Origin of the sequence: Streptomyces djakartensis, from assembly GCF_014651075.1 — a bacterium.
In the GTDB taxonomy this organism is placed as follows: Bacteria; Actinomycetota; Actinomycetes; order Streptomycetales; family Streptomycetaceae; genus Streptomyces; species Streptomyces djakartensis.
On record NZ_BMWE01000032.1, the window covers coordinates 1 to 55,761 of the forward strand.

Below are 55,761 nucleotides of genomic sequence, written 5' to 3' on the forward strand. Positions count from 1 at the left end.
GCTCGTTCGACATGATCTGCAGACCAGGCCGGGCGAGCTCGGCGCGCATGAACAGCGCCATCACGCCACCGATGACGAAGAACGCGAACGACGTCGCCAGGTAGAGCGTGCCGATCGTCTTGTGGTCCGTGGTCGTCAGCCACTTCAGGTGCCTCATGCCCCGCCTGTGTCCGCGCCCCGCCCGGACGTCACACCGCACCGGTGCGACGAGCGTCACCGAACCGGGTGTGACGATCGAGGGAGTGCCGGACACGAACGGGACATGAGCAACGACGAGATCTTCGCCGCTGCCTACCGTGAGCATTACTGGGCGGTCAGCCGCTATGTCGCACGGCGACTGGACGGGCGGGCCGACGAGGTGGAGGAAGTGGTGGCGGAGGTGTTCACGGTGGCCTGGCGGCGCCGGAACGACCTGCCGTCCTCCCCACTGCCCTGGCTGTACGGAGTGGCACGCAACTGCCTGGCCAACGCGGTGCGCGGCCACGGGCGCCGCCGTCGGCTCGTCGACCGGCTCGGCAATGACGACACCGCGCACGGACGGCACATCACCGCGGGCCCCGAGGCCGACACCCCCGGCGCCTGGGTGCACGAGGCACTCGCCCGGCTCTCCGCGGCCGACCAGGAGGTACTGCGTCTGACGGTCTGGGAGGGACTCGCCGTGGACGAGGTCGCCGTCGCCCTCGGCTGCGGCAGACGCGCCGCCGCCATGCGGCTGCACCGGGCCCGGCGCCGCCTCAGGACCGAGATCGACCGCGTGCGTCCCGTCGCTGCGGCGGACACACACCGCGTGAAAGGGGTCGGCCATGGCTGACGAACTCGAACTGCTGCGCGGCGCCAACCCGGTGCCGCCCGACGGTCCCCACTTCGGCGACGGCCCCCTCGACCACGGCGCCGAACGCCGGCTCGAGCGACTGCTGCGGGAGCGGCCGCAAGGCCGTCCGGCCCGCCGGCCGCTGCCCGTACCCGGCCGGCCCCGGCTCGTCTGGGGGCTCGCCGCCACAGCCGTCGTCGCGGCCTTGGCGCTGACCCTCGTCCTGAGCGGCCCGAACACCACACCGGCGGTGGCCGCACCCCGTCCGCTGGTGGTGCAGACCGGAACCACCGCGGTCCCCCTGGGCCGGCTGGCCGCACGCGCCGTGCAGGCCGCTGCCGACGGCTCGCCGCGGTTGCGTAAGGGCACGCATGTGCGGTCCTGGAGCATGGGGGTGTCGGACCGCGAACCCCCGGTCACCCTGCCCGAGGAGCGCATCGTCCGCTGGCGGGCCGACGGCAGCCGCACAGAACTCGTCGTGGCCACCGACCCGGGGCATCCAGGCCGCCCGGTCCTCTCCGACGAGCAAGGCGAGCCGCGCCTCGTCGGCGACGCGCACGTCATCAGCGACCGCACCTACCCGCCGAGCTGGAGCGACGCCCCGCCCCAGTCCAGGCCGCCGAACGACCCGGCACGCCTGCGCGCCTACCTGACGGAGGCTCAGTACACCCGCACCGCGCTCACCACGCCCCAGCTGCTGGACGCCGTGCAGGTGCTGCTCGACCACTGGACCCTGGGCGCCCGGGAGACCGCGACGCTTGCCCGCCTCCTCGCCGGGACCGAGGGGTTGCGGCCCGTCGGCCAGGTGACCGACCGCCTGGGGCGACGCGGTCAGGCCTACGTCTGCGACGGCCCCGGCGCCCGCCGGATGCTGATCATGGACCCGGCCACCGGCGCCGTCCTCGGCCTGGAGACCACCTTCACCACCGCTGAACCCGAGTACGGCGTCAAGAAGGGCGACGTCATGTCGTACAGCGCCTGGCTGCGCTGATCACGCCGCTACTCGTCCCAGGCCTGCACCAGGGTCTGCTCGGTGATCTTGCCGCCGCGCAGCGAGAGCATCGACTCGGACAGGACGCGCACACCGTCGGTGTACTCGCAGCTCTCGCAGTAGGCGGCCTCGTCGCCCTGGATGACGCACCGCTCCAGCTTGTGTGTCATGTCGCGGCTGTAGACGTCCTCCAGCATCCGGCCGATCTCGTCCCGGCCGTGCAGGACCTTGGGGTGGCTGGGCTGGGTCGTGCGGTCGACGATGCGGAGCTCCGCGTCGTCCGCGTAGAGCGAGAGCAGGATCTCCGGGGTCTGTCCTTCCAGGCCCCGGCGGAGCGTCTCTCTGTCGAAGGCAGGGTCTGCCGCGGTTCCCATGATGACCTCCTTCGTACGACCGCGACCCGGTCGTACGACGGGCCGCGAGAAGCCTCACTCCTTGAGCGTCCTCCGACCCGGCCGGCATGGCAAGCGCAGCCGTTCAGTCCGCCGCGGACAGGAACTGGGTCGCCGCCAGTTCCGCGTAGAGCGGTTCGGAGGACACGAGTTCGCGGTGAGTGCCGACCGCCCGGACGTGGCCGGCGTCCATCACCACGATCCGGTCGGCCGCCGTCACCGTTCGTCGATCGGACCCCGCGCCACGACGGCCCCGGCGCCCGCCGGATGCTGATCATGGACCCGGCCACCGGCGCCTCGACTCCGGCGCGACCTGGTGGGACACGGGGCGCGGGTGGCCGAACCGCGCCCCTTGCCGATCAGTCGCGCGTAGGGTCGGAAAGGACGGGACCCCGCCGGACGAAGGAGTCAGCATGGCGCAGGAAGTACGCGGTGTGATCGCACCGGGCAAGGACGAGGCGGTGCGTGTCGAGACCATCGTCGTGCCCGACCCCGGCCCCGGCGAGGCGGTCGTGCGTGTCCAGGCCTGCGGAGTGTGCCACACCGACCTGCACTACAAGCAGGGCGGCATCAACGACGACTTCCCCTTCCTGCTCGGCCACGAGGCCGCGGGCGTCGTCGAGGCGGTCGGCGACGGCGTCACCGACGTCGAGCCCGGTGACTTCGTGATCCTCAACTGGCGTGCGGTGTGCGGGAAGTGCCGGGCCTGTCTGCGCGGGCGGCCCTGGTACTGCTTCGACACCCACAACGCGAAGCAGAGGATGACCCTCACCGACGGCACCGAGCTGTCCCCGGCCCTCGGCATCGGCGCCTTCGCCGAGAAGACGCTGGTCGCCGCCGGGCAGTGCACCAAGGTCGACCCGGCCGTCGCCCCGCAGGTGGCCGGGCTGCTCGGCTGCGGCGTCATGGCCGGCATCGGCGCCGCGATCAACACCGGCGGCGTCGGCCGCGGCGACTCGGTCGCCGTCATCGGCTGCGGCGGTGTCGGTGACGCGGCCATCGCCGGGTCCCACCTGGCCGGCGCGGCGACGATCATCGCCGTCGACATCGACGACCGCAAGCTCGCGAAGGCGCGCACCATGGGCGCCACCCACACCGTCAACTCGCGTGAGACCGACCCGGTGGAGGCGATCCGCGAACTCACCGGCGGATTCGGCGCCGACGTGGTCATCGAGGCCGTCGGCCGCCCGGAGACCTACCAGCAGGCCTTCTACGCCCGCGATCTGGCCGGCACGGTCGTCCTCGTGGGCGTGCCCACGCCCGAGATGAAGCTCGAACTGCCGCTGCTGGACGTCTTCGGTCGCGGCGGATCCCTCAAGTCGAGCTGGTACGGCGACTGCCTGCCCTCCCGTGACTTCCCCATGCTGATCGATCTGCACCTGCAAGGGCGCCTGGACCTGGGCGCGTTCGTCACCGAGACCATCCAGCTCGACGAGGTGGAGAAGGCGTTCGAGCGCATGCACCAGGGCGACGTCCTGCGCTCGGTGGTGGTGCTGTGATGGCCGCCCGCGTCGAACACCTCGTCACAGCCGGCCGGTTCAGCCTCGACGGGGGCACCTGGGACGTCGAGAACAACGTATGGATCGTCGGCGACGACCACGAGGCGATCGTCATCGACGCCGCCCATGACGCCGACGCCATCGCCGAGGCCCTCGGGGGCCGCCGGCTGACGGCCATCGTGTGCACCCACGCCCACAACGACCACATCGACGCCGCCCCCGCCCTCGCCGAACGCACCGGTGCCACCATCTGGCTCCACCACGACGACCTGCCGCTGTGGAAGCAGACCCACCCGGACCGCGAGCCCGACGCCTGGCTGGTGGACGGCCAGACGATCGAGGCGGGCGGCGCCGACCTGCGGGTCCTGCACACCCCGGGGCACGCTCCCGGCGCGGTCTGCCTGTACGGCCCCGGCCTCGCCACCGTCTTCACCGGGGACACCCTCTTCCGGGGCGGCCCCGGCGCCACCGGCCGCTCCTTCTCGCACTTCCCCACGATCATCGACTCGATCCGCGACCGCCTCCTCACCCTGCCACCCGAGACGAAGGTCCTGACCGGCCACGGAGACTCCACCACCATCGGCACCGAGGCCCCGCATCTGCAGGAGTGGATCGCCCGCGGGCACTGACCGCGTGTCGCCCGTGAAAGGCGACAGAAGATGTCCGGCTTACCCGCGACTCTGGATGCGACAAGCAGCCAGAGGCACGGGAGGCCGGACATGTCAGCTCCGCTGAAGGGCAAGATCGCGCTGGTCGCCGGGGCGACCCGGGGCGCCGGACGGGGGATCGCCGTCGAACTCGGCGCGGCCGGCGCCACGGTCTATGTCACCGGCCGCACCACGCGCGCCCGCCGCTCGGAGTACGACCGGCCCGAGACCATCGAGGACACCGCCGACCTGGTCACCGGGGCCGGCGGCCGGGGCATCGCGGTCCCCACCGACCACCTCGACCCCGCCCAGGTCAGCGCCCTCGTGGACCGCGTCGCGGACGAACAGGGCCGCCTCGACATCCTCGTCAACGACATCTGGGGCGGCGAGAAGCTCTTCGAATGGGACACCCCGCTCTGGGAGCACGACCTCGCGGGCGGCCTGCGCCTGCTCAGGCTCGCGGTGGAGACGCACGCCGTCACCAGCCACCACGCGCTGCCCCTGCTGCTGCGCCACCCCGGCGGGCTGGTCGTCGAGGTCACCGACGGCACCGCCGACTACAACCGGGAGACCTACCGCAACAGCTTCTTCTACGACCTCGCCAAGGCCTCCGTCCTGCGCATGGCCTTCGCCCTCGGGCACGAACTCGGCCCGCGCGGCGCCACCGCCGTCGCTGTCACTCCCGGCTGGATGCGCTCGGAGATGATGCTGGACGCCTTCGGCGTCCGCGAGGAGAACTGGCGCGACGCCCTCGAGAAGGTCCCTCACTTCGCCATCTCGGAGACCCCGCGCTACGTCGGCCGGGCCGTGGCCGCGCTCGCCGGCGACCCGGACGTTGCGCGCTGGAACGGACAGTCCCTCTCCAGCGGCGGCCTCGCCCAGGTGTACGGCTTCACCGACCTCGACGGCAGCCGCCCGGACGCCTGGCGGTACCTCGTCGAGGTCCAGGACGCCGGCAAACCGGCCGAAACGGCCGGCTACCGCTGAGAGGGGAATGTCACCGTTTCGTCGCAGACAGCGACTCCGTACAACCGAACCCGGGTGCTCGCCCGTCTAGCTGGCAGGGATCGCAGACCATGTGACCACTTCCGCGAAGGGGCAGGACAGCCATGGGGGACGTACGCAGACGGGGCGCCGTAGCACTGGGGATCACCGCACTGGTGGCACCGCTCACACTCGCGCTCGGCGCCTCGCCGGCACAGGCCGCCGGCTGCACCACCCAGGCCGGCCCGTACCAGAAGCAGGTGGAGAAGTTCCTGGGCCGTCCGGTCGACGGGAAGCAGTCCGCCGCGGACTGCAAGGCGATCCGCGCCTTCCAGACCAAGCACGGCATCTCCCCGAACGCCGGCTACGCCGGGCCCGTCACCTGGGGCGTGATGGACCTGATGCAGAAGCAGAAGGCCGTCGGCAAGAACCCCGGCAAGGACGGCCAGTGCCCGGTGAACAAGGGCCGGATCGCCTGCGTGAACCTGACCCTCCAGCTCAGCTGGGTCCAGGACGGCGAGAAGCTCGTGTACGGGCCCGTCCCGGTCCGCACCGGCCGCAACGGGTACGAGACCCGCACCGGTCTGAAGAAGATCTACTGGCGCAACATCGACCACGTCTCGTCCATCTACCACGTGCCGATGCCGTACGCCCAGTTCTTCGACGGCGGCCAGGCCTTCCACTCCGTCGGCGTCAGCATGTGGAACCCTCCCGGCTCGCACGGCTGCGTCAACATGACCAAGACCGACGCCAAGAAGTACTGGTCGCTGCTGAAGAAGGGCGACGACGTCTACGTGTACGGCCGCAAGCCGGGCACCTGATCCCACGCACCCGGCCCGCCCCGGCCCTACAGCGGCGCGTCCCCGAAGTCCGGGATGTCCAGCCGCACCCCGCCCTGCCGCGCCGACTCGTGCGCGATGATGCCCGGCAGGGTGTAGCGGGCGGCCACCCAGGCGTTCACCGACGGCAGGGTGCGCGTGTTCACGGCGGTCACGAAGTCGTCCACCAGGAAGTGGTGGCTGCCCTCGTGGCCGTTGTGCAGGTCGTCGAACTCCCGCGGCAGCCGCGACCGGTCGTGCACGGGAGCCGACCCGGAGGTGAACGCGGCCCGCAACTCCGGCGCGATGTGCCGCAGCGACGGGTCGCCGGGAGCCATCGTGGGTTTGGGTTCCAGCAGTTCGCTGATGTCCTTCACCCCCTGCTTGTCCTGCCACAGGGCGACCGTCGCGAGCTGCTCCATGCTCGCCTCGGTGCCGAAGAAGCGAAAACGCGACTCCCGTATGTGCGAGGGGTAACCGACCCGCCGGAACTCGTTGGTACGGAACGAACCGCCGCCCGCCACCTCGAACAGCGCGGTGGCGTTGGAGAAGTCGTTGCCGAACTGGCTGACCTCCTTGTCGAAGACCCCGTCGCCCCGGTCGTCGACGACACCGATCGCCGACACGCTGACCGCGTGCGTCCGCCAGGCGCCCAGCACCCCGCCGACCGCGTGCGTCGGGTACAGCAGCGGTGGATAGCTGGCGGTCGCCTTCCAGTTGTCGCCTCCGCTGTACTGGTACGCCTCGTAGAACCCGAGGTCCATGTCGTGGACGTAGTCGCCCTCGGCGTAGAACAGCCGTCCGAAGGCACCCTCGGCGATCTGGTTGCGGGCGTGGACGGTGGCCGGGTTGTACTCGCTGGTCTCACCCATCATGTAGGTGAGCCCCGTGGCCTTCACGGTGTCGATGATCGCCGCGATCTCCTCCGTGCTGATCGCCATCGGTACCGCGGAGTACACGTGCTTGCCGGCGTTCAGGCCCTGGAGCACCAGCGGCCCGTGCGTCCAGCGCTGTGTGAAGATCGCGACCGCGTCGACCTCCTCCGACTCCAGCATGGCCTGGTACGACGGGAAGGTGCCGGCGAGCCCCTGTGCGGCGGCGAGCTGCTCGGCCCGCTCCGGCAGCAGGTCGGTGACGTAGACGTCGCCGACGCCGGGGTGGGCCTGGAACAGCGTGGCGAACTGGCCGGAGAACTGGCCGGCGCCGACGATGCCGAGGGAGAACGTCATGGAACGCGTGCCCTTCACTGGGAGAGGATGAGGTTGATCTGCTCGTTGGTCTGGTCGAGGCTGCTCACGGGCTTTCCGTTGCCGTAGATGTCCTCCATCGCCGGCTGCATGAGCGCCGTCATGTCCGCCGAGTAGCTGGCGATCGGGTAGGAGAACGTCCGGAAGTGCTTCTTGTCGGCCACGGGGTCGGTGAAAGACGAGACGTCGATGCCCTTCTTCCGGTAGGCGGCGACGGCGGCCTCGGTCCCGGCCTTCGTGGCGGGGAAGACGACGCCGTACCTGCCGACGGCCCTCTGGCACTTGTCCGAGGCCAGGTACGCCACCCACTTCTTGGCGCCCGCCTTGTTCTTGGAGGCCTTGGTGACGGAGTCGGCGAGGCCGTTCATCATGGTGGCGCGCTTGCCGGTCGGGCCGGCCGGTGTCAGGGCGGTCTTGATGTCCTTGCCCTTGAAGCCCGTGTAGGTGGAGATCATCCAGGCTCCGTCGAAGGCGGTGGCCGCCTTGCCCGCGGCGATCTGCGTGTTCTGCTGGTTGGACTGGATGTTGTAGTCGGACAGGGGCGGCATGTACCCCTTCTTCGCCAGTCCGAAGTACCACTTGATGACCGACTGGAAGGTCTTGCTGTCGTACTGGTACCTCGTGCCCCAGCGGGGCTTGTCCAGGTAGCTCCACCCGGCGGAGGCGGCGAAGGTGCTCCACTGGGTCTGGCCGTCGCCGAAGCCGCCGCCGCCCGTGGCCAGGCCGTACACCTTCACCTTGTTCCTGTCGAAGCCCGGCTCGTCGCCCCGCTTGCCGTTCCGGTCGACCGTCAGGCGGGCGATGGCCTTCTCGAAGGTGCCGCCGTCCTCGGGGTTCCAGCGGAGATTGCTGAGCTGCTCCGCGCTGAGGCCGGCCTCCTCGGTCATCTTCGAGTTGTAGAACAGCGAGACGGTGTCCCAGTCCTTCGGGGCGCCGTAGCGGTGGCCGTCCTTGCCGATCCAGTTGGCGGCGAGGCCCGGCTGGTAGTCCGAGTCCTTGATGCCGAGGTCGTCCAGCGGTTCGAGCACCTTCAGGTCGGCGAACTGGCCGAAGTTCTGGATGTGGTCGGTGAACACGTCAGGCTGGGTGCCCGCGATGAACCCGGCGGTGAGCTTGGTCCAGTAGTCGCTCCAGCCCAGCTGCGTGATCCTGACCTTCAGCCCGGGGTTCTCCTTCTCGAACCCTTTGGCGCAGGCCTGGTAGGCGGGCAGCTGGTTGGCGTCCCACAGCCAGTACGTGACCGTGTGCGCGGACGAGCCGGCGGCGCCTCCGCCCGCACATCCGCTGACCAGGGACAGCGCCAGCGCTCCGGTCGCCGCGACGAGCGTACAAATTCGCATCACTGTCCCCTTACTTGATTCCGGTGAAGCCGATGGAGCTGACGATGCGGCGCGCGAAGCAGGTGAACAGCACCAGCATCGGCAGGGCGGCGATCAGCGTCGCCGCCATGAGGCCGGACCAGTCGACGCCGGTCGCCGGGGTCTGCGCCCGGAAGATCGCCAACGCCACGGTCAGCACCCGCGAGCTGTCGCTGTAGGAGACCATCAGCGGCCAGAAGTAGTCGTTCCAGGAGGTGATGTACGTCAGCACGCCCAGCGTGATGATGGGCGTCGACGCCATCGGGAGCACCACCCGGAAGAAGATCTCGGCCTTCCCGGCGCCGTCGAGCAGCGCAGCCTCCTCGACCTCCCGCGGGATGTTCATGAAGAACTGCCGCAGGAAGAACACCGCGAACGGGGTCATGAACATGGTGGGCAGGGCGATGCCGAGGAGCGTGTCCACCAGGTGGAGTTGTTTGATGAGCACGAAGTTCGGCAGCAGTGTGAAGATGGCCGGCACCATCATCCCGGCGAGGAACAGGCCGAACACCTTGTCCCGCCCGCGCCAGCGCAGCCGCGAGAAGGCGTACGCGGCCATCGCGGAGAAGAAGAGCTGGCATCCGGTGATCAGGGTGGAGACCAGCACCGAGTTGAGCAGGTAGCGCCAGAAGTCGAGTCCGCCGCCCGCGCCGCCCTGTGCGACGGCCTCCTCGGCGGACTGCATGCCCAGGGCACGTTCGAAGCCGCTGGTGGTGAGGTCCACGGGCAGCGGGTCGGTCGGGTCGGCGTTCAGTCCGGCGTTGGTGGAGAGCGCGGTGCGCAGGATCCAGTAGAACGGCAGCAGGGTGATGAGGACGATCAGTCCCATCACGGTCCAGGCGGCGGCCCGCCCGAAGGGGAACCCGCGCCGCACCGGTCCGGCGGTCGTCGTGGTCGTCACGGCAGCCATGGCGGTGTCTCCCTTTCCGTCAGCCGAGGTCGGTCCGGCCGGCCCGGGTGAGCCGGTACTGGAGGACGGTGATGGCGCTCAGCACGACCAGCAGGGCGACCGACATGGCCGAGGCGTAGCCGAACTGGAAGCGCCCGAAGGCGGAGTTGTAGATGTAGTACTGGAGCACGTTGGTGGCGTTCGCGGGACCGCCCGCGGTGGTCACGGCCACGGTGTCGAACACCTGGAACGAGCCGATCACCGTCATGATCAGCACGACCGCCAGCACCGGCCGCAGCAGGGGCATGGTGATCCGCCAGAACATCCGCCACTCGCTCGCGCCGTCCATCCTGGCCGCCTCGTACATGTCGTCGGGGATGGCCTGGAGACCGGCGAACAGCAGCAGCGCGGTGTAGCCGACGTGCCGCCACACGTTGATGAGCGCGATCGTCGGAATCGCCCAGGTCTCATCGGCGAGGAACGGGATGCGGTCGGCGCCGAGGGCGCTGATGATCTCGTTGCCGATGCCGAGCTGGGTGTCGAGGATCCAGAGCCAGACGAGACCGGCCACGACGTTCGACATCAGGTACGGCGTGAGCACGATCCCGCGCAGCATCGCCGACCGCGTCAGCCGCTGCAGGAGCACCGCCGTCGCGAGCGCCGCGACCGTCTGCACTCCGATGTTGATGACGACGTACTCGACCGTGACCCACAGCGAGTCCCAGAAGATGGGGTCGTTGACCATGCGGACGTAGTTGTCCAGACCCACCCATTCCGCCGGCGTCAGCAGGTTGAACCGGGTGAAGCTCAGATAGACACCCCGCAGTGTCGGCCAGAGCAGGAAGACCACGAAGCCGAGCAGTGCCGGCGCGATGAAGACCGCGGCAAGCCGTCCGTCCCCCCGGTCGTCGCCCGTCTCGGTACGTCCTGTCCTGGGTTTGCTGCGGTCCTCCGCGGCGCCGCCCGCGGGCAGGCGCGATGGAGGGCTGCTGGAGGCGATGGTCACGGGAGACTCCCTCGCTGCGGCGGCTCGTCCTCTGGCCGGACTTACTTTTGGTGCGAAACAATTGCTGCGTCAAGAGGGGTGCAAACATCTTTTCGCAGCAACCGACACGGCCCTAGAGTGGTCATGTTGGTTTCAGTGCGAAAAAAAGGGCGAGGGGAGGCCGAGCCGAATGACCGCAGGCATCGCCAGTTGGCTGCCGCTGAGCACGGGGGAGCGCTCGGTGGCGATCGAGGTGCTCGTCCACGGCCCGCTGTCGCGCACCGAGCTCGCCCGCAGGCTGGGCCTGTCGGCCGGGAGCCTCACCCGGCTGACCAAGCCGCTGATCGAGTCGGGCCTGCTGGTCGAGGTGGCCGAGGCGGGAGTGTCCGCGGAGGCGCGCCAGGGCCGCCCCTCGACCCCGCTGGACGTCGTCGCCGACTCCCGGTACTTCCTCGGCTTCAAGGTCACCGAGGACATGGTCTACGCCGTCGTCACCACGCTCAGGAGCCACATCGTCGCCCGCCACGACCGTCCGCTCACCACCCACGACCCTGCCGAAGTCGCCGACGTTCTGGGCGAGATGACCGCGGCATTGGCCCGCGACCACCCCCGGCTCGCCGGGATCGGCATCGGGATCGGCGGGTTCGTCCAGGACCGGGCCGTGGTCGGCGAGTCCCCTTTCCTGCTGTGGCGGGACGTCCCGCTGGCCGAGCTCGTCGAGCGACGCACCGGGCTTCCCGTGGTCGTCGAGAACGACGTCGCCGCGCTGGTCGAGTCCGAGACCTGGTTCGGGGCCGGACGCGGCCTGGACCGCTTCGTGGTCCTCACCATCGGCGCCGGCGTGGGCTACGGGCTCGTGCTGGGCGGCAAGCGGGTGCCCTTCGCCGAGGAGGACCGCGGCTTCGGGCGCCACTGGATCGTCGACCCGAACGGCCCGCTCACCCCGGAGGGGCGGCGCGGCAGCGCCGTCTCGCTGCTGACCATCCCCAGCATCCGCTACCAGATCCACGCCGCCACCGGTCGCGACCACACCTACGAGGAGATCCTCGCGCTGGCCGCCGCCGGGGATCCCATGCCCGCCCGGGTGGTCGACGAGGCGGCGCGCGCTCTGGGTGCGCTCCTCGCCCAGATCTCCAACTTCGTGATGCCGCAGAAGATCCTGCTCGCGGGGGAGGGGGTCGGGCTTATGGACGTGGCGGGCAAGACGGTCGAGGAGACCGTCCGAGACAACCGGCACCCCCTGGCCGCCCCGCTCGACCTGGAGACGAAGGTGTCCGACTTTCACGACTGGGCGCGTGGCGCGGCCGTTCTGGCCATCCAGGTCCTTGTGCTGGGATCGGCCGAAGGGTGAACAGCCTCACGTTTACCGGGAGATGGACGTGATCAGTGACACTGTCCGGAATGCCCCTTTGGCTCGTGATTACTCACATCGCCTTCACCTTCGGGGTCGTATGCTTCACAGCATGTCCACCACTGTTGAATCCTCTTCCGAGCGATCGGCTGACGAGGTCAACGAGGAGATCCGTGCCCTGTGGCGCCGGTCGGGCGGGACACTGAGCGTCGAGCAGCGTGAGGAGTACCAGCGGCTCGTCCTGGAGTGGGCCGCCGCGGTCCCGCAGCCGGCGCCTGCCGTCTGAGCGTCGCGCAGGTCCGCTGACGCATCGGACCCTCGTCCCGGGGCACCCCAGATCGAATGGGTGCCCTCCTCGCACTTTCCTCGGCCGTCGTCTACGGCGTCGTCGACTTCACCGGCGGTCTGCTGTCCCGGCGGGCGCACCACACTGCCGTCACCTTCCTCGGCCAGTTGGGCGGGCTGCTGCTCGCCTGCGCCGCCGCGCTCCTGCTGCCCGCCGGCGCCGTTCGCTGCACCGACCTGCTGTGGGGGGCGCTGTCCGGCGTCGGCAGCGGGGTCGCCATGCGGTTCCTCAACCTTGGCCTCAGCCGCGGCGCGATGAGTGTCGTGGTGCCCGTGAGCGCCGTCACCGGCGTCGCTCTGTCGGTGCTGTGCGGCGTGCTCGTCCTCGGCGACCGTCCGGGGGCCGTCGCCTGGCTGGGCATCGCCGTCACGGTGCCCGCGCTGTGGTTCGTCTCCGGGGGGAGGAAGGGTGCGGGCAGGGAGGTGGCGGACGGGCCGCTCGCCGGCGTGGGCGTCGCCGTGCAGTACCTCGCCCTCGGCCCAGGCGGGCGCCGGGAGCGGGCTCTGGCCGGTCGCCGCGGGGCGAGTCGCCGCCGTCCTCGTCCTCCTGCCGGACGCCGCACGCCACGCACGCCGGCTGCGGCTGCCGCCGGGACGGTGCGCCCAGTCCCTCCTCGTCGGGGCCGGCGCGGCGCTCGGCCTCGTGCTGTATCTGCTCGCCGCACAGTTGCTCGCCGTGGCCGTCGTCCTCGCCTCCCTCTGTCCGGCCCTGCCCGTCATCCTGGGCCTCGCCCTCCTGCACGAGCGCGTCAGCGCGCGTCAGATGACGGGACTGCTGGGGGCGGGGGTGGCGACGGTGCTGCTCACACTCGGCTGAGGTGAACACGGCGAGGCCCCGGCCGCCATCACCCCCAAGTGGCCGAGTAGTACTGCCGATACGCCTTTCGTTCCTGCTCCGAGCGGATCCACCGGGTCGCCACCAGGGCCAGCAGGCTGCCGGCGATGACCAGCAGGCCGGGTCCGACGTTGCGCGGGTCGGTGAGCCGGGTCAGGAGGCTCGACACCTCCCCGCCCGTCACCGGTGCCGACGACCCGGGTGACGCGGTGCCCTGCGAGGCGGACGGCGCGGGTGCCGCGCCACCGGCCTGCTTGGACACGATCAGCTTGACGTTCAGCTCGGTGAGCGCCTTCGTCACCGGCTGGAAGAACGTCGTACCGCCCGCGGTGCAGTCCCCGCTGCCGCCCGACGTCACGCCGAGCGCGATGCCGTCGGCGAACATCGGACCGCCGCTGTCGCCGGGTTCGGCGCACACGCTCGTCTCGATGAGGCCGGTGACCGTGCCCTCCGGGTAGTTGACCGTGGCGTTCAGCGCGGTCACCTCACCCTCGCGCAGACCGGTGGTGCTGCCACTGCGGAACACCTTCTGCCCGACCTCCGGATCGGCCACGCCCGTGATCCGCACGCCCTCGCGGTCATTGATCGACACCACCTCCGCGCCCTTGCCCGCGCGGCCGCTGTCGTACTTCACCAGGGAGTAGTCGTCACCCGGGAAGCTGCCCCTGAGGGACGTACCGACCTGCTGCCGGCCCCGGTCGTCGGCGAACCAGACCGAACCGTCGGGCCCGCAGTGCCCGGCCGTGAGGATGTAATCGGTCTTCCCGTCGGTCACGTTGAAACCGGCCGAGCAGCGCCCGGCGGTCGACAGGATCGGCTCCGCGCCGTTGAGGCGCGTCGTGAACGTGCCCTCGGTGCGCTCCATGCGCACGAAGCCGCCGATGCCCTTGGCGACTTCGGTCATCCTGGACCAGTCGGCGGCGGACACGGTGCTGTCCCCGCGTACGACGACCTGGTTGTTCTTGTAGTCCAGGGACCACGACGTGCCGGCCACTCTGGGTGCCGAACGCAAGCTGGCCGTGGCGGACTTGAGATCGCTCATGCTGTGGCGCACCATCTTCGGCCGGGCACCGGCGCGCCTCACCTCGGCCGCGGCCTCGTCGTCCGTGACCGCGACCACCGGCCGGCCCGCCGAGTCGACCCAGTTGCCGGCCGTGCGGGAGGTGCCGAGCCGGGACGTCAGCTCGCTGCCCATGCTCGTGGCGGGCCGGGCGGAGAACGGGACGCCGATCGATGGGTCCGGGGGCTCGCTCGCCACGGCGGTGGTGACCATCGCTCCTCCGAGAAGGAGTCCGCCGACGGCTGCCAGCCGTGTCACTCGCCGGACGACCCGTCGTCGTGCGTGCCTCATGCATGGCTCCCGAACCAGAACATCACAGTGCGAACACCGCAGGGCACTCCTTGAGTTGAGCGCCCGTCTTCCCATACGGGGCGGAGCCGTGCCGTGTTCAGCCGGCGCGCCATCTCTTCACCACCGGCCTGCCACCGGGACGGCGGCGCCTGCTCAGCTCGTCCGAGTCGATCTCGCGGGCCGCCGTGAGCATGTGCCCGGAAGAACGTCGTACCGCCCGCGGTGCAGTCCCCGCTGCCGCCTGGCGTCACGCCGACGGGGGGGTGTGTCCAACCGGCCTGTGCGAACACGTCGGTGTCTGCGCCGGCGAGGTTCTCGCCGTCCGGCCCGGACCGTTCGCGGGCGATCTCCGGAGACGGGCCGCTCCTCCCGGCTTCCGCGTCCTCACGATTCGCGCTCACCGCACGGCCCCCTATCGTGTGTTCATGACCAGGATCCCGCACGAGACGTCCGGTGAGCCGAATCCTCTGCAGGCCCTCACGCTCGACCGGCTCCGCCGCCGTACGAGCATGAAGTGGCGCACCTACCCGGAGGACGTGCTGCCGGTGTGGGTGGCGGAGATGGACGTACCGCTCGCGGAGCCCGTCGTGCGCGCCGTCACCGACGCGCTCCACCTCGGGGACACCGGCTACCCCGCCGGTACGGCCTATGCGGAGGCGCTGTCCGCCTTCGCCGGGAAGCGGTGGAACTGGGACGGGCTCGCCGTGGAGCGCACGGCGATCGTGCCCGACGTCATGCTGGGCGTCGTCGAGATGCTCAAGCTGGTCACGGGGTACGGGGACGCGGTGGTGGTGAACCCGCCGGTGTACCCGCCGTTCTACGACTTCGTCACGCACATGGACCGGCGAGTGGTGGAGGCCCCGCTGGGGGAGGACGGGCGCATCGATCCTGAGGTCCTGGAAGAGACCTTCCGGCGGGCCGTCGCGGGCGGGAAGCGGGTCGCGTATCTCCTGTGCAGCCCGCACAACCCGACCGGCACCGTCCACACGGCCGAGGAGCTGTCCGCCGTCGCCGGGCTCGCCGAGCGGTACGGCGTGCGGGTCGTCGCCGACGAGATCCACGCGCCGCTCGCGATCGGCGCGGACTTCGTGCCGTACCTGAGCGTGCCGGGCGCCGAGCGGGGTCTGTCGCTGATGTCGGCCTCCAAGGCGTGGAACCTGGCCGGGCTCAAGGCCGCCCTGGCGATCGCCGGGCCCGGCGCCGCCGCGGACCTGGCCCGGATGCCCGAGGAGGTCGGGCACGGCCCGAGCCACGTCGGCGTCATCGCCCACACCGCCGCCCTGCGCGACGGCGGCACATGGCTGGACGCCCTGCTGTCCGGCCTGGACCACAACCGGCATCTGCTCGCGGACCTGCTGGCCGAGCACCTGCCCGCGGTCCGCTACCGCCCGGGCGACGCCACCTACCTCGCCTGGCTCGACTGCCGCGCGCTCGGCCTCGGCGACGACCCGGCGGACGCCTTCCTGCACCGCGGGCGCGTCGCCCTCAACTCGGGGATCCCCTTCGGCACCGGCGGTGAGGGCCACGCCCGCCTCAACCTGGCGGCCTCGCCCGAGGTGCTCACCGAGGCGGTGCGGCGGATGGCCGCGGCGCTCGGCTGAACCCGCGGGCGCGCGAGGCGCGGTCCGCTCGTAGACTGCCCGGCATGGACGACAGGGCCCTGGACGAACTCGGTGCGGGCAAGTACCTGCTGCTCACCAGCTACCGCAGGAACGGGACGCCGGTGGCCACCCCGGTCTGGGTGGTGCGCGACGGGGACGCGCTCGGCGTCTGGACGGTCGCCGACTCCTGGAAGGTGAAGCGCGTCCGCAACCGTGCCGACGTCCTCGTCGGCCCCTGCGACCTGCGCGGCAACCCCACCGGCGAACAGCTGCCCGCGACGGCGGAGATCTGCGGCCCGGACACCACCGCCCGCTACCGGCGGCTGATCGCCCGCAAGTACCGCATCGCGGGCCGGCTCACGCTGCTGGGCAGCCGGCTGCGCCGGGGCCCGGACGGCACCGTGGGCCTGCGGATCCTGCTCGCTCCCTGAGATTCGGCAAGCGCTTTCCCCGCTGGGCGAGTGGACGGCCGGTCGCCGGGAAAGGGCCCCTGCCATGAGCCGTACTCCCGTCCTGCGCGCAGCCATCGTCGGCACCGGCCACCGGGCGCAGCTTTTCACCCGGGGCCTCGCCGCACGTCCTGGTCACCTCGTGGCCGCGCTGTGCGACCCCAGCCCGACCCGAATGGCCTTCCACAACCGGCTGCTGGCCGACGCCGGCCGGCCCCCCGCCACCGCGTGGGAGCCCGACCGCTTCACCGGCCTGCTCACCGAGGAGGACATCGACGAGGTCGTCGTCACCACCGTCGACGCCGAGCACGACCGCTACATCGTCCCGGCCCTGAAGGCGGGCTGCCGGGTCGTCACCGAGAAACCGATGACCGTCGACGCCGAACGCTGCGCCCGCATCCTCGACACCGTCCGCGAGACCGGCAACTCCCTGACCGTCGCCTTCAACTACCGTTTCAACCCCGTGCACGAGAAGGTCCGCGCCCTGCTCGCCGAGGGCGCGGTCGGCGAGGTGCTGTCGGTCCACTTCGAGTGGCTGCTCGACGTACGGCACGGCGCCGACTACTTCCGCCGCTGGCACCGCGAGAAGCGCCACAGCGGCGGCCTGATGGTGCACAAGTCCTCGCACCACTTCGACCTGGTGAACTGGTGGCTCGCCGACGAGCCCCGGGAGGTCTTCGGCTACGGCCGGCTCGGCTTCTACGGCCGCGCGGCGGGGGAGCGGCACGGGCTGCGCCGGGACTACGACCGCGCCCACGGCGCGGAACCGGCCGCCGGCGACCCCTTCGCCCTGGACCTCGCGGCCGACGACACCCTGCGCGCCCTCTATCTGGACGCCGAACACGACAACGGCTACCTGCGTGACCGGAACGTCTTCGACGGGCCGATCACCATCGAGGACGACATGTCGGTCCTGGTGCGCTACTCGCGGGGCGCCACGATGACCTACCACCTGACCGCCTACTCCCCGTGGGAGGGCTACCGGGTGATGTTCAACGGCAGCGCGGGCCGGCTGGAACTGGAGGTCGAGGAGAGCCGCTGGCGGCCGGCCCCGACCCGGGTGGCCTCGGCCGCCGGCGCCCCGCACGGGGACACGGCCGCCGAGCACTCGGGCGGCGCCCGCCTCACCCTGCGCCCGCTGTGGCGGCCCCCGGTGGACGTGCCGCTCGCGTCCACGCACGAGGCCCACGGCGGCGGCGACCCGCGCATGCTGGACGCGCTGTTCGGCCCCGCCGGCCCGGCTCGCTCGGTGGACGCCGCGGCCGCGACCCGTCCGACGGCCACCGAACGCGACGGAGCGCTGGCCCTGGTCGTCGGTCTGGCGGCCAACCGGAGCTTCGAGACGGGGCGGCCGGTACGCACCGGCGAACTGATGGCAGGCGAGCAGGCCGCCTGAGTGGACGTCAGCTCCAGGCCCGGTACGGCTCGTCCAGCAGCTGGAAGACCGGCTCGCCCCGCACCGGGTCCTTGGCGGTGGACAGCCGCACCCGGTCCCCGCTGTGGATGCCGATCGGCGGTCCCATCACCCGGCCGCGCACGACGAACCCCTCGGACATCTCGATCAGGGACACGTTGCGCGCCGCGGGCGTGTTGCGGTGCACCACCGTCGAGTGACGCACCGTGCCCGTGCCCTCGCTGCGCTCCGTGCGCAGCTCGCTGCCACGGCAGACCGGACACAGCAGCCGGTGGTACATGGCGGTGCCGCACCAGGTGCAGCGCTGGAAGAGGATGGCGTCCGTGTCCGCGCCCCTCTGGTCGAGCAGACCCGTGGCGGAGCCGGCTGCCTGCTGAGTGACGCTTCCTGAGTGGTGATACACGCTGGTCAACTCCCTGCCCTCGGCCGGAATCCGTGGGCGCGGTCCCCCGCGCACACGCGTGCCCGGTTCGCCGTGCCACCGTGCACGCAGCACAGAGTATGGCACTCAGTGCCACTCGTAAAGGCACTCCGTACCCTCGATGTGCGGCCGGTCAGAGCCGTCCCAGCGTCGACTCGATCTCCTGCACGACCCGCCACAGGGGCGCTCCGCGCCGCGAGACCACGACCACCACGTCCTCGGGCTCTTCCCGCGCCGGAGGCACCGGCGTGCCGCCGAACGCGGACTGCACGTACGCCAGCGCGTGGTCCATCGTGGCGCTCGCCTCGCCCTGTCCGTCCGAACGCAGCCACGAGCGCAGCGCGTTGTTGTGCGCCGCGACCACCGCCGCGGCGATCACATCGGCCTGCAGGGTCCCGTCCCGGCGGGCCGCGAAACGCCGGCGCAGGTAGTCGGCGAGTGCCCGCTCGTAGCGCCACACCACCGACAGCTCGTACGCGCGCAGCCCGGGCACCTTCTTGGTCAGGCGGTAACGCTGCACGGAGAACGTCGGGTTCTCGGCGTACATCCGCAGCACGAGCCGGGCCGCGTCGCAGACCCGCCGCACCGGCTCCTCACCGCCGGTTCCCGCCGCCAGGAAGGCCGTCATGTCGGCCAGACACCGTTCGTGGTCGGGGAAGACCACGTCCTCCTTGGAGGGGAAGTAGCGGAAGAACGAGCGCCGCCCGACCCCGGCCAGCGCCACGATGTCGTCGACGGTGGTCTGCTCGTACCCGCGCTCGAGGAACAGCTGGAAGGCCGCGGCCACCAGGGCGTCCCGCATCGGCGGCTTTCCGTTCCCCGCGCCGGCTTTCTCGGAGCTCATGGCTGGAACGTAGCACCGGAGAGCGACTCGTGGCACTGAGTGCACTCCTCGGGAGGTACCGAGTTCCCCCTGAACCTCCGGCGCGGCAGCCACGTATCTAGCGGCAGGACGATCCCCGACAACGGGCGCCCGAGCCCGGACGGAAGGAGAGCAGCGTGTCGACACCGTCCGAGCCCCGGCAGCCGCAGGAGGGCCCGGTTCTCGAACCCATCCGCGTCCTGCGCCCCCGACGCACCGACGCACTCGCGGAACTGATGCGGGAGTTCCGCGAACAGACCGGCTCGGCACCGGACCGCCCCGCGTCCGGCGGCCACCAGCCCGTCGCACCGGCCGTGCCGCCGGCCGGCTCCGAGGACCTGACCGAGGAAATCCCGCCGCTCACGCGCGAGCCCCGTGACCGCCGTGCCGTCCCCGGGTCCGGACTGCGCTGGGCGGCCGTCGCGCTGGCGGTGGTCGCGGCCGGGGTGCTGGGCTTCGGCGGCGCCCTCCTCCTCCCCGGCAAGAACACCGGCGACAAGGCGGCCCCCGCTGCCCGCGCCACGACGTCCGCCCCGGAGCCCACTCCCAGCGCCACGGCCTCCGCCCCGGACCCCACTCCCAGCCCCACGGCCTCCGCACCGGCCCCGACGGCGACCCCCACCCCGCCCGCCGCCGACCCCGACGGCCCCGGCACCCTCCGCGAGGGAGCCAGCGGCCCCGAGGTGACCGAGCTCCAGGAACGCCTCCTGCGCATCCCGGACGTCTACCGGGACGGCTCCACCAGCGGCAGCTACGACCCCACGCTGACCGCGGCGGTCGCCCGTTTCCAGCTCTGGTACGGCATCCGGGGCGACGAGACCGGCGTCTACGGCAACGACACGCGCTCCGCGCTGGAGTCCCGCACGGCCGTCGGCACCGAATGACACGGCATCCAGCCGGACGGCGCCCCCGTCCCCGGCGTGCTGAGACGCTGCCCAGGCGCGTCGGCCGCGAAGGGTGCGGAGCCGGATGCGAGCATGGTGGGCATGGACACGTTCATCGACCGGCTGAACCCCGACATGTGCGTGGTCACGGCCGCCGCGGGCGGCGAACGGGCCGGCTGCCTGGTCGGGTTCGCCTCCCAGTGCTCGCTGCGGCCCGTGCGCTTCGTGGTGTGGCTGTCCGAGGTCAACCACACCTTCCGGGTGGCCCGCGACGCCGAGGTGCTCGCCGTGCACCTGCTCACCCGTGAACAACGGTCCCTCGCCGAGCTGTTCGGCGGACGGACCGGCGACGACACGGACAAGTTCCAGGGGCTGCCGACGCGTGAGGCCTACGGAGGGGCCCTCGTCCTGGAGGACGCGCCGGCCTGGTTCGTCGGCCGGATCGTGACGCGCGTCGGCGGCGGCGACCACATCGGCTTCGTGCTCGACCCGGTCGAGTGGGGCGGACGGGAGGAGGCGCACGCCGGGCCGCTGCTGCGTCTCTCCGACGCCCTCACCATCGAGCCCGGTCACCCGGTCGACTGACGTCGCCCCCGGTGGGGCCGTACGCCGTGCCTCGTCCGGACAGGAGCGGGCGCGGCCGGGCCACCGGGCGTCACTCCGCTCCGATGGCCGCGCGATCCGCCCCGGACACCACGAACCGAGAGGCCGCCCGTGAACGGCCCGATCCGCCGGACAAGCCCTACCGCTCCCGGACGCCGGGCACCCGGACGTCCACCACGCACACGTCGTCCCGCCGGACCTCCGGCAGCATCTGGGCGAGCAACGAGCCCAGCGACGCCGGCCCGTCGGTGGGCCTGGCCGCCACCGCCTCGGCGAGACGCTCCAGACCCCGGTCGATGCTCTCCGGAGGGTGCTCGACCAGGCCGTCGGTGAACAGGATGAGCCGGTCGCCCGGGCCGAGCCGGCACTCCGCCTGCTCGTAGACCGGCGTGCTGGCCGCCCCGAGCAGCACGCCGCGGGGGCGGCGCAGGTACCGCGCCTCGCCGTCCCGCAGCAGCAGGAGCGGAGGGTGCCCCGCCTGGGCCCACACCAGGCGGCGCTGCCGGGGGATGTAGCGGGCCAGCACCATGGTGGCGGTCGACTGCGTGTCGTGTGAGTGCAGGAGCAGCGTGTTCAGCCGGGCGAGCGCACCGGTCAGCGACGATCCCGTGATGACCATGCCCTTCGCGGTGAACCGGAGCTGTGCCATCGTGGCGACGGCGTCGACCCCGTGCCCCGCGACGTCGCCGACCACCAGCAGCGCGTCCCCGTCGGGCAGTTCGATGGCACTGAACCAGTCGCCTCCGACGTGGACACCCGACTGGGCGGGCAGATAGGCGACCTCCACACGCAGCCCGGCCAGGTGCACCGGCCGGTTGGCCATCGGGAGCAACGCGTGCTGCAGCCGGGAGGCCAGGGTCCGCTCGGCGCGCAGGACGTCGTGCTGGGTGAGGATCGCCCGCTCGCTCTCGACCAGGGCCAGCTCGGCCCGCCGCCGGGCGGTCATGTCCTGGATGAAGCCGTGCACCTCCACGGGTGTGCCGTGCCGGTCGGACACCGCCTCGGCCACCAGCCGCAGATGCCGGATCCCACCGGTCGTCCTGATCCGGAACGGAACGTCGAACGACCGCCCCTGCCCGACGAGTCCGGTGACGGCGCGGGTCAGCGCCGGAGTGTCCTCGGGGAGCGCGAGGTGCGGCACCTCGTCGAGCGGCACCGCACCCTGCGCGGCATCCCGGCCGACGATTTTGAACACCTGGGTCGACCAGGAAGCGTCCCGGGTGACCAGGTTCCAGTTCGCCCAGCCCAGGTTGCCCAGCCGCTGGATGTCCGCCAGCCGCTGCTCCTGCCGGTCGGAGGATCCGTGCCGGACCCAGGAGACGACGAGGGCGTCGTCCAGCGGCGCCACCCGAGCCGCGTACGTGAACAGCTCGGCGACACCGTCCACGACCTCCTCGTGCGCGAACGGCTCGCCCTCGTACGGTTCCCCGGTGGCCAGCACGTCGAGAAAGCCCCGCCACAGCGGCTCGCCCGCGAGGGCCGGCCGGAACTCCAGCAGACGCCGCCCGGCGGGTTCCTCCCCGGTCCGGCCCAGCAGCTCGCCCACCTGGGCGGTCGCCGCCTCCACCTGGAAGTCCTCGGTCTCGCCCGACCCGGCGGCCCGCAACGGAGTGAGCAGCATCGCCGCGATCGGCAGCGCGTCGAACAACGCCTGCACCGCGTCCGTGGCGGCGTCGGTGGCCCGCTCGGCCGGCGCGTCGAAGGCGCGCAGCCGGCCGGCGCACAGCCCGGTGACGCCCCGCAGATGCGCGCGGTCCCGTGGCGTGAACGCCCCGGCACGGCCTCGCAGGACGCCGATGCAGACCTCGGCCGAGTCCGCGACGGGCACGGGCAGCCAGGCACGCGACCGCCACCGCTCGGGCGGATCCCCGATCAGCAGGTAACGCTGCTCGTCCGCGGCGACGTCCTCCAGCCAGCGCGGCTCGCCCGACCGCAACGCGTCGAGCGCCGCGATCCCGCTCAGTGGCGGCACCTGACTCCACTGCGCGGCCAGCTTGTCGTCGATGCCGGCGTGCCCGGTCAGTTCGAGGCCGCCGTCGGGTCTGCGGGCGTAGATCATGACGGCGTCCGCCGCCATGTCCTGGGCGAGATGCTCCAGCAGACACCGGGCGAGGTCGGGCGGCGTCATCACCCGGACGAGAGCCTGCCCGAGGCGGGCCAGTGCGGCGGCGACGTCCTCCGGCGTGCTCGCGTCGGCCAGGGCGGCGGACCAGGAACCCGGTGGGCAGTCGTCGGCGGTCCCGGCCGCCTCGCCCGGGTGGTGCGCCGTGGGGGTCAGCGTGCCGAGCGTGATCCAGCACTCCTCCAGCAGGGTGTGCCGCGCCGTCTTGGCCCGCTCTCGCAGATGCTCGCCCGCCGCGTCCGCCGAACACCCGGTCAGTGCCATCACCGCGCCCTTGGCCCGCTCCACGACAGCCGACGTGGCCGCCTGGTCGCGCAGCCGGTCCATCTCGGCGCGCTGCCGGGCGACGATCTTGGCCAGTTCGACCAGGTCCGGTGCGGCACCGGGCTGCGCCGGTGTCACGGGCTCGCTCGTCACGCGTCGAGCATTGCACACCTGGGCCGATTCGAAGAGCGCCCGGTGCGCACGGACAACTCCCGCATCACATGAGGCTCGCCTGTCACTTCCGCCCCGCGGAACCGCTCAGTGGGCGTCGCGCGAATACAGCCACAGCCGCAGCAGCCGACTGAGCCGCGGCATCACCAGATACGTCAGCACCGGCAGCAGGACCAGCGGAAACACGGCGGCCCGCAGCGGCAGCGGCCAGCCGGTGGTGTGCGGCGTCACGAGCCACTGGACGAGCAGGGTGAAGGGATAGGCGCCGAGGAACGTCGTGAGGACCATCTTCCAGCGGGGCGGGGCCTGCACGGTGGTACCGGGCAGGCTGAACCAGGTCTCCATCCCGGTCGTCGACTGGCGTTCGCTGCTGACCTCGGTGGCGATGTCCTCGATCCGCCGGTGCCAGTGCGCACGCTCCTCGGACTCCAGCCACGCGGCCAGCCGGTGCTGGTCGGACCAGCGCAGCACCGCGTGGTAGCGGTGCCCGTCCTCGGGGGTCAGCCAGGAGACGCCCTCGTTGCCGGGGAACTGCCGGGCGCAGCGGCTGATGCCGCGGGTCCACTCCTCGAACTGCTGCTCCCGGCCGGGGCGCACCTGCCAGGTCAGGACCGTGGTCACCGGCTCGCGTCGTCGGACTTCGGTGGTGCTCATTCACTCACGGGTGCCACGCGCGGCGCGGCTCATGCCCCTGCCGGGCCCGCTACGGGCGGTTCGCCTCGACGAGGGCCTGGGTGACGGCCCGGACGCTGCGCGCGATGTGCTGCAACTGCATCACCTCGGCCGCGTACAGCTTGATCGTGTGCTCGATGACCCCCTCGTGGAGGCCGAGCCCGGGCAGGTCCGCGCGGGCGGTCTGCAGCGCGGTGCGGGCCACCCGGATCTCCTGCTGGACCTGGATCTGCGCGTGCCGGGCGAGAAGGACGGGGTGGCGGATGAACACGGGGTAGCCGGCGTAGCGCGCGGGAACCAGCTCGCGCAGCCACTTGGCCGCGGAGCGTTCCCAGTCGTAGCTTCCGGGGGTCTTGACCTGGCAGGGCCAGTCCGGGCTGATGCGCGTGGACGTCAGGGGCATGATCATCGCTTCCGGGTGTGCGGCGTCGTGAGGGTGGACGACGGGTCTGGGCGGGCCCCGGCCTAGGGGATGACCGGGGTCGCCACGGACACCCGGGACGCCGGAGCGGGTAGGACCCGGCCTCCAGGGTGCGGAACGGATCCGGAAGGGCCGGGTCGCGATCCGTGAGCAGTATTTATATATGCCATCCGGTTTTCAAGCCGCATGAAAACATTCATGCGCGCTTTGTTGTGAACGGCCCCGCTCCGTCGCCGCCGCGTGGGCCGCTCAGTCCCTCAGGAAGAAATGGTGCTGGTCGGCGACGTGCTCGTACTCCTCCAGCCGGGCCTGGGTGCGCTCCGGATCCGCGTCCGTCATGGCCTGGAGCAGTGCCGAGCACACCACGCCCGGGGCGGCGTAGGAGTCGAAGACCAGGCGCGACCCGGTCCCGGTGGCGAAGACGGCGTCGGCCTCGTCCGCGAGGGGCCCGAGCGCCAGGTCGGTGATCAGCGCGACCTTGAGCCCGGCACCGCGCGCGACCCGGACCGCTGTCAGGGTCTCCTGGGCGTGCCGGGGCATCGAGAACGCCAGCACCCAGGTGCCGCCCGCCTCACGCGACTGGAGCAGCGCGTCGTAGGCGACGCTGCCGCCCCGCGTCACGAGCCGCACGTCCGGGTGGATCCGGCGGGCGGCGTAGGCGAAGTACTCGGCCAGCGAGACGGAGATGCGCAGCCCCAGGACCGTGAGCGGCACCGACGACGACAGTTTGCGGCCGATGTCGATCACCCGGTTCGGGTCGGCGAAGTCCCGCCGCAGGTTCTCCAGGTTCTCGATCTCGGCGTCGACCGCCGCCTGCAGTTCGTTGCCCTGGTTCTCCTCGGCGGGGCCGCTCGCGAGGGTGCCGAGGGCGATCGACTGGAGCTTCTCCCGCAGCGCCGGGTAGCCGCTGAAGCCGACCGCCGAGGCGAACCGCGTCACCGAGGGCTGGCTCACGCCGACCCGTTCGGCCAGATCCGTGATCGACAGGAACGCCGCCTCGGTGATGTTCTCGATCAGGTACTGGGCGATGCGCCGCTGTCCAGGGGACAGGCGGGGCCGGTCGAAGAGCGCCCGCAGCTGGGCGGACGGAGAGACCTCCGCTTCCGGGGCGGCCTTCCCCGAGGTGATCGCGGATGCCTGTGCGCGTGCCTGCTGCGGCGATGGCACCGGTGCGCCTCCTTCGTCTCCCGCGGACGTTCAACATAGCTCACGCACGGGGGTGACCAGGGCTTACAGCACATGAGATCCACGGCGGGGGGATACCCGTGCGCCGGGCGGGAACCCGCCGCGGCAGAAGATCCCGAACACTCGACTACGAGGAGCCACCGCCATGACCGTCCCCGAGGAGAACCGGCCCAAGACCCAGACCACGGACGAAGTGCTGGAGCAGCAGGACGAGAGCCGGTCCCGGCCGCCGGGCGCGACCGGCCGCACCATGCGCGAGGCACTGGAGGAGGCGGAGGTGCGGCCCGACGACTACGACGAGCGGTAGCTCACCCGCAGGCCATCCCGACCGAACCGACGACGCTTCCGGCAGGTGAGAAGGTATGGGCGCACTGAGTGCGCTGGAAGAGACCCTGGAAAACCGATGGGAGGCCCTCTGGGCGCGGGTCCTCGACAAGGAGCCTGTCGAGGTCATCGACGCCCTGCGACGCGAGTGCGACGACAAGGCGGTGGTGTGCCGGGCGGGACGGGTCATGGTGCCCAACGCCTACGACGTGGAACTGGCCGACGGGGTGCACGAACACCTGGCTCGCCACGGCACCGACGTGGGACAGGCCATCACCGACAGCCTGTCCCGCCACGCGGAGCGCAGGGGCTACGAGTTCGCGGGCCCGCTTGCGGTGCATGTCGCGAAGTGCCCCGACATTCCCAACGGCCGCTACCGTGTCGCGAGTCGCGTCATGGAGCACGTGAGCGTGGACGGGTTCTTCGACGCGGCCCACTGAAGCCGGGCGCTCGACGGTGATGAAACGGGGCGGCTGCGCCGATCGATCCGCCCGGCCGCCCCGTCGTCTCGGTGCCGCCGTCACCGCCGCACGAGTCGCACCGACAGACCGTCAGCGGTGTACACGGGTATCGCCCGCAGCGTCTCGGAGTCCAGCTCGATCCGGTCGAACCGGCCACGCAGTGCCGGAGCCGACAGGACGGGGACGGTCGTACCCGCGGCCGGCGGCCGCTCGGCGTCGAGCCGCAGGGCCAGCACGCTGCCCCGGTCCAGCAGGATCCGCCGGCTCACCGTGAGCGCCGGCCCGTGGTTCCTGCGCAGTGGCAGCCGCAGCGTCGAGGCGCCCTCCTGGACGTAGGAGCCGCGCACCCGCAGGACCTTGTCCACGCGCAGGGTGCCGCCCGCGACCCGGACGTCGCCCTGCCCCAGGGCACCCGGCGACGCGGCGGCCAGTGTGCCCTCCGCGAGGAGCGTCCCGCCGTGGTAGCGGTTGTGGCCGGTGAGCGTGAGCGTGCCGGTGCCGCGCTTGGTGAGACCGCCGTCGCCCTCGATGTCGTTGCGCCAGCTGTCGGCCGCGTGGAAGCCGCCGGCCGCCGCGTCCAGCGTCACCGTGACGTCGGTGTCGAACGCGCCGTAGCCGTCCGCCGCCGCGAACAGGTTCAGCCGGCCCCACTGCTCGGACCCGTCCAGCAGGACGTGTCCGGCAGGCAGCGCGGTCGTCCGCAGCACCTCGCGCCGCTGGTCCGCGGTCAGGTACGGAAGCCGCGTCTCCAGCAGCACCTCCGCGCCCTTCGGCACGGTGAGCGGCTGGTCACGGCCGCGCCGGGGCAGGATGTACGTCAGCCGGGGCCGGGCCGCGCGGGCGTTGGCGTCCCGGTCGGCGTAGGGGTCGGTGCCGGTGCCCGCGGAGTGCGCGTACGCGTACAGGGTGTCGGCCGTGGTGCCGGTCCGCTCGGTGAAGTAGGCCAGGGCCTGGGCGCGGGCCGCCGCCTTGAGCTCGGCGTTCGCCGGGTCCGTCAGGGTCGCGGCGGCCAGCGCGGTGGCCATGATCCGGCCGCCGACCACGTCGACGGGGGAGTGCATGCCGGCCACGATCCGGGTGTGGGCGAGTTCCAGGGCGCGTGCCATCAGCTCCTGGAAACGCTCGGGAACCGCGTACGCGTAGGCCAGCGACGCCAGGTGCAGGGCGTTGGTGTGACCACTGGGGAAACCGCCGTCGTCGGCCGGCTTCTCGCCCCGCTGGCGCAGCAGCTGCGGGGCGACGACGACCTTCGACTCGTACACCGGGAAGCCGAACTCGTCCGTCCTTCCGGTGTCGACGACCTCGCTCTCCTCGTTCATCCGCCACGGGCGCGGGTACTGGAAGGCGAACTTGGCCGGGTTGCTGGAGGCCCAGTTGCCGCGCACGGTGTCCACCAGCCGGGCCACCTGGCCGAGTTCGGAATCGTACGAACCCGCGCCGAGCGCGGAGCCGGCCGGGGCGTCGGCGGGCACGGCATCGCTGATCTTGCCCGGCGGTGTGCCGTCCGGGGCGCTGGTGACGGACGTGACCGCCTTGGCCCCCGTCTTGTAGAGCGCGGCGAGCGGGCCGAGGCCGTCGATCATCGAGTAGCTCTGGTGCTGGCGGTCGATGACGAAGGCTTCCTTGGCCTCCGCCTCGGTGCGCTCGGCCGTGATCCGCTCGCAGTAGCGGATGTTGGCGCGCAGGACCTCCGGCATGAGCGGTACGCCCGTGTTCCAGGCGCCGGTCTTCCACACCTGGGCGAAGCCTCCCAGAACCCGCACGACGGCGTTGGTCTCGGGGGTCTGGTTCGTCATGACGTTGGTCTTGTAGTCGTCGACGAACGCGGCGGGAGCGGTGGCGGCCTTGGCGTCCGCGGCGCCCAGCCACCCGGCGAAGGCCGGAGCGGCGACCAGCGCCGCCGAGCCGCCCAGGGAGGCTCTGAGGAAACCCCTCCGGTTCAAGGTGGGGGAGTGGTGCCCGGCGGATGACGGCATGGGTGTGCCTCTCTTCAGTTCTGCGGCCGTGCGGCCGGGTAAGGTCGTGAGATCTTGCCTGATTCGAAGGCCGGGCGATGTCCGGTCGGCGAGGGTTGTGCGGCCGGGACGTGTGGCGCGGGTGAACGCGCGGCCCCGGCTCACAGGAGCGACCGCGCCAGCGCCACCGCGCCCTCGACCGGTGGCACCCGCAGGGGCCTGGCGCGGGCCGTGGGCACCGTTTCGGCCAGAGCGACGGTGAAGGCGTCGTACAGCGCGGGCTGGGACAGCACCGTGCCGCCCGCCACGACCACGTCGTCGACCGCGACACCGCGGGCGGCGAGCCGGGTGACCAGCGCGGCAAGCGCTCCACCCGCCTCGTCGATCACGGTCCGGGCCAGCGCGGAGCCGTCGGCGGCCGCCGCGAAGACGACGGGAGCGTGCCGGCCCCACTCGGCGGAGACCTCCGTGGCCTTCTCCAGGGCCGCGCCGAGCCCGGGTACCTCCGGCACGTCGAGCGCGGCGACGAGCCCGAGCGCGAGCGCGTCGGGCCGTTCCCCGCGGTCGTGGGCCGCCCACACGGCTCGTGCCGCCTCCCTAACGAGACCGGCGGCGCCGCCCTCGTCGCCGAGGACCGCGCCCCAGCCGCCCACCTGAACGGTGGTGCCGTCGGGCAGCCGCCCCACCGCCACCGAGCCGGTGCCGGCCACCAGGCCGACACCCTTGTCCAGTCCGGCCGCGGGGACGAGGAGCTGCGCGTCGCCCACCACCAGCGACGGCGCGTCGAAGTGCAGTCGGAGCGCGGCACCCAGCTGCGCGCACTGGCGGGGAGTCTCGCAGGCATGCCCGCCGACGGCCACCGCTGCGGGGCGTGAGCCCGCCGGAAGCGCGTCGGCGACCAGTGCGGCCAGCCACCCGGCGGCGGCCACCGGATCGTGCGGCCGCCAGCCGGCGCTCGCACGGACGTGGTCGGCCACGGGGGCGTCGCCCGCGAGCGCGCGCAGATGCGTCTTGGTGCCGCCGACGTCGATACCGACCACGAGGGGCGCGAAGTCCTGCACGGAACCTCTTTCGTCGTTGCGCTGTGCTGCGACGGCGGGCGAACCGTGCCTGAGGGACGGGCAGTTGAATGACTAGGGAAGCCCCGGGACGGGCTTCTGGCGGAGCACGGCAGGCGAGTACCGTGAACTTCGTTAGGAAGTTAACTAACGAAGTACAGTGCGTCAAGAGGAATCCCTTCGCCGCGTCCCGTGGAGACGACACGAGACGACACCAGACGATCCGAGACGATCGACCCGGGAGCGCGGCCCTTTACCCGTGTGGGGGAACTGTTGGAACCTGACGTGGCAAGAGCCCCCCGCCTGACCGAGAGCGCGGGCGCGGTGTTCGCCGTGCTGGCCGAGTGCGGCCGGGCGACCAGGCCGCAGCTCGCGAGCCTCGCGGGCCTGTCCAAGCCGACGGTGTCCTCCGCCGTCGCCGAACTGGAGGGTGTCCGGCTGGCCGCCCACTCCGGCACCGCCTCCAGCGGTACGGGACGCAACGCGGCCGTCTACCGTCTGGGGCCGGCCGCGGGGGCCGTGCTGGCCGTCGACCTCGGCCCCGCCCTCACCCGGGTCCGCGGCTGCGCCCTGGACGGCACCCTGCTCGCCGAGGCCACCGGCTCCCGGGCGGGCGCCGCCGAGGTCGTGCGCGAGGCGCTCGACGCGCTGCCCGCCGGCGCCCCGCTGCGGACCATCGTCGTCGCCGTCGGTGATGTCACCCCTCCGCGCAAGGAGGGCTCCGGGGTACGTCCGGCGACCGCGAAGGCCGGTCCCGTCTTCGACGCCGTGGCCGTCGCGCTGCCGCCGGGCGTCCCCGTCCACCTCGAGAACAACGTCAACTGCGCCGCCCTCGCCGAGCTGCACGAAGGCGCCGCCCGCGGCCGGAACACCTTCGGCTACCTGCGCATCGGCGTCGGTATCGGCCTCGGCATCGTCGTCGGCGGCCAGGTGCTGTCCGGCGCGAACGGCGCCGCCGGCGAGCTGGCCCGGCTGCCCTACCCGTGGGACGACGGACGCGAACCCCGCCACGAGGCCCTGGAGGAGTACATCGGCGCACGCTCCCTGCTGCGCCGCGCGGCCGAGGCCTGGCCGGACACCGACGGGCCGTGCCCCGGCACCGCCGAGCAGCTCTTCGCCCTGGCCGCACAGGGGCGTGCCGCCGCCCGGGCCGTCGTCGACCGCCATGCCGTGGACGTCGGCCGGCTGGCCGCCGCCGTGACCGCGGTACTCGACCCGGGGCTCGTCGTGCTGGGGGGCAGCACCGGCGCGTACCCGCAGCTCCTGCCCGGGGTCCGGGCCGAGCTCGCCCGGCTGAGCTGGCCCACCGAAGTCGTCAGCAGCACGCTCGGCGATCTGGGCACCGTCGTGGGCGCCGCCCGGCTCGCGGTCTCCCGAGGAGTCCAAACCGTGACCCAGGTCGTGGGGACGAAGGATTGACGGCTCCGACTCGATCTGCCAATGTCCGGACAAGCGCTTTCTGAGTCGGCCGGGACGCCGACTCCGGGTGAGCCTCCCGCCCGTACGCGAAGTACGGCAGACGCACGAGGGCGTGCTCGTGCGACGCCGGCCGTCATGGCCGGGGACCCCACCCGTCAAGGCGACGCGGCCGGGCGAGGCCGTGCCCCCGGAAAGCGAAACGTCCTTCACATGCACCCGTGCCGCCCTCGGCTGGCGCCGTGCTTCTTCCGCTACGAAGAAAAGGGATCGAAGATGATCAGTGTGGGTGTGCGGCGCTCCCGCCGACTCGGCCGCGGCGGCATACGTCGCGTGGTTCCCCTCGCTGCCGTGGCCACGGCAGGTGCCCTTCTCCTTTCCGCCTGCGGGTCGGGCTCCGACTCCGGCGGGACCTCCAAGTCGCTGACGTTCTGGATCTCCACGGTCCCGGGACAGGACGCGGGCTGGAAGAAGCTGGTGGCGCAGTACAAGAAGGAAAAGGGCGTCGCCGTCAAGCTCGTCAACATCCCCTACGAGGGCTACACGACGAAGCTGCACAACGCCGCCCAGGCGAACTCCCTGCCCGACGTGGCGGCCGTGCCGGCGCTGGACCCCATCTGGTCGAGCAAGCTGATCGACCTCAAGTCCATCGCCGGCAACAAGAGCTACAACATCAACGCCAACTTCCTCGCCAAGGACTCGTCCGGGAAGGTGCTGGCCATCCCCTCGGACGTCACCGCGTCCGGCATGTTCATCAACAAGTCGCTGTTCAAGAAGGCCGGTGTCTCCTTCCCGACCTCGCCGCAGAAGACCTGGACCTGGACAGAGTTCATCAAGGCGGCGAACAAGGTCCGCGAGAAGACCGGCGCCAAGTACTCGCTGACCTTCGACCAGTCGCCCTCCCGGCTGCGCGCCATGGTGTATGAGATGGGCGGGAAGTACGTCCACGCGGACTCCTCCGGCAAGTTCTCGGCGGACGCGGCGACCAAGAAGGCCGTCAACACCTTCGTCGGATGGAACGACAACAAGACCATGCCGAAGTCGGTGTGGACCAGCGGCGCCGACCCGGCCGCCATGTTCCAGAGCGGTGACGTGGTCGCCTACTGGTCCGGCGTGTGGCAGGTCGCCGCCTTCGCGGACAGCATCAAGAAGTTCGACTGGGCGAGCGTCCCGACCCCCGCCCAGCCGGTGCAGGCCAGCGACGTCAACGCCGGCGGCTTGATGGTCGGCTTCAACAACAACGAGGCAGCGGCCACCGCCGCGCAGAAGTTCCTGTCCTGGGTCTACGAGCCGGAAAACTACCGCACGCTGTGCGAGGCCTCCGGATTCCTGCCCGTGGAGAACGGTCTGAACCCGAAGTACCCCTTCACCTCCGAGGCGGCGCAGGCGGCGTTCAAGCTCTACAACGAGTCGATCCCGCTCTACGCCCCGATCTCCGGCTACTTCAACAACGCTCAGACGCAGTGGGTGCTGAAGGGCAAGAGCATCACCGAGGACCCGACCAAGACGGAACTCGGCAAGGCGATCAACGGCCAGCAGTCGCCCGGCAAGGCCCTGGAGAACATCGTGGCCGGCTACAACCAGCAGGTCGGCGGCGGTTCGTAGGCCGCGGGGCCGGGCGGCGGGGCGAGACTCCGCCGCCCGGCCCGCACGCGTCCTTCGTCGCCGGGCTCATGGCGTGAGCCCCTCTGCAACCCCTTCCACCAGCACGGAGTCAGGAAGATGACCATAAGCGCCCCGGACGTGTCCGCGAGCCCGCCCAGGAGACGCAGCAAGTACACCCTTGCACCGCTCGTCCTCATCGCGGCCAACGTCGTGCTCTTCGCGTTGTTCTTCGTTTGGCCTGCGGTGATCGGGCTTCTCTACTCCTTCACGAACTACACGGGCGTGGGGGTGTTCCAGTGGGTCGGACTGGACAACTACTCCCACCTGTTCGGGGACTCCACGTTCTACGACGCGCTGAGCCGGACGCTGCTGTACACCGTCCTCTTCGTCCCGCTGAACTTCGCGCTCTCGCTGCTCGCCGCCAACCTGGTGGTGAACAAGCACGCCAAGGGCTCGTCGATCGCCCGTGTCATCTTCTTCATCCCGTGGCTGCTGTCGCCCATCGTCGTGGGTGTCCTTTGGCGGTGGCTGTTCGGTGAGAACTTCGGACTGGTCAACTACGTCATCGAGGAGCTCGGCGGAGGCGCCGTTCCGTGGCAGTCGAACGCGGACCTGTCGCTGCTGGTGGTGGTGATGGCCGCAGCCTGGGCGTGGACGGGATTCACGATGCTGCTGTTCATCGCGGCGATCAAGAACGTCCCGGTGTCGTACTACGAGGCGGCCGAACTCGACGGCGCCGGTCCGTGGCGCAAGTTCATCAGCATCACGCTGCCGAGCATCGCGCCCACCTCGTTCATCGTCATCCTGCTCAACACGATCAACGCGATGAAGGAGTACCCGGTGTTCGTCGCCCTCAACAACGGCGGGCCCGGAACCTCGAACAACCTGCTCGTGCAGTACATCTATGAGACCGGCTTCAAACGGGGCCAGATCGGCTACGCGAGCGCCGCGTCGTTCGTCCTCATGCTCATCCTGATGGCCGTCGCGATCATCCAGCTGATCGTCAACCGGCGGGTGGAGAACCGATGACAACCACAGACATGCCACGCCCGCTCGACGCCGCAGCTGAGCAGCCCGTTCCCAGGCAGCGTCCCCGCAAGGCCGCGGGCGGCGGGTTCCGGCGGGCGGTGCCCGCGACGACACTGCTGTGGGTCCTGGCGTGCCTGTACGGGCTGCCGGTGCTGTGGTTCATCCTCAGCTCCCTCAAGCCGGCCAGTGACCTGTTCTCCTATCCGCTGACGCTGGTCCCGCACAACCCCACCCTGTCGGGATTCGAGGCGGCGTGGGACAGCGCCAACTTCTCCCAGTACTTCATCAACACGGCCATCGTGTGCGTGATCACGACGATCCTCACGGTGGGTGTCAGCTGCTGCACCGGGTACGCGCTGGCCAAGTACGACAACCGGTGGCTCAAGGCCTTCTTCCTCTGCATCCTGGCCACCACGATGCTGCCGGGCGAGGTCATGCTCGCACCGGAGTTCCTGGTGGTCCGCAACCTCGGCCTCTACAACTCGTTCGCCGGCATCATCCTCCCGGCCGTGCTCACGGCGACCGGATGCTTCATGTTCCGCCAGTTCTTCCTGACGGTTCCCGACGAACTCGTGGAAGCCGCGCGCATCGACGGCGCCCGCGAACTGTCGATCTTCGCGCGGATCATGGTGCCGCTCTCCCGGCCCATCATGCTGACCCTCGCCATCCTGTCCTTCCAGTGGCGGTGGAACGACTACATCTGGCCGCTGCTGATGCTCAACGACCCCAACAAGTTCACCGTGCAGATCGGCATCCAGAGCATCGTCGGCGCGCAGAACATCAACTGGTCGGTACTGCTCGGCGCGTCGGTCATCTCCATGATCCCCCTGATCGCCGTCTTCCTGGTCTTCCAGCGCTACGTCATGGGCGCCGACATCAACGCCGGACTGAAGGACTGACCGTGCCCACCCGCTCCACGGCCACCTCAGGCATGAAGGGCTGATCCACCCGTGCACCTCCCTCGCCAGCTCGGCCCGCTGCACGACCTGCCGGACACCCCGGAGGCGTACGACGCCGTCCTCGCCGACGTCACCGAGCAGGCCCTGGCCCGCATGACGCCGGAGGGCAACCTCGAACACCCCGACTGCGCCGACGACATCGGCGACACCTCCCTCGGCGTCACCTCCCTGCTCGCCCTCGCCTGGCAGCGGAGCAAGGACCCGCGCCTGCCGGAGGCGGTCCGCCGCAGCCTCGCCTTCCACCTGCGCGAGCGGGTGTACCGGGAGGACAACCCCGGCTACCCGAACCTCCGGGTGCGCGATTCGCGTCTGCCCTACGCCCGGTACGTCCTCGCCCCCGGCGCACACCCCATCGGCGACTGGCCGAGCACGGTGTGGGCGCTGCTCCAGGCCGTCAACGTGCTGGACACCGCCGACGGGCTGGTCGACGACGACCGGCGCGCCGAACTCACCAAGGTCGCGCACGGCTACTGGCGCTGGCTGACCGAGGCGACCTTCTTCAACCCGCAGGAGGCCGGAAACCAGGCCATCGGCTGTGTCGTCGGCGGTCTGATGCTGGCCCGCCACCTGCCGCCCGGCGAGGGGGAGCGGGTCCGCTCCCGCGCGATCGGCCTGTACGTCGACGAGATCCGCGCCCACCGGGTCCGGGACCGCGGCGCGCTCCTGCCACCCGAGCACGGCGGCGCCTACGACAACAACTACGGCCCGATCTCCCTGTCCTTCCTCGCCCAGGCCCACCGGGTCAGCGGAGAGGAGATCTTCGCCGAGGACGGCGACGCGCTCGCCCGTTACATCGACGCCCGTCTCACGGGCGGCGGCTTCGACAACGGGGGGCCGCGCTACAGCGAGCAGCACTCCGCCTTCGAGTCGGTGCTGGGCATGCGCTACTTCGGCGCCCGCATCGGTTCCGACCTGGGCCGCTACCGGGGCGACAGCCGCTGGGCCCGGCACGCGGTCAAGGCGGACGGCGGCGTCGACGGGCACTTCGCGTGGATGCTGGTCTGGCAGATCCAGGACACCACGCGCTGGCACCGCACCCCGTCCACGACCCCGGCCCGGCACCAGTTGCGCGCGGGCTCGGTGTCGGTGGCCTTCGACGACCGGATGACCCCTTCGCTGGTGGAGGCGGCCGGAAGGTACTACCTCCCGGCCGCAGTCAACCGTCAGCACGGCTTCGGCCCGGTGATCGACGGCTTCCTGCTGTGCCGCCCGATGGGCGAGGTCCGCGTGCGGGACGTCACCACCGGCGGGCTGAAGGCCAAGCTGGTCACCAAGCCGGTCGTGGGCCGTGACCACGTGCTGCGCCACGTCCAGTCCCTGTACGTCACCGACGGCACGAGCCTGTGGACGACGGTCGCCGTGGAGCGTCTCCCGGGCACGCCGTACCTGCTCGCCGGCCTGCCGTACGCCATGGACGACGGCGACCGGGTCCGCAGGACCGCCGAACCCCGGGTGACCGCGGCCGGCGACCTGCGCCTGACCCACCCGGCTGCGAACGACCCGCACCACTTCGACTCCCGCACGGACACCACCCAGGAACAGGCCGCCTTCGCCCTGGCCGCCGATCCCCGCGGCTACGGCAACCCGGACCAGGGCTGGAGCCACCTGGTGGCCTCGTCCGCACTGGAAGCCGGGCCGGCCCCCGGCGCCCCCGGGGACCTGCATGTCTTCGCCGTGCGCTACGGCCCGGACGACGGCGTCTTCGCCCCCGCGTTCGAGCGTGACGGCACGGCACTGACGGTCCGCACGGAAGCGTTCACGGCCGTGATCGGCGACGCGGCGGGCGACGCGCACGGGGAACCGGAGCTGACGCTGTCGGAGTGAGGCCGCCGGGCCTCACCTCCCGCCGGCGGCGGGGTGGCCCTCAGCCGGGAGATCGCAGCCGCGCCGGCGGGCGGCACCGCGCCGCTCGTCGCGGCCGCGCTGCTGGAGGCGGTCGGTGGGTACCCCTGGCCGGTGGCCCTGTACATGATCGTGCTGCCGCTGGTCAGCGCTTCGGCGGTAGCGCTGCTGCACGGCTTCGGAAGAGGGCGCACGACCTGACCGTGCGGACGGTTCAGGCCTCCACCCGCCGCAGTGCCGATTCCGGCACCACCAGGTCCGCTCGCTCCCGGGTCGCCGCCACCAGCCCGGCGTTGGGCTCGTCCGAGCGGCGCACCCAGGCCACCGCCTCCTCATGACTCTTGCCGAACTGCTCGTGCCGGGCGACCAGCCGCCGGACCCGCTCCGGCTCGGGCAGTTCGCAGAACCACACCTCGTCGAGCTCCGGGCGGACGCGGGCCCAGGCGCCGGTGTCCAGGAGCAGGTAGTTGCCCTCCGTCACGATGAGCCGGGCCGTAGCCGGGACCGGGATCGCCCCCGCGATCGGCTGCTCCAGGACGCGTTCGAAGCCGGGCGCGTACACGACGTCCTCGGCCGGTTCCTCGCGCAGGCGCCGCAGCAGGGCCGCGTACCCGGCGGCGTCGAACGTGTCGGGCGCGCCCTTGCGGTCCCGGCGGCCCAGCCGCTCCAGTTCGATGTCGGCGAGGTGGAAGCCGTCCATGGGGACGTGCGCGACCCACGGCACACCGGCCCCGTTCAGCTCCCGCACCAGATGCTCGGCGAGCGTCGACTTGCCCGCGCCGGGGCTGCCGGCGATGCCGAGGACCGCGCGCCGGCCGCCCCGCGGGAGGGCACGGGCACGGAGGACGAGGTCGTCGAAGGTGAGCGGCACACAGCAGAGTGTGTCACCCTGCGCCCAGGCCGTCCGACAGAGGGAGGGAGAAGGGAGCAGCACCGTGTCCGACGACGAAACACGGATCCGCGCACTGATCACCCACTGGGCCGAAGCCGTCCACCACGGCGACCTCGACGGCGTCCTCGCGGACCACGCCCAGGACATCGTCATGTACGACGTACCGCCGCCCCACGAGGGCATCCACGGACTGGCCGCCTACGGCGCGGCCTGGCCCCCGTTCTTCGACTGGCAGGCCCAGGGCGCGAGCTTCGAGATCGACACCCTGGACGTCACCGCCGGCACCGACACCGCCTACGCGCACGCTCTGCTGCGCTGCGGCACCCCCGCGGAACTGGCCCAATGCCCCGGTCTGAGGCTGCGGCTGACGTTCGGTCTGCGCAAGGAGCACGGGCGCTGGCTGGTGGCACACGAACATCACTCCTTCCCCCACGACTGACGTCGGTGTGGCGTGCGCCACTCAGTGGATGCCGCCCGGCTGGGGAACCGGTCCTGTATGACGCAGCTCGGTCTTCCCGACGACATCCACGCCTGCCTCTTCGACCTCGACGGGGTCGTCACCAAGACGGCCGTCGTCCACGCGGCCGCCTGGAAGGAGATGTTCGACGCCTACCTGCGCGAGCGCGACGGCGAGGACTACCGGCCGTTCGACGCCGCGGCCGACTACGACGAGTACGTCGACGGCCGGCCACGAGCCGACGGCGTCCGCACCTTCCTCGCCTCCCGCGGCATCGACCTGCCCGACGGCGAACCCGACGACCCGCCCGGCGCGCAGACCGTCCACGGGCTCGGCAACCGCAAGAACGAGCTGGTCCTTCAGAAGATCCGCACCGACGGCGTCGAGGCCTACGAGGGCACCCTGCGCTATCTGGAGGCGGTCCGCGCCCACGGGCTGAGCACCGCCATCGTCTCCTCCAGCGCCAACTGCCGTGACGTGCTGCGGTCGATCGGCGCCGAGCACTTCTTCGACGTACGCATCGACGGCGTCGTCGCCGCCGAGCGGAAGCTGCCCGGCAAGCCGAACCCCGACACGTTCCTGGCCGCCGCCGAGGACCTCGGCGTCCAGCCGTCCGAGGCGGCCGTCTTCGAGGACGCCCTGGCCGGCATGGACGCGGGCCGCGCGGGCCGCTTCGGCTACGTCGTCGGCGTCGACCGCGTCGGACAGACCGACGCGCTGTACGCGCACGGCGCCGACATCGTGGTGAAGGACCTGGCGGAACTGGGGGGCACGGAGTGATCACACAGCGGGCGTACGACGTCGAGCCCTGGACGGTGCGAGAGACGCGACTCGACCTCGACGTCCTGGCCCAGAGCGAGTCCGTGTTCGCCCTGTCCAACGGCCACATCGGCTGGCGCGGCAACCTGGACGAGGGCGAACCGCACGGCCTGCCGGGTTCCTACCTCAACGGCGTCCACGAACTGCACCCCCTGCCGTACGCCGAGGCCGGTTACGGCTACCCCGAGTCCGGCCAGACGTCCATCAACGTCACCAACGGCAAGGTGCTGCGCCTGCTGGTCGACGACGAGCCGTTCGACCTGCGCTACGGGCGGCTCGTCAGCCATGAGCGGACCCTCGACCTGCGGCGTGGCGTGCTGGAACGGGTCTGCGAGTGGACCTCCCCGGCAGGTTCGACCGTCCGGGTGCGCTCCACACGGCTGGTCTCCCTCACCCAGCGGGCGATCGCCGCCGTGGCGTACGAGGTGGAGCCCGTCGACAGCCGTACCCGTGTGGTCGTCCAGTCGGAACTGGTGGCCAACGAGAGCCTGCCCGACCCGGACGGCGACCCCCGGGCCGCCAAGGCGCTCAAGTCGCCGCTGGAACCGGAGGAGGACCTCGCCTCGGGCAGCCGGCTGCGCCTGGTCCACCGCACCCGCCGCAGCGGCCTGAGGGTCGCGGTGGCCGCCGACCATCACGTCACCGGCCCCGAACGGACCACCACGAGCAGCGAGAGCAACGTGGACGTGGCCCGGCTGACCATCACCTCCGAGCTGGAGCCGGGGGAGCGGCTGCGGGTGGAGAAGCTGGTCGCGCACGGCTGGTCCGGCGTCCGCTCCCGCCCCGCGATGAGCGACCAGGTGGAGGCGGCGCTGGCGGCGGCCGGTCACAGCGGCTGGGAGGGGCTCCTGGAGGACCAGCGGGCCTACCTCGACGACTTCTGGGCACGGGCCGACGTCGAGATCGACGGCGACGAGGAGATCCAGCAGGCGGTCCGGTTCGCCCTCTTCCACGTCCTCCAGGCCGGCGCCCGCGCCGAGCAGCGCGCCATACCCGCCAAGGGGCTCACCGGCTCCGGTTACGACGGCCACGCCTTCTGGGACACCGAGGCGTTCGTCCTGCCCCTGCTGACCTACACCGCGCCGCAGGCCGCCGCCGAGGCCCTGCGCTGGCGCCTGGACACCCTGCCCGCCGCCCGGGAGCGCGCGACCCAGCTCGGCCTGCGCGGCGCCGCGTTCCCCTGGCGCACCATCGAGGGTTCCGAGGGCTCCGCGTACTGGCCGGCCGGCACGGCCGCCTTCCACGTCGGCGCCGACATCGCCGACGCCGTGGTCCGGTACGTGATGGCCACCGGCGACGAGGAGTTCGAACGGGAAGTCGGCGTGGAGCTGCTGGTGGAGACCGCCCGTCTGTGGCGCTCCCTCGGCCACCACGACGACCGGGGCGTCTTCCACATCGACGGCGTCACCGGGCCCGACGAGTACAGCGCGATAGCCGACGACAACACGTACACCAACCTCATGGCCCGGGCGAACCTGCTGGCCGCCGCCGACGCCTGCAAACGCCACCCCGACGAGGCGGCGCGGCTCGGCGCCGACGAGGAGGAGATGGCCGCCTGGCGCGACGCCGCCGAGGCCGTGCACGTCCCCTACAACGACGAACTCGGCGTGCACGAACAGCACGCCGGCTTCACCCGGTACCAGCGCTGGGACTTCGCCCGCACCCGCCCGGACCAGTACCCGCTGATGCTGCACTTCCCCTACTTCGACCTGTACCGCAAGCAGGTGATCAAGCAGGCCGACTTGGTGCTGGCGATGTACACCTGCGGCAGCTACTTCGAGGGGGACTTCGACGACAACGCCGAGGAGCAGATCGCCCGCAACTTCGCCTACTACGAGCCGCTGACCGTCCGGGACTCCTCCCTGTCCGCCTGCGTCCAGGCCGTCATGGCCGCCCGGACCGGTCATCTCGACCTGGCCTGCGCCTACACCGCCGAGGCCGCCCTGATGGACCTGGGGGACCTGGAGCACAACACCCGCGACGGGCTGCACATCGCCTCGCTGGCCGGCACCTGGATGGCGCTGGTCGCCGGGTTCGGCGGCATGCGCTGCACGGACGGCGGCCTGCGGTTCGCCCCACGCCTGCCCGAGCGGTACAGCCGTCTGGCGTTCACGGTGGGCTTCCTCGGCCGGTGCCTGCGCGTGGAACTGACCGCCGGCGAGGCCACGTACACCCTGCGGTCCGGCCCGCCCCTGACGATCCGTCATCACGGCACCGAGCTCACGGTGAGCGAGGACGCCGCCGTCACCCGTCCCGTCCCGCCGCTGACACAGCGCCCGGCCCCCGAGCAGCCCCCGCACCGCGCCCCGAACACCCACTGAACGGATCACGTCAGGCACTTGGCCGTATTCCACCCTGCATCACCCCACCCCGCGGGTTAGCTTGTCCGTGTTTCTGATCATCGGCCTCAGCCCTGCGGGCGGTGGGCCGAAGGGGCCTGTGGCGTGCAGGGGAAGGGTGGATGATGGCCGACGGCGCGAACGCCATCCTCGTCCGGCGGCGAAGACGCGAACAGGTGACCGGGCCGGGCGTGATGGGCGGCCACCGCGGCGACCGGCCGCTCGCCGCGGTGGCCGCCGTCTTCACCGTCGCGCAGCTCGCGCTGGTCCGGCCCGTGCTGGGCCTCGGCTGGGACGAGATCGTCTATGTCAGCCAGGTCACCTCCCACCACCCGGCGGCCTTCTTCAGTGCGCCGCGTTCCCGGGGTGTCTCCCTGCTCGTGGCGCCCGTCGCGTCCTGGTCGCCCTCCGTACCGCTGCTGCGCGTCTACCTCGCGCTGTTGTCCGGGCTCGCCCTCTACCTGGCCCTGCGGGCCTGGCGCGGCCTGTTCCCGACCCGCGTCCTGGCCGTCGGCGGCGCGCTCTTCGCCTCCCTGTGGGTCACCCTGTTCTACGGTCCGCAGGCCATGCCCAACTACTGGGTGGCGATCGGTGCCCTGATCAGCGTGGGCTGCTTCCTGCGGGCCCGGACGAAACGTTCCGCCGGAAGGGCCCTGTGGGGCCTCGCGGCAGGTGCCGCGCTCATGGCGTGGATGCGCCCCACCGACGCCGTCTACGTGACCGTGCCCCTGCTCGTCCTCGCCCTGGCGCGCCGCCACCGGCGTCTGCTCCTCGCGCTCGCTGTGGGCCTCGCGGCGGGCGCCGTCCCGTGGGTGATCGAGGCCTACGCCGGTCATGGCGGTCTGGGGCAGCGGCTGTCGGAGGCCTCCCGCATCCAGGGCGGGCTCGGCTGGCAGATCGCCGTCGACGACCAGTTGCGCAGCCTGGGCGGGCGGGCCCTGTGCCGGCCGTGCACCGGCTCGATGCCCAACCCGCTGGTCATGCTGTGGTGGTTCGTCCTGCCCGTACTCGCCGGACTCGGGCTTCTCATCGCCGCCCGGGCCCGGCGCCTGAGCCGGACCCTGGTCCCGCTGGCCTGTGCGACCACCGCCGCCCTGCCGTACCTGTTCATGATCGGCTACGCCGCGCCCCGCTTCCTCCAGCCGGCCTACGCCCTGCTCGCGATCCCCGTCGGCGACGCCCTGTGGCATCTGGCCAGGGACCCGGGCGGGAAGTGGCGGCCGGTCGCCGCCTCACTGGTCGCGCTCGGTCTGGCCGGGCACCTGGCGGTGCAGATCGCCGTCCTGCACGGCGCCGTGTCCCGCAACACCGACAACCGCCGTGACTGGGACCGCACCGCCGACGCGCTGCACCGCCTCGGCGTCCGCCCGCCCTGCCTGATCATCGGCAACGAGGCCATCCCGATCGGCTACTACGCCGGCTGCTCGTCGGGCGCGACATCGGGCAACAACGAGAACACCACCCCGGCGGAGGTCCAGCGCACGGCGGACCGTCTCCCGGTCGCCCACCTGACCTCGGCCGGCGGTACTCCGCCCGGCTACGCCCGGACCTGGCCCGTCCACCGGATCTCGGACCTCGACGTCCGCGTCGCACCCGGCCCCTGACGTCTCGAGCCGCACGGGGCGTGTTTCCGGTGCGCCCGGTTCAGGGGGAGCGCAGCCGCGAGACGGAGGGGAGTCCTCAACGCCCTCGGCCACGCCGTCGTCGCCCTGGTGGACGCGGGGCCCGGCCCGGCGGGAGCGGGCGCCGCACTCTGTCAGAAGCCGGTCACACCACGTGTGCGAGTGAGGACGGCCTCACGCGCTCCCGGCCGAAGGCCGCCACCGGTCGAGGTTAGAGGCCGCGTAACGGGAAACGCGGATCTGGCACATGTGACTGACGAGTCGACGCAGCGCGACAGGGAGGCAGAAGTGATGGGCACGGAACCGATGCGCTCCGAACCGATGGCGGACGACGCGTACCAGCCCACCGGGAGCAACGAGGAGCAGGAGGACGCCGCGCCGCTGGACCTCCAGGACGCCGTCGACGAACGGACCTACGACGACACCCTCGACGAGGGCTACTCCCCGCCGGAGAAGCCGCTCGGGGTGACCAAGCGCGGTACCACCGCCGCCGAGCAGCGCGAGGGCGAGACCCTCGACGAACGCCTGGCCCAGGAGGTCTCCGACGTGTCGGCCGAACCCCTCGGGGACGGTGTCGGCGACACCCCCGACAGCGACGGCGAACCCGTCGACCCGGAAGCGGGGACCAGCCGCGCCGGGCGTCTGGTCGCCCCCGACGAGGGGGCCCACTCCGACACGACGAAGGAGACCGTCGCGGCGGACGTGGGCATCGACGGCGGCGCGGCCGGTGCGGAGGAGGCGGCGGTCCATGTGGTGGAGGACGACGCACTGCCCGAGGAGGACGGCAGGGCGTGAGCCCCCGGCACCCCGCCCGCCCGGGCCTGTGGGCCCGGGCGGGCGCGCACGCCTATGGCAACAGCTTCTCCAGCGCCGCCGGGCCCTCCGCCGCCAGCTTGCGCCGGGCCCATTCGAGGTTGTGCGGGGTGAGGTCCTTCCCCGAGGCGAGGACGAGGTCCTCCGGGGACACGTCGGTTCCGGTGCGGGCGTGGAGCAGGCGGTCCGGGGTGGTGCGGTCCTCGGGCGGCGGGGACGCGTGGGGCTGTGACGTCGACATGTTCTCTGCTCCTAGGGTCCGGATCACTGGTGCGGCCCCGGTGCTGAAAAAAGGGTCCGATAACACCATTCAACGCGCGGGCCCGGCGTGCATCCGGAAGAGCCCGGGCCGTGAGCGCCGGTTCCGGCGCTGTCGGCGTCGCCCGCGGCGGCCGCCCTCAAGACGCGCCGTGCGGGCGGGGCGCGAGCACGAGCATCGTGACGTCGTCCCGGACGTCCGGGCAGTGCCGCACCAGATCCGTCCACACCCGCTCGGCCAGCGCGGCCGGGTCCGCGTCGGAGAGTCCCGGCAGCCGCTCGGTCAGCGGGTAGAACGCGCCGTCGGAGTCCCTGGCCTCGGTGACACCGTCCGACGCCAGGAAGAGCCGGTCACCGGCCCGCAGCCGCACCGGGACGACCCTCGGCAAAGCGGCCTCGACGAGGCCCAGCCCGAGCGGCGTGCCCGGCTCGACATCCAGCTCGACGGCCCGCCCGTCACGCAGCAGCAGCGGCCCGGACTGCCCGCACGCCACGATCCGCACCACGTCCCCGTCGGCTGAGAAGTCCAGCAGCACCGCCGTCGCGAACAACTCGGCATGCGGCTCCGCCGCGGAGTCCACGGCCAGCCTGCGGTCGAGCCGGGCCGCCACCGCCTCCGGATCCGGCTGGTCCAGCACCGCTTCGCGGAACGCCCCCAGCAGTGACGCGACCGTGGCGACGGCCGACAGTCCGTGTCCCTGGACATCGCCCATGACCGCCCGGATGCCGTAGGGGCCCGCCCGCACGTCGAAGAAGTCGCCTCCGACCAGCGTTCCGCTCTGCGCCGCCCGGTACAGCCCGGCGCACCGCACCGGCCCCACCCGCTCCGGCAGCGGCGGCACCACGGCCCGCTGCGCGGCCTCGGCCACGGCCCGTTCGAAGACCAGCTGGGCGTCACGCCGGCTGCGGACGAACGACAGCAGCACACTCAGCAGCGCGACGAAGCACACGGTCAGCACATCGGTGCTGCCCGGGTCGTTCAGACGGAAGAACGGAACCGTCAGCACGACCACCGACAGGGCGCCGAGCGCCGCCGTCGCGACCGGCCCGTGGGCCAGCACCGCCAGCGGCGGGATCGCGCCCAGCAGGAAGCCGATGTCGAGCGGCTCCGAACTGATCAGCTCCGCCGCGCACACGCCCACCAGCAGCGCCGTCGGCAGCACCCGCGCCCACAGCGGCGGCGGTGCGCCGCGCAGCCAGCCGCGCCGGTCCGGGCCCCTGCCCCGGCGCGGCGACAGGCCGCGCGCACTGCTCACACCACCACGCTGCTACGCCCCACCGGGCGCCGCACGCCGGGTCGGCCGCCCGGCCGCCCCTCAACGGCCACTCGAGCTCGGCGGATAAATCGATGGACGGCCCGCCGGGAGCCCCGTAGCGTGTGGTGCGCCACGCCCGAGATCAGTGGAAGGAGGGCGGAGCCGTGCAGTTCACACCGTTCCCGCGCTCCCTCCCCGTTGTCCCGGCGTGCGCTGACTGACCGACCGGGAGCGCTCTGTGCAGCAAGCATCCCGGAGGAATCCCGTGACCGATGTGGTCATCCGCGCGCTCGACGCGAGCGACGCCGCTCTTTTCGACAGCATGCCCGACCCGCTGGGCGCCCGTGAGGGCCACCGACTGACGCGGCACCGCCCCGAATGGAAACGGGTGGCGCTGCGCGACGGCCGTGTCGTCGCCCGCGGCGCCTGGTGGGGCGGCCCCGACGACACCGAGCCCGTCAACGTCAACTGGTTCGACGTGGCGGAGGGCGAGGAGGAAGCGGGCGCCGCGCTCCTGGCCTCCGCCCCCTGGCAGGTGGAGCTGGAGCTGAACCTGCCCTCGGGCTGGCGCGACGACACGGCCCTGCGCGGTGCCGCCGACACGCGGATCACCGCAGCCCGGAAGGCCGGCTACGACCTCCTGGTGGAACGCCTCATGTACCGCTGGACCCCCGGCCACGGCCTGCCCGAGCGGCCCGGGCGTCTGGTGTTCCGCTCCGAACCGGACGACGCCGTGTTCTTCGACGCGCTGCGCCGGATCCACTCCGCCACCCTGGACGCGCACGCGCTGAAGGCCATCGAGCAGGGCGGACTCGACCAGGCGGCTCAGGAGGAGCTCGACTTCTTCCACTGGTGCCCCTCGCCCCGGCAGTGGTGGCAGGTCGCCCACACGCCGCAGGGTGAACCGGTCGGCATCCACATCCCGGCCCACAACCCGTCGGGCCCGTGCATCGGCTTCATCGGGGTGCTGCCCGAGCAGCGGGGCCGCGGCTACGCGTACGACCTGCTCGCCGAGTGCACGCACTTCCTGGTCGAACACGGCGCCGAGTTCGTCGCCGCCGCCACGGACCGGGGCAACGTCCCCATGGCCACGAACTTCGCCAAGGCCGGTTTCCCGGTGGTCAAAGAGCGGCTCAACTTCACGTCTCCTGCCACCCACGGCTGAGCAGGCCCTGGGCCGCAGTGAGGATCTCCGTGACCCGCAGCCCGAAGGCGGCGTCGCACGCGTGCGGGCGGCCGCCCCGGGCCGCGGCGAGCAGGGCGTCCGCGGCCCGCGTCAGTGCCGGGACCGCCCCCTCGGCGCTCTCCGGCAGGACCGCGACCCCGGCCTCCCCCCGGAGTTCCACGGCGGCCCCGGCCGCGGCCGGCGGCGCCGTCAGGCTCAGGGCGAGGGTGCTCGACGCGCCGCCGGCGTGGTCGAGGACGACATGGACCGTGTCCCCGGGGCCGTACGCGGCCGCGGTCACGCGCCGCACGTCGCCGAGCACCGGCAGCAGAACGGACAGGGCGTGCGGCCCGACGTCCCACAGCGCGCCCTTCTCCCGCCGCCACGGCGTCGCGAACGGGCTCTCGCTGGTGAACACCGAGCCGAGCCACTGCGCGCGGCCGGTGAACCACCCCGGCACGCCGGCCTGTTCGGTGATCCATGCTTCCGGCTCGGGCTGGAAGCGGGCGGTGAAGAACACGACCGAGGCGACGCCCGCCTCCGCCACGGCCTCGACGACGGCCCGGCCCTGCTCCACCGTCGGTGCGAGCGGCTTGTCGAGCAGCAGATGACACCCGGCCCGGGCGGCACGCGCCGCGAGCCCGGCCTGGACGTCCGGAGGCAGTGCCACGGCGACGGCGTCCACGTCGCCGAACAGTTCGTCGACGTCGTCGTAGGCCCTGACCCGGTGCCGCTCGGCCAGCTCCTTCGCGGCCTCGGGGCGACGGCCCCACACCCCCGCGAAGTCCAGCTTCCGGTGCCCGCTCAACGCGGGTGCGTGGGCCATCCGCGCCCAGGGTCCGGTGCCGAGCAGTCCTATGCGCATGCCGCCGCCTCTCCACGTGCCGAAACCTCAGGGCGACCGGTTCCGGACCCGCCGCTCGGCGTAGAGCGTGTCACAGGGGACCGGCCGCCGTGCGGCCCGGACAGCGGGAAATTCCGCGGAACCGTCGTCCTCACCGGCCCCTGACACGTCGAACTGCGCCGGCTGCTGGAGCGACGAGTGCGGCCGTGCGCCCGCTGGGCCTCGACGATCCGCGGACCGTCCCCGGCTGTGGTGGTCCGGGTACCCGATGGGCCGCACCCTGCCAGGTGCTCCCCGCGGTGCCGTCGCCATGGGGGTGGGAGGAGGGACGAGCTCGAGTGGCCTGGTGCGCTCTACCAGCGCGCTCAGGTCGAAGCGCGATGAGCACGCCGTCCGCATCGCCGTCGAACGGCTGGAGAACGGGGAGCACGGTCGGGGCGTACACCTCCAACGTCACCCGACCGGCTCGGTTCACCTGGCGACGGCCCTTCGCAAGCCCGGTCAGGAACGGCCGCGGTGGCGCAGCAGACCACGCAGCCGCGCGAACAGCGACGGACCGTCCGTGCGCGGGTAACGCCGGCCGTCCTGTGCCTGCAGATCATCCGCGACGTCGTACCGCTTCACATACGCACTGAAGAACGTCTGCATCGTGGCCACCACCGGAATGGCGATCAGCGTGCCGGCCACACCGAGCAGCGCGGTGCCCGCGATCACGGAGCCGAAGGCCACCGCCGGATGGATGTCCACGGTCTTGGACGTGAGTTTCGGCTGGATCAGGTAGTTCTCGAACTGCTGGTAGACCACGACGAAGACCAGCACCACCACGGCGTACCAGGGGTCGACGGCGAACGCGGCCAGGATGGGCACGGCGGCGGCCAGATAGGTGCCGATGACCGGGATGAACTGCGACACCACGCCCACCCACACGGCGAGCGCCAGGGCGTACGGCACGCCCAGCAGCGCCAGCATGACGAAGTGGGCGACCGCGGAGATCAGGGCCATCAGCCCACGCGAGTAGAGGTACCCGCTCGTCTTGTCGACCGCGATCTCCCAGGCCCGTAGCACCTCCGTCTGCTTGGCCGGTGGCAGCAGCGAGCACAGCGCGCGGCGCAGCCGGGGGCCGTCCGCGGCGAAGTAGAAGGCGAACAGCAAGATCGTCAACAGCCGGAACAGACCGCCCAGCACGGAAGCCGAGAAGTCGAACACGCCGCCCGCGCCCTTCTGTACGTACGTCCGCAGCCAGTCCGGGCGCAACAGCCGGCCCTGGATGTCGCGCCGCGACAGATCCGTGTGGAACGTCCGGTTGATCCAGCCGATGAGGGAGTCGGAGTACTGCGGGAAGTGCTCGACGATGCCGCTGATCTGACCCGCCAGGAACGAGCCGAACAGAGCGAAGAATCCCGCCACCCCGAGGGCCACGGCGAAACACACCAGAAGGGCAGCCAGGCCCCGGCGCATCCCCCGGGCCACCATCCGGCCGATCGGCGGCTCGATTCCCAGGGCCAGGAAAGACGCGATCAGAATGCCGACCAGCAGACCGGTGAGCCTGTGGAACGCCCAGCTGCCAAGCTGGAAGGCGGCCACCAAGGCAAGCGCCAGCACCATGGCACGCGGCAGCCACCGGGGCATCCGGGCGGCATCCCCCGCTTCTGCGGTATCGGCCGCGGAAGGCGTGGGCCTATCAGGCGGCCGCGGCTCCTGGCCGGGATCCGGCTGCGTCATCGACGGTCACAGGGGATACGAAAGGGCGCGACATCCCGCCGGGCGCCCTTGGTTGCACCGAGCGGCGGGGCCCCCGCCCGAGCCGACTGCCTGACCACCAGCTCGGACACCTGCTCGCGGTAGAACACGGCGGCCACCAGCGTGCCGTCATACCCCGGCTCGCGAGTGCGCGTGAGCGACGGATCCGGAACAGGCGCGCGGGTGTCCGACCGGCCACAGGCCGACGATCCACACAGAACAGACAGTTCCTGTGAAGTTCCGATACCTTCCGCTCTGTTGACCATCACCTTTACTGTCTAGCCTCTGCCGCGCCCCCGCGCATGTCCGCGGCGCAGTGCTGACCCCGCAGTGACAGGCGAGTAGCAGCCCCCTGCCGGACATGTTCGAATTGACGGATTGGTCGAAGCACGCGCAAGAGCAGGTGCAGAGTGCCATCGCCAAGGACCAGGAGGATCTGGCGGCCGCGATCGAACAGGTTCAGCGGGAGACGGAACAGCGGGCGGAGCAACTCCGCCGTGAGGGAGCCGAGCAGAAGGCCGCTGCCGCTGCGTCGATGGAAGAGGCGCAGAACAAGTGGCAGGAGCATGTAGCGAAGGTCAAGAGCCATCTCCAGCAGCGCAAGGGCGAGCTCGATGTGAAGCGTGCCGAACTCAAAGCGGATGATGCGGAGGGCTACGCCTCGTATGCGATCGACTTCGCCGGCCCCGCGATCCTGGAGGCGGAATACGCTGCGCTGGAGGCGGTGCGGGCCCATATGGAGGCCGAGGCTCTGGCCGGCAGGTAGGAGCAAACCGAGGAACGGCCGATCTCAAACGGTGCAGCGGGCTGCCCAGCGCAGCAGCAGTACCGCCATGACCCGGGGCGCTCGCCACCGGGCACGTGATCGCGCGACTGTGTGCGTCAGTGCCACGCGCATCCTGGCCCCCGGCTTGCCGGACAGGACCAGGACTCCACCGCCACGGCGGCTTCGCCCCATCGGCGCAGACCACGCGGAGGTCCGCTGGAGGTAACCCCGGCTGAGGCCCCGGCCATGGCTCGCATGATCCACGACAGGGACCGCTCCTCGATGCGGCGGCCGGGCAGCACGATGAAGCCAGCGTGTCTCGGCGGGAGGAGACGACGCCGATCGTCGGTTTCAAGGGCTTCTTCGCCCAGTCGATCAGCTGCCCGTGTATGCGGAGTCCGCCGCCGCCTGGTCCGCCTCACCGACGCAGGACGCGGTCTCACGACGCTGCGGCCGTCAGCCGTCCATGACCTTCTTCACGATGTCCCGGTGGAAGCCGCGCACATGTGCCTCCACGAGATCACCGGCAGCCTCCGTGTCGCCGGCCGCGATGGCCTCGTAGATCGCGTGGTGCTCCGCCCGCAACCGGGAGGCGACCTCTTCCCAGTCGTCGAGCTTGTTGAACACCGTGAGCAGGGTGTGCCGCACCGCGTTGCGGACCGCGACGGTCATGTCGGCCATCAGCCGGTTGCCTCCGGCCTCGGCGATGGCGACGTGGAAGTCGGTGTCGCAGTCGTTGAACTGCTCTCGGGGCAGGCTCGCGTCGTCCATCCGGAGCAGGGGATCGCGGATGCGCTCGAGACCGTCCTCGGTGACGAGTTCCGCGGCCAGGCGGGCACTGGCCCGCTCCAGCGTGGCGCGGGCCTCGACGACGTCACCCATCGGGAAGTTCGCCAACGCGATATGCAGCCGCAGCAACTGGGTGAGGGCGGCGTCCGGCATGGCCGCGATCACCGTGCCCGAGGACGGCCCGGTCCCCACGCGTGAGCGCAGCACCCCCTGGGCCTCCAGGACGCGCAGCGCCTCCCGCACCGCGGCCCTGCTGACACCGAGCATGTCGACGAGCTCACGCTCGGGCGGCAACCGGTCCCCGACCTTCAGCCTGCCCGCGACGATCTGCTCTTCGATCCGGGCCAGGACGAGTTCGAAGGTGCGCGAGCGGGGCACTGGCTCCCAGGCCGCAGTCATGTCAGCCATAGAAAGCCCTTTCCCCAAGCTCGTGAGTCCTTAAGTGTTGATCATAGCTTGAGTAACCCGGACTTTGGTCTGACCAAGTCGCAATTCGGCCGCTCGAACTCTGGACAAGCGGGGGTCCGCTGCCTAGCGTGAGGAACCAAGCAATGGTCTGACCAAGACCCCAAATGTGAGGGTTCATGTACCAGCCAGATCTCTCCCCTGTCGCCGACAGCCTCGCGCTCTCGTCAGTCGTCGCCGTCCTGCCGCTGCTCACGCTTTTCGTCCTGCTCGGCGGCCTGAGGATGAAGGCTCACTGGGCCGGACTCGCCTCACTGGCCGTCGCGGTGGCGGTGGCCGTGACCGCTTACGGCATGCCCGCCGACCTCGCCCTGCTCTCGGCGAGCGAGGGAGCGGCCTTCGGGCTGTTCCCGATCATGTGGATCGTCATCACCGCCATCTGGGTCTACCAGCTCACGGTCGTCAGCGGTCGCTTCGAGGACCTGCGGAGGGCCTTCGGCCTGATCAGCGCCGATCCACGGGTCCAGGCCATCATCATCGCCTTCTGCTTCGGCGGACTGCTCGAGGCGCTGGCCGGGTTCGGAGCGCCGGTGGCCATCACCGGCGTGATGCTGATGGGACTCGGCTTCGCCCCGGTCAGGGCAGCCGTCACCGTGCTGGTCGCCAACACCGCTCCGGTGGCCTTCGGTGCCATCGCCACGCCCATCATCACGGCCGGCAACCTGACGAAGATCCCGTACACGGAGATCGGCGCGTACGTCGGCCACCAGACACCGCTGGTCGCCCTCTTCGTGCCGCTCCTTCTCGTCGCCCTGGTCGACGGCCGCCGCGGAGTGCGCCAGACCTGGCCGGTCGCGCTGGTGTGCGGAGCGGTGTTCGGCCTGGCCCAGTTCATCAGCGCCACCTACCTCTCGGTGGAACTGACCGACATCATCGCCTCGCTGGCAGCCTTGGCCGCCATCGTCCTCTTCCTCCGTGTCTGGCGTCCGCGGGGCGGTGAGGAGGCCAGGGCCGATCTCCACAAGGCGGCGGAGCAGGAGCAGGGCGACGGTTCGGCGGGGCAGCCGTCGAAGCCCGGGCACGGCGACCGGCCCGTGGCGCCGTCCGCGACGCCCACCGGGCAGGACCGCGGTGCCGTGACCGGAACGCTCCCGACGGCGGGCACCGAACAGCGGATCGAGGGCCCCAGGATCCTGATGGCCTTCCTGCCCTACCTGATCATCATCGGGGTCTTCTCGCTCGCCAGGCTGCTGACCCCCCTCAAGGAGTTCCTGGCCGCCTCCGACGTGAAGTTCGGCTGGCCCGGGCTCGACGGCGAGGTCCTCACGGCCGCCGGCCAGGCCTCGGCCGCCACGGTCTACACCTTCCCCTGGCTGTCCTCGCCCGGCACCCTGTTGCTGCTGTCGGGCGTCGTGATCGCCGCCGTCTACCGGGTGAGCCCGGCAGCCGCCACCCGGGAATTCACCGCCACGCTGGCCAAGTTGCGCTGGGCGCTGCTGACCGTCGCCGCGGTCCTCGCACTCGCCTATGTGATGAACCTGTCCGGACAGACCATCACCATCGGCACCTGGATCGCCGGAGCGGGTACGGCGTTCGCGTTCCTCTCGCCCCTCCTCGGCTGGCTGGGCACCGCGGTCACCGGATCGGACACCTCCGCCAACGCCCTTTTCGCCACGCTCCAGCAGACCGCCGCCAACAAGGCAGGACTCGATCCGACGCTGCTGGTGGCGGCCAACACCTCCGGCGGTGTCGTCGGCAAAATGATCAGCCCGCAGAACCTGACCATCGCCGCCACCGCGGTGGGCCTCATCGGCCGCGAGTCCCAGCTCTTCCGGGCGGCGATCAAGTGGAGCCTGATGCTCCTGCTCGCCCTGTGCCTGCTGGTGTACCTCCAGTCCAACGTCCTGGCCTGGATGCTGCCATGAGCCCCGCACCCGTCCGGAATCCGTCGCCCGCCTTGCCCTCCCCTCACGGAACCATGCGGATCGCACTGTTCATCACCTGCCTCAACGACACGCTCTTCCCAGCCACCGGCCGGGCGGTGGTGACCCTGCTGGAGCGGCTGGGCCACCGCGTGGACTTCCCGCCGGAACAGACCTGCTGCGGCCAGATGCACTTCAACACCGGTTACCGGCGCGACTGCGTGCCGCTCGTCCGGCGCTTCGCCGAGGCCTTCGCCGGGTACGACGCCGTCCTCACGCCGTCCGGCTCGTGCGCCGCCATGGTGCGCGAGCACCACGGGCGGGTCGCCGAGGTGTCCGGCGACGAGCGGCTGTCCGCCGCGGTCCGTGACGCACCGCCTGTGTACGAACTCTCCGAGTTCCTGGTCGACGTGCTCGGTGTCACCGATGTCGGTGCGTACTTCCCGCACCGGGTCACCTACCACCCCACGTGCCATTCCCTGCGCATGCTCGGCGTCGGCGACCGGCCCCTCGCCCTGCTGCGGGCCGTCCGCGGCATCGACCTGGTCGAACTGGGCGGGGCCGACCAGTGCTGCGGGTTCGGCGGCACCTTCGCCCTGAAGAACGCCGACACATCGGTGGCCATGTGCACGGACAAGGTACGGCACGTCCTGGACACCGGAGCCGAAGTGCTGTGCGCCGGTGACAACTCCTGCCTCATGCACATCGGCGGCGCGCTGTCCCGACTGCGCACCGGAGTGCGCGTCATGCACCTCGCCGAGATCCTCGCCTCCACGGAGAAGGGCCCCGTTCACGGCGCGGAGGAACCCTCGCCCGCCTCCTGGCGCGACACCGAAAGGACGAAGACTCCGTGAACGACGCGACGTTCCTGGGCATGCCGGCGTTCCCCGCGGCGGCGGCAGGCGCCCTGCGCGACTCCCAGCTGCGCGGCAATCTGGCCCGGGCCACCGGCACCATCCGCTCCCGGCGCGCGGCAGCCGTCAGCGAGCAGGACGACTGGGAGCACCTGCGGGAGGCGGGCCGCGCGGTCAAGGAACGCACCCTGCGCCATCTGGACCGCTACCTCCTGCAGTTGGAGGAGAAGGTGACCGCGGCGGGCGGCACGGTGCACTGGGCGCGCGACGCCGAGGAGGCACGCCGCATCGTCGTCGGTCTCGTGCAGGACACCGGCGAACGGGAAGTCGTCAAAGTCAAGTCGATGGTCACCCAGGAGATCGGGCTCAACGACGCACTGGCGGACGCCGGCATCGACGCGTACGAGACCGATCTGGCCGAGTTGATCGTGCAACTCGGCCAGGATCACCCCTCACACATCCTGGTCCCCGCCATCCACCGCAACCGGGCGGAGATCCGGGAGATCTTCCTGCGGTCGATGGGCGCGTACGGCACCGCGGCGCCGGCCGACCTCAACGACGATCCGCGGCGTCTGGCCGAGGCCGCGAGACGCCATCTGCGGGAGAAGTTCCTGCGGGCCAAGGTCGCCGTCTCGGGTGTCAACTTCCTGGTCGCCGAGACCGGGACGGCGGTCGTGGTGGAGTCCGAGGGCAACGGCCGGATGTGCCTGACGCTGCCCGAGACGCTCATCTCGGTCGCCGGGATCGAGAAAGTCATACCCACCTGGCAGGACCTCGAGGTCTTCCTGCAGCTGCTTCCCCGCTCCTCCACCGGGGAGCGGATGAACCCCTACACCTCCACCTGGACCGGCACGAGGGCCGACGACGGACCCCGAGCCTTCCACCTGGTGCTCGTCGACGCGGGCCGCACCGAAGCGCTCTCCGACCCGGTCGGCCGGCAGGTACTCAACTGCATCCGCTGCTCCGCCTGCCTGAACGTGTGCCCCGTGTACGAGCGGGTGGGGGGCCACGCCTACGGATCGGTCTACCCCGGCCCGATCGGTGCCGTCCTCAGCCCTCAACTGCGAGGCACGGCCTCGGAAGTGGACCGTGCACTGCCGTACGCGTCGTCGCTGTGCGGGGCGTGCTACGAGGTCTGCCCCGTCAAGATCGACATCCCGGAAGTACTGGTGCACCTGCGGGCACGGGTCGTGGAGGACGGGCGCGGGCGACTCGTGCCGAAGCCGGAGCGCCTGGCGATGGCGGCCGCACGCTGGGTGATCTCCCGTCCGGCCCGGCTGACGGCCGCGCAGCGTGCGGGAGCCGTGGCCGCACGGCTGGTGGCCCGGCGCGGCCGGGTGGGCCGGCTGCCCGGCCCGCTGTCCCGGTGGACCGACACCCGCGACGCCCCCGTACCTCCCGCGGAGACCTTCAGCGCCTGGTGGAAGAGGACGCGGCGATGACCATACGCCGGAAGGAGCCGGAGATGAACGCGCGCACCGAAGTACTGGACCGGATCCGGCGCGCCCTGGCCGACGTGCCGGCGAGCGAGCGTCCACAGGACGTCCCCGTGCCCCGCCGGTACTCCCACGGCGGCGCACCCCCGACCGGGTCGGCGGCGGCCGTGGAACTGCTCGCCGAGAGACTGGCCGAGTACGGGGCGTCGGTGCACCTGGTGTCCACGCAGGACGCCGCTTCCCGCCTGGGGCGGTTGGTGGCCGGCCTCGGCCCCGGTCCCGTCGTGGTACCCCGCGGCTTCCCGCCCGAGTGGCGGTCCACGCTGGACCCCGACCGGGTACTGACCGACGTACCCGCGCTTCCGGTCGCCGAACTGGACCGGGCCGGTGCGGTGGTGACGACCGTGGCCGCCGCCATCGCCACGACCGGAACCCTCGTCCTGGACGGCGGGCCCGGCCAGGGCCGGCGTGCCCTGACGCTGGTGCCCGATGTCCACGTGTGTGTCGTACGGGCCCGACAGGTCATGGCGTCCGTGCCCGAGGCGCTTGCCGCGCTGCGTCCGGCACGTCCTCTGACCTTCGTCTCGGGGCCGTCGGCCACCAGCGACATCGAACTCGACCGGGTGGAAGGTGTGCACGGCCCGCGCACGCTCGCGGCCGTCGTCGTCACCTGAGAGTCCCGAAGTCATCGTCTTGCTGAGCGAAGAGAGTTGAGCAGTGAAGTCCGTTCCCCATCCAGTACCGCGCCGGTACGGAGAACCGACGGCGCCTCACTCGATGCCGTCGCCCGAGAACTTCACGGCGTCGGCGAGCTGCACGCTGCCCGCCGAGACGCGTGCGGTGGCCAGAGCCAGGGCGTTCGCCCGGGACCGGCTGGCGGCGTGGCACCTCGGTGACGAAACGGCCGAGGCGGCAGGCGTCGTCGTGTCGGAGTTCGTCACCAACAGTGTCCGGCACAGCGGGGCGCACAACGTCACCCTGCGACTCGCCCGCTGCATGTCACACCTCTGGATCGAGGTCGTCGACACCGGTGTGTGGCGCAACCCCACGGGTTCCGACGAGAACGGCCTGGCCGAGGGCGGGCGGGGCATCTGGCTGGTCGACGCACTGTCCCAGCGGTCCGGAGTGCACCGCACCCGGCACGGCACACACGCCTGGGCACT

55 protein-coding genes and 2 pseudogenes (1 of these 57 only partly in view) are annotated in these 55,761 nt (G+C 71.6%); 35 read left to right on the forward strand and 22 right to left on the reverse strand.

The window, feature by feature from the left end:
* Positions 1-304: pseudogene (locus IE212_RS35235) on the reverse strand (hypothetical protein); the annotation flags it as partial.
* Here IE212_RS35235 and IE212_RS32415 point away from each other — a divergent pair.
* On the forward strand, positions 263-811 hold the full coding sequence (locus IE212_RS32415) for an RNA polymerase sigma factor (RefSeq protein ID WP_190201561.1): 549 nt from the start codon (positions 263-265) through the stop codon (positions 809-811). The pseudogene IE212_RS35235 and the gene IE212_RS32415 overlap by 42 nt on opposite strands.
* On the forward strand, positions 804-1,802 hold the full coding sequence (locus IE212_RS32420) for a CU044_5270 family protein (RefSeq protein WP_190201562.1): 999 nt from the start codon (positions 804-806) through the stop codon (positions 1,800-1,802). The genes IE212_RS32415 and IE212_RS32420 overlap by 8 nt, the downstream gene beginning before the upstream one ends.
* A gap of 8 nt (positions 1,803-1,810) precedes the next feature.
* On the opposite strand, the gene IE212_RS32425 is transcribed toward IE212_RS32420, so the two are convergent.
* Together IE212_RS32425 and IE212_RS35490 are read right to left on the reverse strand one after the other, a co-directional pair.
* Complete coding sequence (locus IE212_RS32425) at positions 1,811-2,176, reverse strand: nuclear transport factor 2 family protein (RefSeq protein ID WP_190201563.1); 366 nt, start codon at positions 2,174-2,176, stop codon at positions 1,811-1,813.
* Between the two features lie 103 nt (positions 2,177-2,279).
* Complete coding sequence (locus tag IE212_RS35490) at positions 2,280-2,414, reverse strand: hypothetical protein (protein WP_268250809.1); 135 nt, start codon at positions 2,412-2,414, stop codon at positions 2,280-2,282.
* Positions 2,415-2,607: 193 nt separating this feature from the next.
* Here IE212_RS35490 and IE212_RS32430 point away from each other — a divergent pair, with 193 nt between their 5' ends.
* From IE212_RS32430 to IE212_RS32445, 4 genes are all read left to right on the forward strand, one after another.
* Entirely contained in the window at positions 2,608-3,693 is a 1,086-nt protein-coding gene (locus IE212_RS32430; RefSeq protein ID WP_190201564.1) for an S-(hydroxymethyl)mycothiol dehydrogenase, read from the forward strand.
* Positions 3,693-4,322 carry an MBL fold metallo-hydrolase gene (locus IE212_RS32435; RefSeq protein WP_190201565.1) on the forward strand — a complete coding sequence of 210 codons (630 nt, stop codon included), beginning with the start codon at positions 3,693-3,695 and terminating at the stop codon, positions 4,320-4,322. Before IE212_RS32430 ends, IE212_RS32435 begins: the two co-directional genes overlap by 1 nt.
* 90 nt (positions 4,323-4,412) lie before the next feature.
* Entirely contained in the window at positions 4,413-5,327 is a 915-nt protein-coding gene (locus IE212_RS32440) for an SDR family oxidoreductase (protein WP_190201566.1), read from the forward strand.
* A 122-nt stretch (positions 5,328-5,449) separates the two neighbouring features.
* Positions 5,450-6,145, forward strand: a complete 696-nt coding sequence (locus tag IE212_RS32445) for a L,D-transpeptidase family protein (protein WP_190201567.1) — start codon at positions 5,450-5,452, stop codon at positions 6,143-6,145.
* A gap of 26 nt (positions 6,146-6,171) precedes the next feature.
* Here the strand turns inward: IE212_RS32445 and IE212_RS32450 are convergent, their stop codons facing one another.
* From IE212_RS32450 to IE212_RS32465, 4 genes are read right to left on the reverse strand one after another with little or no spacing between them, the layout of a single operon-like run.
* Positions 6,172-7,371 (reverse strand): Gfo/Idh/MocA family protein, encoded by a 1,200-nt coding sequence (locus IE212_RS32450; RefSeq protein WP_190201609.1) that lies wholly within the window; start codon positions 7,369-7,371, stop codon positions 6,172-6,174.
* A gap of 14 nt (positions 7,372-7,385) precedes the next feature.
* Positions 7,386-8,729, reverse strand: a complete 1,344-nt coding sequence (locus IE212_RS32455) for an ABC transporter substrate-binding protein (protein WP_190201568.1) — start codon at positions 8,727-8,729, stop codon at positions 7,386-7,388.
* Positions 8,730-8,739: 10 nt separating this feature from the next.
* On the reverse strand, positions 8,740-9,657 hold the full coding sequence (locus tag IE212_RS32460) for a carbohydrate ABC transporter permease (protein ID WP_190201569.1): 918 nt from the start codon (positions 9,655-9,657) through the stop codon (positions 8,740-8,742).
* 19 nt (positions 9,658-9,676) lie between these two features.
* On the reverse strand, positions 9,677-10,642 hold the full coding sequence (locus IE212_RS32465; protein WP_190201570.1) for a carbohydrate ABC transporter permease: 966 nt from the start codon (positions 10,640-10,642) through the stop codon (positions 9,677-9,679).
* 169 nt (positions 10,643-10,811) lie between these two features.
* Between IE212_RS32465 and IE212_RS32470 the strand changes: the two genes are divergently transcribed.
* The 4 genes and pseudogenes from IE212_RS32470 to IE212_RS35245 all read left to right on the forward strand — a co-directional run bounded on the left by IE212_RS32470 (position 10,812) and on the right by IE212_RS35245 (position 13,134).
* Positions 10,812-11,972: an ROK family transcriptional regulator gene (locus IE212_RS32470; RefSeq protein WP_190201571.1), complete on the forward strand. Its 1,161-nt coding sequence runs from the start codon at positions 10,812-10,814 to the stop codon at positions 11,970-11,972.
* Between the two features lie 100 nt (positions 11,973-12,072).
* Entirely contained in the window at positions 12,073-12,258 is a 186-nt protein-coding gene (locus IE212_RS32475; protein ID WP_190201572.1) for a hypothetical protein, read from the forward strand.
* A 56-nt stretch (positions 12,259-12,314) separates the two neighbouring features.
* Positions 12,315-12,653, forward strand: a pseudogene (locus IE212_RS35240) (DMT family transporter); the annotation flags it as partial.
* A gap of 73 nt (positions 12,654-12,726) precedes the next feature.
* Positions 12,727-13,134 (forward strand): multidrug DMT transporter permease, encoded by a 408-nt coding sequence (locus IE212_RS35245; protein WP_229864678.1) that lies wholly within the window; start codon positions 12,727-12,729, stop codon positions 13,132-13,134.
* A gap of 28 nt (positions 13,135-13,162) precedes the next feature.
* Here the strand turns inward: IE212_RS35245 and IE212_RS32485 are convergent, their stop codons facing one another.
* Positions 13,163-14,503, reverse strand: a complete 1,341-nt coding sequence (locus IE212_RS32485; protein WP_190201573.1) for a S1 family peptidase — start codon at positions 14,501-14,503, stop codon at positions 13,163-13,165.
* Positions 14,504-14,928: 425 nt separating this feature from the next.
* On the opposite strand from IE212_RS32485, the gene IE212_RS32490 reads away from it, so the two are divergent.
* The 3 genes from IE212_RS32490 to IE212_RS32500 all read left to right on the forward strand — a co-directional run bounded on the left by IE212_RS32490 (position 14,929) and on the right by IE212_RS32500 (position 17,949).
* Positions 14,929-16,104, forward strand: a complete 1,176-nt coding sequence (locus IE212_RS32490; protein ID WP_190201574.1) for a MalY/PatB family protein — start codon at positions 14,929-14,931, stop codon at positions 16,102-16,104.
* A gap of 44 nt (positions 16,105-16,148) precedes the next feature.
* On the forward strand, positions 16,149-16,535 hold the full coding sequence (locus IE212_RS32495) for a PPOX class F420-dependent oxidoreductase (protein ID WP_190201575.1): 387 nt from the start codon (positions 16,149-16,151) through the stop codon (positions 16,533-16,535).
* Positions 16,536-16,599: 64 nt separating this feature from the next.
* Entirely contained in the window at positions 16,600-17,949 is a 1,350-nt protein-coding gene (locus IE212_RS32500) for a Gfo/Idh/MocA family protein (RefSeq protein ID WP_190201576.1), read from the forward strand.
* A gap of 7 nt (positions 17,950-17,956) precedes the next feature.
* On the opposite strand, the gene IE212_RS32505 is transcribed toward IE212_RS32500, so the two are convergent.
* Together IE212_RS32505 and IE212_RS32510 are read right to left on the reverse strand one after the other, a co-directional pair.
* Entirely contained in the window at positions 17,957-18,370 is a 414-nt protein-coding gene (locus IE212_RS32505) for a Zn-ribbon domain-containing OB-fold protein (protein ID WP_190201577.1), read from the reverse strand.
* A 151-nt stretch (positions 18,371-18,521) separates the two neighbouring features.
* Positions 18,522-19,190: a TetR family transcriptional regulator gene (locus IE212_RS32510; protein WP_190201610.1), complete on the reverse strand. Its 669-nt coding sequence runs from the start codon at positions 19,188-19,190 to the stop codon at positions 18,522-18,524.
* A 197-nt stretch (positions 19,191-19,387) separates the two neighbouring features.
* Here IE212_RS32510 and IE212_RS32515 point away from each other — a divergent pair, with 197 nt between their 5' ends.
* Positions 19,388-20,134, forward strand: a complete 747-nt coding sequence (locus IE212_RS32515) for a peptidoglycan-binding domain-containing protein (protein ID WP_190201578.1) — start codon at positions 19,388-19,390, stop codon at positions 20,132-20,134.
* Between the two features lie 93 nt (positions 20,135-20,227).
* The gene (locus IE212_RS32520; RefSeq protein ID WP_190201579.1) at positions 20,228-20,719 is read left to right on the forward strand and encodes a flavin reductase family protein; all 492 of its coding nucleotides are present in this window, start codon (positions 20,228-20,230) and stop codon (positions 20,717-20,719) included.
* 157 nt (positions 20,720-20,876) lie between these two features.
* Here the strand turns inward: IE212_RS32520 and IE212_RS32525 are convergent, their stop codons facing one another.
* From IE212_RS32525 to IE212_RS32540, 4 genes are all read right to left on the reverse strand, one after another.
* Positions 20,877-23,276, reverse strand: a complete 2,400-nt coding sequence (locus IE212_RS32525) for a SpoIIE family protein phosphatase (RefSeq protein ID WP_190201580.1) — start codon at positions 23,274-23,276, stop codon at positions 20,877-20,879.
* Between the two features lie 105 nt (positions 23,277-23,381).
* Positions 23,382-23,948, reverse strand: coding sequence for an antibiotic biosynthesis monooxygenase (locus IE212_RS32530; protein ID WP_190201581.1), 567 nt, complete (start codon positions 23,946-23,948; stop codon positions 23,382-23,384).
* Between the two features lie 49 nt (positions 23,949-23,997).
* Positions 23,998-24,375, reverse strand: a complete 378-nt coding sequence (locus tag IE212_RS32535) for a hypothetical protein (RefSeq protein WP_190201582.1) — start codon at positions 24,373-24,375, stop codon at positions 23,998-24,000.
* A 261-nt stretch (positions 24,376-24,636) separates the two neighbouring features.
* Positions 24,637-25,554: a MurR/RpiR family transcriptional regulator gene (locus IE212_RS32540; RefSeq protein ID WP_190201583.1), complete on the reverse strand. Its 918-nt coding sequence runs from the start codon at positions 25,552-25,554 to the stop codon at positions 24,637-24,639.
* A gap of 163 nt (positions 25,555-25,717) precedes the next feature.
* Here IE212_RS32540 and IE212_RS32545 point away from each other — a divergent pair, with 163 nt between their 5' ends.
* On the forward strand, positions 25,718-25,879 hold the full coding sequence (locus IE212_RS32545) for a hypothetical protein (RefSeq protein WP_190201584.1): 162 nt from the start codon (positions 25,718-25,720) through the stop codon (positions 25,877-25,879).
* A 55-nt stretch (positions 25,880-25,934) separates the two neighbouring features.
* Positions 25,935-26,336, forward strand: coding sequence for a DUF3662 domain-containing protein (locus IE212_RS32550; RefSeq protein ID WP_190201585.1), 402 nt, complete (start codon positions 25,935-25,937; stop codon positions 26,334-26,336).
* An 80-nt stretch (positions 26,337-26,416) separates the two neighbouring features.
* On the opposite strand, the gene IE212_RS32555 is transcribed toward IE212_RS32550, so the two are convergent.
* Both IE212_RS32555 and IE212_RS32560 read right to left on the reverse strand, forming a co-directional pair.
* On the reverse strand, positions 26,417-28,333 hold the full coding sequence (locus tag IE212_RS32555) for a phosphatase PAP2 family protein (protein WP_190201586.1): 1,917 nt from the start codon (positions 28,331-28,333) through the stop codon (positions 26,417-26,419).
* A gap of 140 nt (positions 28,334-28,473) precedes the next feature.
* Complete coding sequence (locus IE212_RS32560; protein WP_190201587.1) at positions 28,474-29,373, reverse strand: BadF/BadG/BcrA/BcrD ATPase family protein; 900 nt, start codon at positions 29,371-29,373, stop codon at positions 28,474-28,476.
* Positions 29,374-29,655: 282 nt separating this feature from the next.
* On the opposite strand from IE212_RS32560, the gene IE212_RS32565 reads away from it, so the two are divergent.
* The 6 genes from IE212_RS32565 (at position 29,656) to IE212_RS32590 (ending at position 36,422) form a co-directional block, all read left to right on the forward strand.
* Positions 29,656-30,789, forward strand: coding sequence for an ROK family transcriptional regulator (locus tag IE212_RS32565; protein WP_229864676.1), 1,134 nt, complete (start codon positions 29,656-29,658; stop codon positions 30,787-30,789).
* A 273-nt stretch (positions 30,790-31,062) separates the two neighbouring features.
* Positions 31,063-32,391, forward strand: coding sequence for an extracellular solute-binding protein (locus IE212_RS32570; protein WP_190201589.1), 1,329 nt, complete (start codon positions 31,063-31,065; stop codon positions 32,389-32,391).
* 117 nt (positions 32,392-32,508) lie between these two features.
* The gene (locus tag IE212_RS32575) at positions 32,509-33,420 is read left to right on the forward strand and encodes a carbohydrate ABC transporter permease (RefSeq protein ID WP_190201590.1); all 912 of its coding nucleotides are present in this window, start codon (positions 32,509-32,511) and stop codon (positions 33,418-33,420) included.
* Entirely contained in the window at positions 33,417-34,319 is a 903-nt protein-coding gene (locus tag IE212_RS32580) for a carbohydrate ABC transporter permease (RefSeq protein ID WP_190201591.1), read from the forward strand. The genes IE212_RS32575 and IE212_RS32580 overlap by 4 nt, the downstream gene beginning before the upstream one ends.
* Before the next feature lie 51 nt (positions 34,320-34,370).
* On the forward strand, positions 34,371-36,203 hold the full coding sequence (locus IE212_RS32585) for a hypothetical protein (protein WP_190201592.1): 1,833 nt from the start codon (positions 34,371-34,373) through the stop codon (positions 36,201-36,203).
* Between the two features lie 33 nt (positions 36,204-36,236).
* A complete protein-coding gene (locus tag IE212_RS32590) occupies positions 36,237-36,422 on the forward strand; it encodes a hypothetical protein (RefSeq protein ID WP_190201593.1) in 186 nt (61 codons plus the stop codon).
* Between the two features lie 13 nt (positions 36,423-36,435).
* Here the strand turns inward: IE212_RS32590 and IE212_RS32595 are convergent, their stop codons facing one another.
* Positions 36,436-37,092: a nucleoside/nucleotide kinase family protein gene (locus tag IE212_RS32595; protein WP_190201594.1), complete on the reverse strand. Its 657-nt coding sequence runs from the start codon at positions 37,090-37,092 to the stop codon at positions 36,436-36,438.
* A 64-nt stretch (positions 37,093-37,156) separates the two neighbouring features.
* On the opposite strand from IE212_RS32595, the gene IE212_RS32600 reads away from it, so the two are divergent.
* From IE212_RS32600 to IE212_RS32620, 5 genes are all read left to right on the forward strand, one after another.
* Positions 37,157-37,552 (forward strand): nuclear transport factor 2 family protein, encoded by a 396-nt coding sequence (locus IE212_RS32600; RefSeq protein WP_190201595.1) that lies wholly within the window; start codon positions 37,157-37,159, stop codon positions 37,550-37,552.
* A gap of 57 nt (positions 37,553-37,609) precedes the next feature.
* Positions 37,610-38,350: an HAD family hydrolase gene (locus IE212_RS32605; RefSeq protein ID WP_190201596.1), complete on the forward strand. Its 741-nt coding sequence runs from the start codon at positions 37,610-37,612 to the stop codon at positions 38,348-38,350.
* Positions 38,347-40,710 (forward strand): glycoside hydrolase family 65 protein, encoded by a 2,364-nt coding sequence (locus IE212_RS32610; RefSeq protein ID WP_190201597.1) that lies wholly within the window; start codon positions 38,347-38,349, stop codon positions 40,708-40,710. The genes IE212_RS32605 and IE212_RS32610 overlap by 4 nt, the downstream gene beginning before the upstream one ends.
* Before the next feature lie 143 nt (positions 40,711-40,853).
* Complete coding sequence (locus tag IE212_RS32615) at positions 40,854-42,332, forward strand: hypothetical protein (RefSeq protein WP_190201611.1); 1,479 nt, start codon at positions 40,854-40,856, stop codon at positions 42,330-42,332.
* Between the two features lie 324 nt (positions 42,333-42,656).
* On the forward strand, positions 42,657-43,145 hold the full coding sequence (locus IE212_RS32620) for a DUF5709 domain-containing protein (RefSeq protein WP_190201612.1): 489 nt from the start codon (positions 42,657-42,659) through the stop codon (positions 43,143-43,145).
* A 52-nt stretch (positions 43,146-43,197) separates the two neighbouring features.
* Here the strand turns inward: IE212_RS32620 and IE212_RS32625 are convergent, their stop codons facing one another.
* Both IE212_RS32625 and IE212_RS32630 read right to left on the reverse strand, forming a co-directional pair.
* Complete coding sequence (locus IE212_RS32625) at positions 43,198-43,404, reverse strand: hypothetical protein (protein WP_190201598.1); 207 nt, start codon at positions 43,402-43,404, stop codon at positions 43,198-43,200.
* A 157-nt stretch (positions 43,405-43,561) separates the two neighbouring features.
* Positions 43,562-44,677 (reverse strand): PP2C family protein-serine/threonine phosphatase, encoded by a 1,116-nt coding sequence (locus IE212_RS32630; protein WP_190201599.1) that lies wholly within the window; start codon positions 44,675-44,677, stop codon positions 43,562-43,564.
* A gap of 265 nt (positions 44,678-44,942) precedes the next feature.
* Here IE212_RS32630 and IE212_RS32635 point away from each other — a divergent pair, with 265 nt between their 5' ends.
* Positions 44,943-45,842: a GNAT family N-acetyltransferase gene (locus tag IE212_RS32635; RefSeq protein WP_190201600.1), complete on the forward strand. Its 900-nt coding sequence runs from the start codon at positions 44,943-44,945 to the stop codon at positions 45,840-45,842.
* Here IE212_RS32635 and IE212_RS32640 read toward each other — a convergent pair.
* Both IE212_RS32640 and IE212_RS32645 read right to left on the reverse strand, forming a co-directional pair.
* Complete coding sequence (locus IE212_RS32640) at positions 45,817-46,707, reverse strand: Gfo/Idh/MocA family protein (protein WP_190201601.1); 891 nt, start codon at positions 46,705-46,707, stop codon at positions 45,817-45,819. The genes IE212_RS32635 and IE212_RS32640 overlap by 26 nt on opposite strands.
* 480 nt (positions 46,708-47,187) lie before the next feature.
* Positions 47,188-48,315, reverse strand: a complete 1,128-nt coding sequence (locus IE212_RS32645; protein ID WP_190201602.1) for an AI-2E family transporter — start codon at positions 48,313-48,315, stop codon at positions 47,188-47,190.
* Positions 48,316-48,787: 472 nt separating this feature from the next.
* Here IE212_RS32645 and IE212_RS32650 point away from each other — a divergent pair, with 472 nt between their 5' ends.
* Positions 48,788-49,192 carry a hypothetical protein gene (locus IE212_RS32650; RefSeq protein WP_190201603.1) on the forward strand — a complete coding sequence of 135 codons (405 nt, stop codon included), beginning with the start codon at positions 48,788-48,790 and terminating at the stop codon, positions 49,190-49,192.
* 456 nt (positions 49,193-49,648) lie between these two features.
* Here IE212_RS32650 and IE212_RS32655 read toward each other — a convergent pair whose 3' ends face one another.
* Positions 49,649-50,389: a FadR/GntR family transcriptional regulator gene (locus tag IE212_RS32655; protein ID WP_190201604.1), complete on the reverse strand. Its 741-nt coding sequence runs from the start codon at positions 50,387-50,389 to the stop codon at positions 49,649-49,651.
* A gap of 176 nt (positions 50,390-50,565) precedes the next feature.
* On the opposite strand from IE212_RS32655, the gene IE212_RS32660 reads away from it, so the two are divergent.
* From IE212_RS32660 to IE212_RS32680, 5 genes are all read left to right on the forward strand, one after another.
* Complete coding sequence (locus IE212_RS32660) at positions 50,566-52,311, forward strand: L-lactate permease (protein ID WP_190201605.1); 1,746 nt, start codon at positions 50,566-50,568, stop codon at positions 52,309-52,311.
* Between the two features lie 53 nt (positions 52,312-52,364).
* Positions 52,365-53,162, forward strand: a complete 798-nt coding sequence (locus tag IE212_RS32665; RefSeq protein WP_190201606.1) for a (Fe-S)-binding protein — start codon at positions 52,365-52,367, stop codon at positions 53,160-53,162.
* A gap of 20 nt (positions 53,163-53,182) precedes the next feature.
* Positions 53,183-54,604 (forward strand): LutB/LldF family L-lactate oxidation iron-sulfur protein, encoded by a 1,422-nt coding sequence (locus tag IE212_RS32670; RefSeq protein ID WP_190201613.1) that lies wholly within the window; start codon positions 53,183-53,185, stop codon positions 54,602-54,604.
* Between the two features lie 23 nt (positions 54,605-54,627).
* The gene (locus IE212_RS32675) at positions 54,628-55,272 is read left to right on the forward strand and encodes a LutC/YkgG family protein (RefSeq protein WP_190201614.1); all 645 of its coding nucleotides are present in this window, start codon (positions 54,628-54,630) and stop codon (positions 55,270-55,272) included.
* A gap of 103 nt (positions 55,273-55,375) precedes the next feature.
* On the forward strand, positions 55,376-55,761 hold the 5' portion of the coding sequence (locus IE212_RS32680; protein ID WP_190201607.1) for an ATP-binding protein. The gene runs 67 nt beyond the window's last position; only the first 386 of its 453 coding nucleotides appear in the window; its start codon is at positions 55,376-55,378; its stop codon lies beyond the right edge, outside the window.

Bases quoted from the DNA above. Each gene is read 5' to 3' on its own strand.
- IE212_RS32415 (WP_190201561.1), top strand. From the start codon at position 263: ATGAGCAACGACGAGATCTTCGCCGCTGCCTACCGTGAGCATTACTGG.
- IE212_RS32420 (WP_190201562.1), top strand. From the start codon at position 804: ATGGCTGACGAACTCGAACTGCTGCGCGGCGCCAACCCGGTGCCGCCC.
- IE212_RS32425 (WP_190201563.1), bottom strand. From the start codon at position 2,176: ATGGGAACCGCGGCAGACCCTGCCTTCGACAGAGAGACGCTCCGCCGG.
- IE212_RS32430 (WP_190201564.1), top strand. From the start codon at position 2,608: ATGGCGCAGGAAGTACGCGGTGTGATCGCACCGGGCAAGGACGAGGCG.
- IE212_RS32435 (WP_190201565.1), top strand. From the start codon at position 3,693: ATGGCCGCCCGCGTCGAACACCTCGTCACAGCCGGCCGGTTCAGCCTC.
- IE212_RS32440 (WP_190201566.1), top strand. From the start codon at position 4,413: ATGTCAGCTCCGCTGAAGGGCAAGATCGCGCTGGTCGCCGGGGCGACC.
- IE212_RS32445 (WP_190201567.1), top strand. From the start codon at position 5,450: ATGGGGGACGTACGCAGACGGGGCGCCGTAGCACTGGGGATCACCGCA.
- IE212_RS32450 (WP_190201609.1), bottom strand. From the start codon at position 7,371: ATGACGTTCTCCCTCGGCATCGTCGGCGCCGGCCAGTTCTCCGGCCAG.
- IE212_RS32455 (WP_190201568.1), bottom strand. From the start codon at position 8,729: ATGCGAATTTGTACGCTCGTCGCGGCGACCGGAGCGCTGGCGCTGTCC.
- IE212_RS32460 (WP_190201569.1), bottom strand. From the start codon at position 9,657: ATGGCTGCCGTGACGACCACGACGACCGCCGGACCGGTGCGGCGCGGG.
- IE212_RS32470 (WP_190201571.1), top strand. From the start codon at position 10,812: ATGACCGCAGGCATCGCCAGTTGGCTGCCGCTGAGCACGGGGGAGCGC.
- IE212_RS32475 (WP_190201572.1), top strand. From the start codon at position 12,073: ATGCTTCACAGCATGTCCACCACTGTTGAATCCTCTTCCGAGCGATCG.
- IE212_RS32485 (WP_190201573.1), bottom strand. From the start codon at position 14,503: ATGAGGCACGCACGACGACGGGTCGTCCGGCGAGTGACACGGCTGGCA.
- IE212_RS32490 (WP_190201574.1), top strand. From the start codon at position 14,929: ATGACCAGGATCCCGCACGAGACGTCCGGTGAGCCGAATCCTCTGCAG.
- IE212_RS32495 (WP_190201575.1), top strand. From the start codon at position 16,149: ATGGACGACAGGGCCCTGGACGAACTCGGTGCGGGCAAGTACCTGCTG.
- IE212_RS32500 (WP_190201576.1), top strand. From the start codon at position 16,600: ATGAGCCGTACTCCCGTCCTGCGCGCAGCCATCGTCGGCACCGGCCAC.
- IE212_RS32510 (WP_190201610.1), bottom strand. From the start codon at position 19,190: ATGCGGGACGCCCTGGTGGCCGCGGCCTTCCAGCTGTTCCTCGAGCGC.
- IE212_RS32520 (WP_190201579.1), top strand. From the start codon at position 20,228: ATGGTGGGCATGGACACGTTCATCGACCGGCTGAACCCCGACATGTGC.
- IE212_RS32530 (WP_190201581.1), bottom strand. From the start codon at position 23,948: ATGAGCACCACCGAAGTCCGACGACGCGAGCCGGTGACCACGGTCCTG.
- IE212_RS32535 (WP_190201582.1), bottom strand. From the start codon at position 24,375: ATGATCATGCCCCTGACGTCCACGCGCATCAGCCCGGACTGGCCCTGC.
- IE212_RS32545 (WP_190201584.1), top strand. From the start codon at position 25,718: ATGACCGTCCCCGAGGAGAACCGGCCCAAGACCCAGACCACGGACGAA.
- IE212_RS32550 (WP_190201585.1), top strand. From the start codon at position 25,935: ATGGGCGCACTGAGTGCGCTGGAAGAGACCCTGGAAAACCGATGGGAG.
- IE212_RS32555 (WP_190201586.1), bottom strand. From the start codon at position 28,333: ATGCCGTCATCCGCCGGGCACCACTCCCCCACCTTGAACCGGAGGGGT.
- IE212_RS32570 (WP_190201589.1), top strand. From the start codon at position 31,063: ATGATCAGTGTGGGTGTGCGGCGCTCCCGCCGACTCGGCCGCGGCGGC.
- IE212_RS32575 (WP_190201590.1), top strand. From the start codon at position 32,509: ATGACCATAAGCGCCCCGGACGTGTCCGCGAGCCCGCCCAGGAGACGC.
- IE212_RS32580 (WP_190201591.1), top strand. From the start codon at position 33,417: ATGACAACCACAGACATGCCACGCCCGCTCGACGCCGCAGCTGAGCAG.
- IE212_RS32605 (WP_190201596.1), top strand. From the start codon at position 37,610: ATGACGCAGCTCGGTCTTCCCGACGACATCCACGCCTGCCTCTTCGAC.
- IE212_RS32615 (WP_190201611.1), top strand. From the start codon at position 40,854: ATGGCCGACGGCGCGAACGCCATCCTCGTCCGGCGGCGAAGACGCGAA.
- IE212_RS32620 (WP_190201612.1), top strand. From the start codon at position 42,657: ATGCGCTCCGAACCGATGGCGGACGACGCGTACCAGCCCACCGGGAGC.
- IE212_RS32625 (WP_190201598.1), bottom strand. From the start codon at position 43,404: ATGTCGACGTCACAGCCCCACGCGTCCCCGCCGCCCGAGGACCGCACC.
- IE212_RS32640 (WP_190201601.1), bottom strand. From the start codon at position 46,707: ATGCGCATAGGACTGCTCGGCACCGGACCCTGGGCGCGGATGGCCCAC.
- IE212_RS32645 (WP_190201602.1), bottom strand. From the start codon at position 48,315: ATGCCCCGGTGGCTGCCGCGTGCCATGGTGCTGGCGCTTGCCTTGGTG.
- IE212_RS32650 (WP_190201603.1), top strand. From the start codon at position 48,788: ATGTTCGAATTGACGGATTGGTCGAAGCACGCGCAAGAGCAGGTGCAG.
- IE212_RS32655 (WP_190201604.1), bottom strand. From the start codon at position 50,389: ATGGCTGACATGACTGCGGCCTGGGAGCCAGTGCCCCGCTCGCGCACC.
- IE212_RS32660 (WP_190201605.1), top strand. From the start codon at position 50,566: ATGTACCAGCCAGATCTCTCCCCTGTCGCCGACAGCCTCGCGCTCTCG.
- IE212_RS32665 (WP_190201606.1), top strand. From the start codon at position 52,365: ATGCGGATCGCACTGTTCATCACCTGCCTCAACGACACGCTCTTCCCA.
- IE212_RS32670 (WP_190201613.1), top strand. From the start codon at position 53,183: ATGCCGGCGTTCCCCGCGGCGGCGGCAGGCGCCCTGCGCGACTCCCAG.
- IE212_RS32675 (WP_190201614.1), top strand. From the start codon at position 54,628: ATGAACGCGCGCACCGAAGTACTGGACCGGATCCGGCGCGCCCTGGCC.